This window comes from Bacillus sp. ISL-55, assembly GCF_018613155.1.
In the GTDB taxonomy this organism is placed as follows: Bacteria; Bacillota; Bacilli; order Bacillales; family Cytobacillaceae; genus Mesobacillus.
The window spans coordinates 1-44,056 of sequence record NZ_JAGGQU010000019.1 but is presented as its reverse complement, the minus strand read 5'-3'; the positions used below and the strand labels follow the sequence as shown (position 1 = coordinate 44,056).

General features: G+C 41.7%; 36 protein-coding genes, 1 tRNA gene, 1 rRNA gene and 2 riboswitches. Of the genes, 10 read left to right on the top strand and 28 right to left on the bottom strand.

Annotated elements, in window-relative coordinates; translation table 11 throughout:
* The 4 genes from J7E32_RS10885 to J7E32_RS10870 form a co-directional block, all read right to left on the bottom strand.
* Positions 1-294 (bottom strand): 16S ribosomal RNA (locus J7E32_RS10885); the annotation flags it as partial.
* Positions 295-1,061: 767 nt separating this feature from the next.
* The gene (locus J7E32_RS10880; RefSeq protein ID WP_214907193.1) at positions 1,062-1,769 is read right to left on the bottom strand and encodes a DNA alkylation repair protein; all 708 of its coding nucleotides are present in this window, start codon (positions 1,767-1,769) and stop codon (positions 1,062-1,064) included.
* 33 nt (positions 1,770-1,802) lie between these two features.
* The gene (locus tag J7E32_RS10875; protein ID WP_214907191.1) at positions 1,803-2,348 is read right to left on the bottom strand and encodes a GNAT family N-acetyltransferase; all 546 of its coding nucleotides are present in this window, start codon (positions 2,346-2,348) and stop codon (positions 1,803-1,805) included.
* A 9-nt stretch (positions 2,349-2,357) separates the two neighbouring features.
* The gene (locus J7E32_RS10870; protein WP_214907189.1) at positions 2,358-3,272 is read right to left on the bottom strand and encodes a DMT family transporter; all 915 of its coding nucleotides are present in this window, start codon (positions 3,270-3,272) and stop codon (positions 2,358-2,360) included.
* Positions 3,273-3,427: 155 nt separating this feature from the next.
* On the opposite strand from J7E32_RS10870, the gene J7E32_RS10865 reads away from it, so the two are divergent.
* A complete protein-coding gene (locus J7E32_RS10865; protein WP_214907187.1) occupies positions 3,428-4,123 on the top strand; it encodes an MgtC/SapB family protein in 696 nt (231 codons plus the stop codon).
* 102 nt (positions 4,124-4,225) lie between these two features.
* Positions 4,226-4,298 (top strand) — tRNA-Ala (locus J7E32_RS10860).
* Positions 4,299-4,369: 71 nt separating this feature from the next.
* On the opposite strand, the gene J7E32_RS10855 is transcribed toward J7E32_RS10860, so the two are convergent.
* The 3 genes from J7E32_RS10855 to J7E32_RS10845 form a co-directional block, all read right to left on the bottom strand.
* A complete protein-coding gene (locus tag J7E32_RS10855; protein ID WP_214907185.1) occupies positions 4,370-5,068 on the bottom strand; it encodes a polysaccharide deacetylase family protein in 699 nt (232 codons plus the stop codon).
* A gap of 54 nt (positions 5,069-5,122) precedes the next feature.
* On the bottom strand, positions 5,123-5,515 hold the full coding sequence (locus J7E32_RS10850) for a MarR family winged helix-turn-helix transcriptional regulator (protein WP_214907183.1): 393 nt from the start codon (positions 5,513-5,515) through the stop codon (positions 5,123-5,125).
* A gap of 200 nt (positions 5,516-5,715) precedes the next feature.
* Complete coding sequence (locus tag J7E32_RS10845) at positions 5,716-6,396, bottom strand: Dph6-related ATP pyrophosphatase (protein ID WP_214907180.1); 681 nt, start codon at positions 6,394-6,396, stop codon at positions 5,716-5,718.
* Positions 6,397-6,807: 411 nt separating this feature from the next.
* Between J7E32_RS10845 and J7E32_RS10840 the strand changes: the two genes are divergently transcribed.
* Positions 6,808-6,972 (top strand): hypothetical protein, encoded by a 165-nt coding sequence (locus J7E32_RS10840; RefSeq protein ID WP_214907178.1) that lies wholly within the window; start codon positions 6,808-6,810, stop codon positions 6,970-6,972.
* A gap of 86 nt (positions 6,973-7,058) precedes the next feature.
* On the opposite strand, the gene opuFB is transcribed toward J7E32_RS10840, so the two are convergent.
* From opuFB to J7E32_RS10765, 15 genes are all read right to left on the bottom strand, one after another.
* Positions 7,059-8,576 (bottom strand): osmoprotectant update ABC transporter permease/substrate-binding subunit OpuFB, encoded by a 1,518-nt coding sequence (gene opuFB / locus J7E32_RS10835; protein WP_214907176.1) that lies wholly within the window; start codon positions 8,574-8,576, stop codon positions 7,059-7,061.
* A complete protein-coding gene (locus J7E32_RS10830) occupies positions 8,573-9,520 on the bottom strand; it encodes an ABC transporter ATP-binding protein (protein ID WP_214907197.1) in 948 nt (315 codons plus the stop codon). The genes opuFB and J7E32_RS10830 overlap by 4 nt, the downstream gene beginning before the upstream one ends.
* Positions 9,521-9,753: 233 nt before the next feature.
* Positions 9,754-10,743, bottom strand: coding sequence for an L-glyceraldehyde 3-phosphate reductase (mgrA, locus tag J7E32_RS10825; RefSeq protein ID WP_214907173.1), 990 nt, complete (start codon positions 10,741-10,743; stop codon positions 9,754-9,756).
* A gap of 34 nt (positions 10,744-10,777) precedes the next feature.
* Positions 10,778-11,713 carry an aldo/keto reductase gene (locus J7E32_RS10820; RefSeq protein WP_214907171.1) on the bottom strand — a complete coding sequence of 312 codons (936 nt, stop codon included), beginning with the start codon at positions 11,711-11,713 and terminating at the stop codon, positions 10,778-10,780.
* A gap of 29 nt (positions 11,714-11,742) precedes the next feature.
* Complete coding sequence (locus J7E32_RS10815; RefSeq protein ID WP_214907169.1) at positions 11,743-13,113, bottom strand: MATE family efflux transporter; 1,371 nt, start codon at positions 13,111-13,113, stop codon at positions 11,743-11,745.
* Positions 13,114-13,256: 143 nt separating this feature from the next.
* Positions 13,257-16,193: a carbohydrate binding domain-containing protein gene (locus J7E32_RS10810; protein WP_214907167.1), complete on the bottom strand. Its 2,937-nt coding sequence runs from the start codon at positions 16,191-16,193 to the stop codon at positions 13,257-13,259.
* Positions 16,194-16,312: 119 nt separating this feature from the next.
* Complete coding sequence (locus J7E32_RS10805) at positions 16,313-17,647, bottom strand: glycoside hydrolase family 30 protein (protein WP_214907165.1); 1,335 nt, start codon at positions 17,645-17,647, stop codon at positions 16,313-16,315.
* 18 nt (positions 17,648-17,665) lie between these two features.
* Positions 17,666-20,845 (bottom strand): cellobiose phosphorylase, encoded by a 3,180-nt coding sequence (locus tag J7E32_RS10800; RefSeq protein WP_214907163.1) that lies wholly within the window; start codon positions 20,843-20,845, stop codon positions 17,666-17,668.
* 26 nt (positions 20,846-20,871) lie between these two features.
* Entirely contained in the window at positions 20,872-22,206 is a 1,335-nt protein-coding gene (locus J7E32_RS10795) for a GH1 family beta-glucosidase (RefSeq protein ID WP_214907162.1), read from the bottom strand.
* A 19-nt stretch (positions 22,207-22,225) separates the two neighbouring features.
* Positions 22,226-23,032: a glycoside hydrolase family 16 protein gene (locus tag J7E32_RS10790; RefSeq protein WP_214907161.1), complete on the bottom strand. Its 807-nt coding sequence runs from the start codon at positions 23,030-23,032 to the stop codon at positions 22,226-22,228.
* A gap of 1,042 nt (positions 23,033-24,074) precedes the next feature.
* Positions 24,075-25,586, bottom strand: coding sequence for a response regulator (locus tag J7E32_RS23205; protein ID WP_214907160.1), 1,512 nt, complete (start codon positions 25,584-25,586; stop codon positions 24,075-24,077).
* A complete protein-coding gene (locus J7E32_RS10780) occupies positions 25,579-27,441 on the bottom strand; it encodes a sensor histidine kinase (protein WP_214907159.1) in 1,863 nt (620 codons plus the stop codon). The genes J7E32_RS23205 and J7E32_RS10780 overlap by 8 nt, the downstream gene beginning before the upstream one ends.
* Before the next feature lie 202 nt (positions 27,442-27,643).
* The gene (locus J7E32_RS10775; RefSeq protein WP_214907158.1) at positions 27,644-29,299 is read right to left on the bottom strand and encodes a type 2 periplasmic-binding domain-containing protein; all 1,656 of its coding nucleotides are present in this window, start codon (positions 29,297-29,299) and stop codon (positions 27,644-27,646) included.
* 210 nt (positions 29,300-29,509) lie between these two features.
* On the bottom strand, positions 29,510-30,337 hold the full coding sequence (locus J7E32_RS10770) for a carbohydrate ABC transporter permease (RefSeq protein ID WP_214907195.1): 828 nt from the start codon (positions 30,335-30,337) through the stop codon (positions 29,510-29,512).
* A gap of 84 nt (positions 30,338-30,421) precedes the next feature.
* The gene (locus J7E32_RS10765) at positions 30,422-31,357 is read right to left on the bottom strand and encodes an ABC transporter permease (protein WP_286183000.1); all 936 of its coding nucleotides are present in this window, start codon (positions 31,355-31,357) and stop codon (positions 30,422-30,424) included.
* A gap of 361 nt (positions 31,358-31,718) precedes the next feature.
* On the opposite strand from J7E32_RS10765, the gene map reads away from it, so the two are divergent.
* The 5 genes from map (at position 31,719) to J7E32_RS10740 (ending at position 36,908) form a co-directional block, all read left to right on the top strand.
* Positions 31,719-32,462: a type I methionyl aminopeptidase gene (gene map, locus J7E32_RS10760; protein ID WP_214907154.1), complete on the top strand. Its 744-nt coding sequence runs from the start codon at positions 31,719-31,721 to the stop codon at positions 32,460-32,462.
* A 184-nt stretch (positions 32,463-32,646) separates the two neighbouring features.
* Positions 32,647-32,750: riboswitch (SAM riboswitch) on the top strand.
* A gap of 88 nt (positions 32,751-32,838) precedes the next feature.
* Positions 32,839-32,943, top strand: a riboswitch (SAM riboswitch).
* 88 nt (positions 32,944-33,031) lie between these two features.
* The gene (locus tag J7E32_RS10755; RefSeq protein WP_214907152.1) at positions 33,032-34,063 is read left to right on the top strand and encodes a methionine ABC transporter ATP-binding protein; all 1,032 of its coding nucleotides are present in this window, start codon (positions 33,032-33,034) and stop codon (positions 34,061-34,063) included.
* Positions 34,053-34,703: a methionine ABC transporter permease gene (locus J7E32_RS10750; protein ID WP_214907150.1), complete on the top strand. Its 651-nt coding sequence runs from the start codon at positions 34,053-34,055 to the stop codon at positions 34,701-34,703. The genes J7E32_RS10755 and J7E32_RS10750 overlap by 11 nt, the downstream gene beginning before the upstream one ends.
* A 16-nt stretch (positions 34,704-34,719) precedes the next feature.
* A complete protein-coding gene (locus J7E32_RS10745; RefSeq protein WP_214907148.1) occupies positions 34,720-35,556 on the top strand; it encodes a MetQ/NlpA family ABC transporter substrate-binding protein in 837 nt (278 codons plus the stop codon).
* A gap of 137 nt (positions 35,557-35,693) precedes the next feature.
* Positions 35,694-36,908, top strand: coding sequence for a M20 family metallopeptidase (locus J7E32_RS10740; RefSeq protein WP_214907146.1), 1,215 nt, complete (start codon positions 35,694-35,696; stop codon positions 36,906-36,908).
* 428 nt (positions 36,909-37,336) lie between these two features.
* On the opposite strand, the gene J7E32_RS22860 is transcribed toward J7E32_RS10740, so the two are convergent.
* The gene (locus J7E32_RS22860) at positions 37,337-37,459 is read right to left on the bottom strand and encodes a hypothetical protein (RefSeq protein ID WP_286182994.1); all 123 of its coding nucleotides are present in this window, start codon (positions 37,457-37,459) and stop codon (positions 37,337-37,339) included.
* Between the two features lie 386 nt (positions 37,460-37,845).
* Here J7E32_RS22860 and brnQ point away from each other — a divergent pair, with 386 nt between their 5' ends.
* Entirely contained in the window at positions 37,846-39,210 is a 1,365-nt protein-coding gene (gene brnQ, locus J7E32_RS10735; RefSeq protein ID WP_214907143.1) for a branched-chain amino acid transport system II carrier protein, read from the top strand.
* An 85-nt stretch (positions 39,211-39,295) separates the two neighbouring features.
* Here the strand turns inward: brnQ and J7E32_RS22855 are convergent, their stop codons facing one another.
* Positions 39,296-39,418 (bottom strand): hypothetical protein, encoded by a 123-nt coding sequence (locus tag J7E32_RS22855; protein WP_264163773.1) that lies wholly within the window; start codon positions 39,416-39,418, stop codon positions 39,296-39,298.
* A 652-nt stretch (positions 39,419-40,070) separates the two neighbouring features.
* Between J7E32_RS22855 and J7E32_RS10730 the strand changes: the two genes are divergently transcribed.
* Positions 40,071-40,241 carry a hypothetical protein gene (locus J7E32_RS10730; RefSeq protein ID WP_214907141.1) on the top strand — a complete coding sequence of 57 codons (171 nt, stop codon included), beginning with the start codon at positions 40,071-40,073 and terminating at the stop codon, positions 40,239-40,241.
* Between the two features lie 291 nt (positions 40,242-40,532).
* On the opposite strand, the gene J7E32_RS10725 is transcribed toward J7E32_RS10730, so the two are convergent.
* The 4 genes from J7E32_RS10725 to J7E32_RS10710 all read right to left on the bottom strand — a co-directional run bounded on the left by J7E32_RS10725 (position 40,533) and on the right by J7E32_RS10710 (position 44,012).
* A complete protein-coding gene (locus J7E32_RS10725) occupies positions 40,533-40,775 on the bottom strand; it encodes a hypothetical protein (RefSeq protein WP_214907139.1) in 243 nt (80 codons plus the stop codon).
* Between the two features lie 153 nt (positions 40,776-40,928).
* Entirely contained in the window at positions 40,929-42,440 is a 1,512-nt protein-coding gene (locus J7E32_RS10720) for a tripartite tricarboxylate transporter permease (protein WP_214907137.1), read from the bottom strand.
* Between the two features lie 14 nt (positions 42,441-42,454).
* Entirely contained in the window at positions 42,455-42,913 is a 459-nt protein-coding gene (locus tag J7E32_RS10715) for a tripartite tricarboxylate transporter TctB family protein (protein ID WP_214907135.1), read from the bottom strand.
* Between the two features lie 88 nt (positions 42,914-43,001).
* Entirely contained in the window at positions 43,002-44,012 is a 1,011-nt protein-coding gene (locus J7E32_RS10710; RefSeq protein WP_214907134.1) for a Bug family tripartite tricarboxylate transporter substrate binding protein, read from the bottom strand.
* Positions 44,013-44,056: the final 44 nt, after the last annotated feature.

Sequence of the window (44,056 nt, the reverse complement as noted above, 5' to 3'; positions counted from 1 at the left end):
TACGCATCGTTGCCTTGGTGAGCCGTTACCTCACCAACTAGCTAATGCGCCGCGGGCCCATCTGTAAGTGACAGCCGAAACCGTCTTTCAGCTTTCCCTCATGAGAGGGAAAGGATTATCCGGTATTAGCTCCGGTTTCCCGAAGTTATCCCAGTCTTACAGGCAGGTTGCCCACGTGTTACTCACCCGTCCGCCGCTGATCTTCAAAAGCAAGCTAATGAAGATCCGCTCGACTTGCATGTATTAGGCACGCCGCCAGCGTTCGTCCTGAGCCAGGATCAAACTCTCCAAGAAAGAGTATGAGTTTAGCTCATAATTTAAAACGTTGGCTCATGTTCTTCTATAATAGAAGCCATGATCATTTATTGTTTGTTGACGCTTGTTTGTTTAGTTTTCAAAGAACAATTTGTTCAGTTCGTCGCCCAGAAGCGACTTTATTAATATAACACGCTGATTTGTTATTGTCAACATCATTTTTGTTTTTCTTTTTCGTAAAAACTGATGTTTATTTTTTCAATTCAACGTTGTTTTTCTGAAGCGAGATTAAATATACCATGGATAAAATATGTTTGCAATATAATTTTAAAAGAATTTTTCACAATGGCAGAATTCTTTTTGTTTTTCCGAGTTTCTTCTTATTAAATCTTTTTTATTAATAATTTCTCCATTGTGCTCATATAATGCTTTGGACAAACTAATTTACTGAGGTGAATCTATTTGCTGCAATTAATCGCACTTTATCTCTCTCTATTCATGGCGGTACTATTATTTAGTATTGCCTACATTGAAGCCATTAAAATCGCCAATGCTGAAGGAAGGGTTCATGGAGGAACTTTAATCTTATCAACTGTTTGCGCATTACTGTTTTCCAGGTTCACATATCTATTTATTTAACTCTTTTTAGTTTATCAGTTAAAAATTTGAATTCGTAGTGCTAATAAAATAATTGATAAAAGCCCAAAATCGCTTAACATACTTGTTAAGCGATTTTTATGTATTTCATTTAGCTAAACCATCAAGGCGGTTTGGACACAAAAGGTTATACATCCTTAATTTTGAACTTAACAGATACAACTCTTCCGCTTAACACCAATTTTGTTACGACTTGCAATCTTTTCTATATAAGGAACGGCAAGAGGAACTTTGCACGCAGTGTTACCCATATTGACTTGAACCTTCCCGATTGTTTCAGCAACTTTAATTGCTTCATCATGCAGGTCAATTATATAGGCTCCTACACTAATTACAAATCCATTAATACAATATCGAACTCGGTTTTTTTCTTGATGAATAGTTGTTTCTGCTCTTTGCAGCAGGACTCGGATTTCTTCTAAGTCCAGTTCTTCATCAGGAGTAATGGATAAATAATTAGCATATGTGCTCCAACCCGCAACTGCGGTCATTTCTTTTTCTGACTCCATCCATTCACGTGCAAGTTCCAAAGCATAATGACTTTCAGCCGCTACTCCTGCAACAGTATATTCTGCAAGCATGTACCAGTCTGCTTTTTTCACCCATTTTTGGAGGGTTTCCTTTGTCACCAATTGGGGGTTAATTGACAGACCTGCTAAATACATAGCATCAAAATTTCCTGTATCATATAAGGCAAGAGCCAACTCGTGGTCTTTTTTCACATGTTTAACAAGCTTTTTCAAATCCCCAATCTTTACGCCGTATAGATTTCCACTCGCTCCATGATTCATGAAAGTTTTCTTCGTTTGCTCTGAACTCAGCTCCGCAAGCATGGCCATGATCTCTTGAACGTTCATTTAAACCTCCGTTTAATATTTGTCTTTATAAATCTATCTCCTTAATTTTTCTATGACAGTCTGTTGCAGGATATTTAGTTCCTTCCAAGCATATGCATATTCGAGATACTCTCTGCCCGCAATTTCCACAACTTCTTCTCCAGCTTTTTGGGGGTTAAGGCTTTCATAAAACTTACGACTTTCATTATCTGCTAACACCCAAACGAGCATGGATTCATAACCTTTCTTTAATAAATCTTCCAGACCTGCTTGGAGCAGCCTTAAGCCCAGTTTTCCTCTTTGGTACTCTTTACGGATATAAATCGCATATAATTCTCCATCAGCTGTAAAGTTCCCTGACCTTTCTTTTCCGAAAGATGCGAATCCGACTATTTCCCCTTCTGAGTTAACAGCGACGAAAACCGGAGAAGTTTCAGCATTTAGTGACAAGCCTTTTTCCCATAAAGCTTTCCGGTCCTCCACCTTCAAAGAATCTAAATATTCCTGGCTTACCAATCCCTGATACGTTTCTTGCCAGCTTATAACGTGAACCTTTGCGATACCGCCCGCATCATTCTTCGTAGCCTTTCTAATTTGCACATTAATCCCCTACCCCGATATTGATTTAATTTCTGCTTGATTTTTCAGCTTCATCTTTCTTTCATCCACTAAAAATAATGTTATCCCAGCAATAACAACCAGTCCTCCGATCACCTGTGTCAAAATTACTTTTTCACCTAGCAGGTAAAAGGCCAGGACGGTTGCGCCCACTGGTTCAAATAGTATCGCCATAGAAATGACCGAGGCGCTGATCCACTTTATAGACCAGTTGAACAATGTATGTCCAAGCAAGGTTGGTATCAGCGCAAGGAGGATGAAGTAAACCCAATCGCTTGTAGGATATGGATAAAACGAATCACCTACGGCTATTACATAGAAGAACAAAGTAATTGAGCTGATACTGTACACGATAAAAGTATAGGTTATTAAAGACATTCTCTTCCTAACGGTTTGGCCAAATAATAGATAGACAGTTACCAAGGCGCATGCAACAATCGCCAAAAAGTCTCCAAACAGTGCGCTTCCACTGATCTTAAAATCACCCCAACTAATGATGACACTGCCGCCAATTGCTATTAAGCCGCTAAGAATCGCCTTAACGGATACACGTTCCTTAAAAAACAGGTATGCGCCAACAAATGCAAATAGCGGTTGAAGAGTGACCAGCACAGTTGAACTTGCTACTGAGGTATAGTTAAGTGATTCAAACCAGAGGATAAAATGAAAAGCCAGAAAAATTCCGGCTATCCCTGTGAATACCCAATCCCGTTTCGTAATAAGACGGAGTTCAGAAACATACTTTATTAGAAATACCGGCAGCATTAACAGCACAGAAAAGAATAATCGGTAAAAAGCTATGACTCCAGAAGGTGCAGACGAGACTTTAACGAGAATCGCAGAAGTTGAGACTGCCACGACTCCAATCGCTAACGCCATATAAGGATTTACTTTAGGTGATTCCATTTCCATTCTCCTTTAATTAAATTCATTGTGAATTATATGTATTTTACAATGAAATCGAACTTTTATCTTGAAATAAAATTGATTTTTATTGGAAAAGTTTAATTCGCCATTTTTAGGGAAAGTAAATACATCTTATCAGGGGCAGGAGATACGATATGTTCTATTCGATTGATATGGAAATTTTACTTAAGCTGGGGATATCCGCTTTCTTGGGCCTGGTCATAGGGCTTGAAAGGGAAATTAAAAGAAAACCTGTTGGTCTTAAAACGAGTTTGGTTATATCGATTGTCAGTTGTCTTTTGACGATTGTATCCAGTGAATCAGCTTATATGTTCCCAGGGGATGAGGATGTCAATATCACGATGGATCCTCTCCGTTTGGCAGCCCAGATTGTCTCGGGAATCGGGTTCCTTGGTGCCGGGGTTATTTTACGAAGAGGGAATGACACAATTTCGGGCCTGACTACGGCCGCGATGATTTGGGGTGCCGCTGGTATCGGAATAACGGTTGGCGCCGGATTTTACTGGGAAGCCATTGCTGGTGTAGCTTTACTCATTGTGAGTGTGGAATTCATCCCATTCTTGATGACTTTCATAGGGCCAAGACAATTAAGGGAAAAAGAGATCCGCCTGCAGTTCAATGTCGATAGCCGGGAAAGCATTGCTGATATTATTACCAAGATCAAGGAAGAAAAAATCGCTTTGAAAAATGTCCGCATCAAGGATCTTGCAGAAGGTTACCAGCTGGTTCAGTTGATTGTAACCGTGGACTTCCGCAGAAAGACGACCGATGTTTACGAAACGGTGTCGGAAATCGAAGGGATTAACCGGGTTGAAATTGAAGGTTTGTAGGAAGCCGCTCAATCGCGGCTTTTTTAGTTTCCTCAAAATTTTGTCTTGCATGTCCGGCAAGATGGTTATATAATCTTTCTTGTACCTTATTTATTTAGATACGGGGGATTAGCTCAGCTGGGAGAGCGCAACGCTGGCAGCGTTGAGGTCAGGGGTTCGAGCCCCCTATTCTCCACTTACTAAAAAACTGCAAAACCAATTGGTTTTGCAGTTTTTTTATTTGTCCATTTAGGATTTACATATCATTTACATCTCCTGAAGCTCGTTTACCGTGATGAATGTATATCCTTCTGTACTCAATGTCTTTAAGATTCCCTCAAGTGCTTTAAGCTCTTCGCCTGTCTTATCGTACATAGGATGCAATAGAATAATGGATCCCGGTTTTACATTTTTCTTTACATAATTTATCTTGTCGGATGACTTGGTGTAATAGGAATCCGGCTCGAGATTCCAGGTGATCGTGTCGATATTTTGCTGATTCAGGTAATAAGGGAGACCGAGCAGTTTTTTTCCATTAGGCGGCCTGAAGTCAATTTCACCGGTAAAGCCTGCTTGTACTATCAGCTTATTGGTTTTCTCAATTTCCTCTTTGATAAAGGAAGGGGATTTCAACACCATCCTTTTGTGCGAATAGGTGTGATTTCCAATTTGATGACCTGCCTGGGCAATCATTTGTGCTGCTTCTGAATTTTTTTCGATTTCATTTCCAATCAGGAAGAATGTTGCCTTAGCATCGTACTTCTCCAATATTGGCAATATATCTTCCACTTTATTTGTTGGGCCATCATCAAAGGTTATAGCGACTACTTTTTCTTCGGTTTCCACTTGGGATGTTAGGCCGCCGAACAATTGAAAAGTCCGGGAATTCATTAATTTATAAGTCCCCAGCAAAAAAAGGAATAGGATTGTAATTATAATTCCAAGATAGATGATTATTTTTTTCATAAGTAACCTCATAATAAACTAATTTTTTCAGTTGTTTATTTCCCTGCTTTAGATTCAAAGCTTCTCCTTAAACAATCCAATACGCTTGATTTCTTCAAGGTGAATCTCAGAAAGGCCTTCAAGAATCTCCATTCCTTTAGCAGTTACATCAACGAAGACACTTCGGCCATCTTCCGGGTTTTTCCTGCGTGAGACCAGTCCTGATTTTTCACTGCGGTCAATCAGGCCAACACATGAATGATGGGTGATTTGCATTCGTTCTGCCAGTTCGCTCGGTGTAGCATAATCCCTTTCCGGGTACCCTTTTATCGCTAGCATCAATTGGTGCTGCTGGGCTGTGATGCCCATATTTTCAGCTGCTGTTTCACTGAACTTCTGGAACTTCCTCAATTGGTACCGAAACTCAGCCAGGTACTCATATACGTCTTTACTAAGCAAAAATTCCACCTTACTTTCTTATTGATAAATATATCTTAACACGATATAATTAAAATACAAAATATCGTAATACGATATTCACATATGAATAAAGGGGTGCTTTTTATGGATTTTTTACATTATCTATCTCCAAATTCTGTTTCGGGAGTCATTATTTTTCTGGCTGGCAGTCTTTTAACGATCTATTTGAACATTAAAGTTTATAAGATTTAATCCGGGATTAAATCTACAAACAAAAATCGTTCTTTTTGAGTGAAATAATCCTTTGTCACTTTTTTCTCACCTAATCTAAAGTTGATAGGAAATTCAAAGTTAGGACCATCAAATACAAATGAATGGAATTCTCCATTCTCTCCGCAAATATCATGGTCTTTCGGATATTCCGTGATAAATTTTCTATCATATACTTTGCCTGCATAGGACGGCTCCAGACTTTCTAAATCAACACATGTTAAAACCGTTTTGAATCCAAGATTAACAAACTCACGACTTACTTCCTCAACCGGTAAACCCCAGAGAGGAAATAATGGGATTATTCCCGATGATGATAACATTTTTTCTCGATATTCTCGAACATCCTGAAGATGTATATCGCCAAAAGCGATATGGGTAACTCCGTCTTCTCTCATACCAGCAACTGCTTTCCCCATTATTTCTTGATACTTTTCGTCCGGACAGTCCTGAGGAAGCCATACCTCTCTTAATGGAATGCCTAATGACTCAGACTGCAGCTTCAACAGCTCGTATCGGACTCCATGAATCGTTACGCGATCGAATCCTTCTGTCAGGGTCACAAGCAATGAATCAACCTCAAAATCAGGATTGCTTTGTATTTTGTATAATGCTAGCGTAGAGTCCTTCCCGCCACTGAATGAGATTGCTATTTTCATTTTTGGTCCTCCTATACTGGTTCGCCACCGATCCTAATAAAAATACCTTAAACTCATTATACCTGATTACGCAACATAATCTGCCAGGCTGCAAACGGACACAATGGATCAATATCTACTCATATAATCAAGGATCCACTAACGCCGTATACGCTAAGTAAATCACCATACAAATCGCCATATGAACTATCCCCACTCTGAATCACTTGGACACCTACTAAATAGATGGCTGATTGTTTGCTTGATTATCTAGCCAGTAAGCCTTGTAAGGACTCTTATTAAAATATTGGTGTTCAGAAAAAGTTTATTAGTTTTCAAAAGCGGGTAAACAATCATCTATCAAGAAAGCCAAATTCGGTTTTTCCATCATGAGATTTTAAATTTCTCAACGCATTCAACAGGAGGATTCATATGTTTAAGGATATTTTGACTTCAGAAGAGCATAATTTAGTGAAGGAATTAAAATACAAGGTTATAGATGTGGCTAATAAAAATGAAAGAGATTCCATTCATGGCGAAATCAATGCCATTTTCGAACAGGCAAAAGCTCGCTTTCTATCCAGATTAAATAATTAGTCTGTATTAATTCTCCCACTGACAAAGAGGCAGAAAAACCAATTGGTTTTTCTGCCTCTTGTCTTAATTGATGTTCCAAAATTAATTTATTTCAATAATCCCGCTTCCTTCAAATATTCCCGTGCTGTTTCCTCAGCCGACTTCCCTTTTACATTCACCTCGTAATTCATTTTCCGCATTTCGTCATCGGTGATTTTACCTGCGAGCTTGTTAAGTGCGTCGACGATTTCGGGATATTTTTCTGCTGTTTCTGCTCTTAGCAGAGGAGCTCCCTGATACGGAGGGAATAAGTTTTTATCGTCTTCAAGCACGACGAGTTTATAGCGCTGGAGCTCACTGTCGGTTGAGTATGCATCGACCAAGTTAATTTCACCATTTTTAATCGCTCGATATCTCAGTTTTGGCTCCATCGTGATCAAGCTTGGCAGCTTTAAGCCATAGAGTTTTTTGATACCTTTGTAGCCATCTTCACGATCGGAAAATTCAAGTGTGAAACCTGCTTTCAGCGAGGATTCAATCGATTTTAGATCTGAGATGGTTTTTAAGTTGTTTTCTTCTGCAAACTTTTTAGGAACAGCTAAAGCATAGGTATTGTTATAATCCATTGGCTGAAGCATTTCCATACCAAACTCTTTTTTCATTCCTTCTTTTGCCTGCTGGTATACTTCTTCCCTGTTTGTGCTGCCGGCTGTTTCTTTTAAAAATTCCGAGATGGCCGTGCCAGTGAATTCGGGATAAATGTCAATATTGCCGTTTTCCAATGCTGTAAAAACAAACGAAGTCTTCCCCAGACCAGGTTTCAACTGGACAGAATGGTCTGTTTCTTCTTCAATAAGAAGCTTATACATGTTGATTAAAATCTCTGGTTCGGAACCTAGTTTTCCTCCAATGACGAACTCTTCTTCATTTTTCCCGCCTAAAAATGGAATGACCATTATTAATAGAACTGCTAAAGATATGGCACCAATCGTGATAAGAGATTTTTTAAAGGACACAGTTTCAAACCTTCTGAGCACAATGTCGAACAAAATAGCAAGCAAGGCAGCCGGAATGGCGCCAAGAACGATTAATGCAGTATTATTCCTGTCGATTCCGAGGAGGATCAGGTCTCCCAAACCACCTGCTCCGATCAGCGCGGCAATCGTCGCTGTTCCGACAATCAATACCATAGCCGTCCTGATTCCCGCCATAATGACTGGCATCGCCAACGGGAGTTCGACTTTCATCAGTCGTCGCTTGCTGTTCATTCCCATGGCACGAGAGGCCTCGATTAAGGAAGGATCCACTTCATTGATTCCTGTATATGTATTCCTTAGGATCGGCAGCAGCGCATAAACCACAAGCGCGATGATTGCAGGGACCTTCCCAATGCCGAACAGAGGGATTAATAAGCCAAGCAATGCAAGCGAAGGAATCGTTTGCAGAACAGCTGTTATCCCGATGATCCCTTCCGAAATTTGCTTCCTTCTGGTAAGAAAGATGCCCAATGGTATAGCAATTAGGACAGCGAAAAATAGTGCTATAAAAGAAATTTGGATATGTTCCAGAAGGGAACCTAGTAGCTCTTCCTTTCTATCTATAAATGTGGAAGTCCAGCTATTCATTTCATCCCCTCCATCTGCCTGGATAAAATCATGATCATTCCCTGCCTGTCTATGGTCCCAATTATTTCATCCATTTCTCGAACCGCCAGCTGTTCATGCTCACTCAATAACGAGAGAATTTCATTAATAGACACTGTTGAGGCAATTACAGGCAGATTGTTCAGTTCTTTAGATGTTAACGGTTGGATAGCTTCCCGCACATCAACATTTGTTCTGTTTCCATGATCTATCCCTACAAATTCACGGACAAATTCATTTACAGGTTGTTGAATCAGCTCTTCAGGTGTGCCAGTCTGCACAACTTCTCCTTTCCTCATCAAACAAACCCGATCTCCAAGCTTTAATGCTTCGTTCATATCATGGGTAACGAATACAATGGTTTTCTTTATGTTTTTTTGAAGTTCAATTAGATCATCCTGGAGCTTTTCCCTGCTCAGGGGATCCAGCGCACTGAATGGCTCGTCCATTAAAATAATCGGCGGGTTTGCAGCCAGCGCACGGGCTACGCCAATTCTTTGCTGCTGCCCTCCTGATAATTCATGGGGCAGCCTTTTACGATAGGTTTTTGGTTCAAGTCCCACCATATTCAGCAATTCATCTATACGGCGATCAATCTTTTGCTGCTCCCATTTCTTCATTTCCGGAACAACCGCAATATTTTCTTCGATCGTCATATGCGGAAATAGCGCTATTTGCTGAAGGACATATCCAATGTCCCAGCGAAGCTCATGAATATCATAGTCACTGATCATCCTATCCTTGATTTTAATGTAACCTTCCGTAAGAGGAATCAATCGATTGATCATTTTTAATGTGGTCGTTTTGCCAGAACCGCTTGGCCCGATCAGGACAAGCAATTCCCCTTCTTTGATATGTAAATTAAAGTTATTTACCGCATAGGTTCCATCGTCATATTTCTTCGATACATTTTCAAAGCTGATCACTTTTTTCACCCCTATATTCTCTTGTATTTTAATTAATAAATAGTGTTAGCACTTTGAGGATTTCTTATTTTCAGTTACATCAAGCTAAGCTAAATACTACCAAAGCATCCACCTCTAGTAAAAAGAGAACTCTTGATATAAGACCAAATCACCTTTACCCTAAATACAAGAAAACAATTCCGTTATACAACAAAAGCTGTAAAACCAAATGGTTTTACAGCTTTTTTGAAGAGTTATTTTAAGATGTCATCGATCATATTCAGTTCTGATTCACTGAAATCAAGGCGTTTCAGCGCAGCGACATTTTCTTCGATTTGGCTGACCTTGCTTGCACCGATGAGGGCTGAGGTGATTTTCTGTTCCCTGAGCACCCAGGCAAGTGCCATCTGGGCAAGTGACTGGCCGCGGTCCTGTGCTATTTCATTTAATTTTCTAACCTTAGTAAGAACTTCTTCAGATACATCTCCCTCATTCAGGAAGCTGTTTGGCTTTAAAGCCCTGGAATCTGTAGGAATTCCATTGATATATCGGTTTGTCAGCAATCCCTGAGCAAGTGGAACAAATGCGATCGATCCGACTCCTTCATCTTTAAGCAAATCAGTCAGTCCGTCTTCTACCCATCGGTTAAACATCGAATAAGCAGGCTGATGGATCAGCAATGGAGTACCCAGCTCTTTTAAAATTCCGATGGCCTGCTTCGTTTCCTCGACACCATAATTTGATAGCCCTACATACAAAGCTTTACCCTGCCTGACAACATGATCAAGCGCCATCATTGTTTCCTCTAATGGAGTTTCCGGGTCCGGTCTGTGATGGTAGAAAATGTCGACATAATCAAGTCCCATCCTTTTCAAGCTCTGGTCAAGACTCGAAACGAGGTATTTTCTTGAACCCCAGTCGCCATAAGGCCCCTGCCACATGCCATAACCAGCTTTCGTAGAAATCACCATTTCATCACGGTATCCTGAAAAATCCTTTTTAAGAATTGCGCCGAAGTTCTCTTCTGCTGATCCTGGCGGCGGGCCATAGTTATTCGCAAGATCGAAATGAGTAATGCCAAGATCAAAAGCTCTTCTAATTAACGAACGGCCATTTTCAAAAGGATCCTGGCCTCCGAAATTGTGCCAAAGCCCTAAGGAAATGGCCGGCAATTTAAGACCTGATTTTCCGCACCTGTTATATGTCATTGTTTCATAGCGATTACTGTCTGGTTGATATGCCATTATTTAAAACCTCCAAAAACTCTATATTGTTTTTCTACCATCCCAACGGGGCGGCTTGCAGCTTTTGTTCCCAAATCTCTTCTATCTTTTTCGCCTTCTCCGCTGAGATCCTTTTATTTGAAGCAGATAAATTCTCAATCAGCTGCTCAAGATTCTTGTTTCCAGGAATGACTGTAGAGACCTCCTGATAATAAAGAATATACCTTAAAGCCAACTGGACAAGCGACTCTTCTGGTTCGAGCATATCCTTAAGTACAGGCAGGAGCTCTGCTCTTTTTTTAAGCTGATCCCTGTCCCAACGGCTCCTTATGTCTGTAAATACACTATTCTCATCATACTTACCTGATAGCCACCCAGAATCAAGCGGAACTTTTACAATCAGCCCTACATCTTTTTCCGCTGCCTTCTTGAAGGCTTGTCTTGGCTCCTGATGAAAAATGTTGAACATTACCTCAATAACCTGGCTTCCAGTATTCCGAATAAGCTCGTCCATTTCTCTCGCAGAGTCCACTGAAGCTCCATAAGCCCGAATCTTTCCTTCATGCTTGAGGGATTCCAACACATCGAAATGATCCGTAACCCCGGTCAGGATTTCAAACGGTGGGTTATGCAATAAAATTGAATCGAGATAATCCGTTTTAAGCCGGCGTAAGCTATCTTCAACCGAACTTCGGATTTTCTGCGAATCAAAATTGAGGGTATTATCTGGATGATGACCAAACTTGCTGTTAATCACCGCCTCGCTCCTTTTTCCAGAAAGAGCTTTCCCAAGCAAGGATTCACTATTTCCCCCGCCATAATTCGGAGCGGTATCAAAGAAATTGCAGCCCTGATCAAGCGATTCATGCACCAGCCTGATTGCATGATTGTCCTCCATACCTTCCCAGTCCCTGGCGTTGCCGAGCTGCCAGGCACCAAAACCAACTTCTGACACCTTTATCCCTGTGCTTCCAAGCTGTCTGTAATTCACCTTCTTGCCCTCCTCTCAAAAATCAACGATCATGCTGTTTGTACCCTTTCTTCAACCAGGACCTTCTTCTCCCAGACACGGCTTCTCCATCTGATATACATGATGATTCCTCTGAACCATTCATCAATGATAAACGCTATCCAAATACCAGAGAGGCCAAAACCCATATGAATCCCTAAGAAATAGGAGAGTGGAACGCTGATTCCCCACATCGAGACAAATGCCATTTTCACCGGGAATACGGCATCTCCGGCTGCCCGTAGTGAACTGATGACAACAATGTTGAAGGTTCGGCCTGGTTCAAGGATCAAGCACAGGAGCAGGACCTTGCTCCCTTCCCTGATGATTTCCTTATTATCGGTAAAGACCCCAAGTATAGGTTCTCTGATTGCAACGATTACCACGGTGATCGCCATCGTGATGATGATACTTAGTTTCAGGCTTTTTAATAGCTGGTGATAGGCTTTATCAAACTCTCTCGCCCCTACTTTGTATCCAATCAGAATTTGCGTACCCTGCCCAATTGCGATCCCGAAAAGCATCATGAATGACATGATGTTAAAGGTGTATACCCTTGTTGTCAGTGCCATAGCCCCCAGCAAACCAATTATGACGGTAATGGCCATCTGGCTGGTGTTATAGACAACATTCTCTCCAGCAGATGGTACACCTATTTTCAGGATCTTTTTTATAAAAGATTTATTGAAGTTCAAATAATCTTCTACTGCAATTTTCATAGGAAGCCTGCGGTATAGCAAGCGGAATATGAGTATGACGGCGATGGCACGAGAGATGGCTGTCGAGATCGCTACACCCTGAACGCCCATTTCCGGGACGCCGAATAGTCCATATATAAATAGGCTGTTCCCGACAAGGTGAATAACATTCATTATAATTGAAATGAACATTGCCTCTTTCGTTAACCCATTTGCCCGCAGTATGGCCGACGCAGTAACAAGGAGCGCCTGGGTAAAAAGTGTTCCGCCAACTATGGTCAAATACTGTTGGGCCAGTCGGTGTATTTCCGGAGTGAGATTGAACATTTGTAAAAATAAATCATTGAAGCCGACAACAATGACACTGACTAATACTCCGAATACTAGATTGAGAGATAGCGAAAGACCCGATATCTTCCTCGCATCCACTTGAAGTCCCGCCCCAAGGTTTTGTGAGACTAACACGGCCGTCCCTGTGGCAACGAAACCAAATACGAGGATCATGAAAAATACGAGCTGATTAGCCACCCCTACAGCCGCAACGGCCTCATCCGAAATATGGGACAGCATAAAAGTATCCGTGCTGCCCATTAACATATGCAAAAATAATTCTATAAAAATCGGCCAGGTAAGTGCTAATAATCCAATCTGTTTAGGCAGACTGTTGTTTTTTTGTATAGTCATCTTGCATTTTCCACCTTTAAAAAATTCACTATGATGGTCAGTATTACGCTGGCCTTGTCATATTCAACGGCAAGTTAAAACTTATTTTCTGAAATGGAAGAAAAAGAGGCAGAATGGAATTGCTGTTCTGCCCCCTAAAGAACTTAATTTTTTATGATGCTTACATTGTCGAGATAAACATTTGTTGCTGCATTGCCTTCTAAAATATTGCCGAGCTCGAAAACGATTTTGCCATCGTTAAAGGTTTCTTCAGTCATGGCAAAAGTGAATGTGTATGTTTTCATTTCTGTAGTTAAATCAATTGTTCTCGTTGGCACATAACCAATGAACCAGGGATCATATGAAAGCTCTTTCCCTATATTGACATTCATTTTCCTTGGCACGTCAGCTCTTGCCTCAAAAGTTACTGTATAGCTGCTGCCATTTTCAAAAAGCAAGTCCTTCTGAAAGACCTGAGGAGAATACGATGCACCGCCAACCTGTGAAATCGCAACCTTCAGTTCTTCGTTTTCAACATCCATTGTACCTTCAGCATTACCGCTCCACTGGTCGCCCCACCATGCGGTCCAACTTTTTGTTCCATCTAAAAAGTTTCCATTATCAATTCCAGGAGTGGAAACGGGCTCTGGGACCTGCTCGTTCGGTGCGTCCTTAACCTTCAAAACCACATTATCAATGAATACATCATGTTGGCCGATTGGTGACAAAGCAGTCTTGCCAAGCAGCATCTTCAAGGATACGATTTCATCGGCAGGCATTGTGAACTCATACGTGAATTGCTGCATTTCGTCACTAATTGTTATGGACTCACTTATGAATCTGGTGTAAGCAGCGTTTTCAACCGTAACTTCAGCCTTTCTTTCCACTGTAGAACGAGCGGCAAAGCTAAGCTCATATACGACTCCTTGAGCAAGGCTTAAGTTTCCTTGTTCCAAAAGGACACTCCATGGTTCATTGCCTTCACTGTCGATTGCCACTTTTGCTTCGCCATTTTCCACTGAGATACCGGCTTGAGCATCAAAGTGGATGTAATTCGTCCATGGATCAATACCATCCGCAAAATCACCATTTTTCAGCGGATACAAGTCAATGTTCCCATAATCAGGGATGTTCGAGGTCTTCAGCAGAACTACATCATCCAAATAGACATCGCCATCTCCGCCGCCAAAGTTAAAGACAAGTTGCGCTTCTTGATCAGAAGCATCCTCTGGCATTGTAAATTCAAATGTATGCTCTTCCATATTGGAAGTGAGCTCAATTATGTTAATGCCAGAGTAATCAGTTGTGCCTGATTTATTCAACAGGGCAGCTTGAATCGTTCTTGGTTCGTCTGCTCTTGCTTTAAAGCTAAGCTTATAATCATTTCCCGCAACCAGGTTCATCCCTTGTTGGTCAAGCTGGACTGCTTCAGGATGACTGCCGCCATTTTCAATTGCCACAAGCAGTTCTCGTGTGTTTTCAGAGACAGATGCCGTTGCAGCTGCATCTTTAACTGAGAAATTCCAGAACATCATCCGATCCATGCCACCTTGATCGAATGTTCCATTATAAACATGGTTCCCATTTGGCAGCGGCTGTTTAGGCGCATCTTCGTCTACAGCTTCGCCAGTGATATCCTCGACTCTTACATTGCCAATCCAAACTGGATTTGTTCCGTTCCCGCCAAGATTAAATTCAAGTCGGGCTGCAATATCCGTATCATTCAGCATATCAAAAGTGAATTCATAGGTTTGCAATTCATCAGAAAGCTGGAAGGACTCCTCATTTGAATACTTTGCCCATCCTCTTTCACTGCCCGCACCGACTTTTACCATTATGTTTCTGGCAGCATTCGACTTGGCGTCAAAGCTGACTTTGTATTTTCCGCCATTGCCAAGAGAAAGGTTCTGTATCATTTGCAAGGAATACAGCTGGGTTCCAGGATTAGCAATATCGATCTTTGCAAAATGTTGCTCATTAAGATTATCTAATGAAAACGCGCCATCACCACCAAACTCTGGTAACTTCACAAAGTTCCAATACACAGGATTTAGTTCTACACCAGGCTGATCCACAAAGGTAATCGGCTCTTCATAATTCTGGTCATAAATCAGATTCCCATCTTCCAGCGGTTGCTTAGCTCCTGCAGGCAATTCCACAGGCTCTGCCGGCGGTTCAACCGGTTCGCGGTAATCGCGTTTTTTCAGATCGTAAACCCTGACATAGTCGACTTCCATCTGGCTTGGGAATTTCGTCTTCTCATCAGGTTCCCCGTCAAACCATCCGCCAACTGCGAGGTTCATAACTAAATAGAATTCCTGGTCAAAAGGTGCAGGGTATGAAAAGTTTGCTGCGTTATCCTTTCCTTTTGAATACCATTTGTTCTGAGTTTGATAAAGTTCTCCATCTACATACCAGCGCAATTCTCCTGGTTCCCACTCAAGCGCATATGTATGCCACTTGTCGATCCCTCTGTTTTCAGGAAGTTCGAATTCCTTGCCTGTATACTTGTTATTTGGCCAGCCTTCGCCATAGTGAATTGTTCCTGCCACCGTATGCGGCCTGCTGCCCCATGACTCCATAATATCAATCTCACCCGAGGCTGCCCATGTACCATATTTATCTTCCTCAGGAAGCATCCAGATTGCCGGCCAAAGTCCCTTACCAACCGGAAGCTTTGCTTTGATTTCATATCGGCCGTATTTTTTGCTGAACAGGCCTTTTGTTTTCAGCTTGGCTGAAGTATAATCATACGTTCCAAATTGATCCGTAACCTGCTCTTTTTTTGCTTTTATGACTAGCTTGCCATCGTCAATAAAAGCGTTTTCATTTGAATCCGTATAATACTCTTTCTCATTGTTCCCCCAGCCAGGAGTTATTCCATTTCCATCCTCGTCCACGATCCAGTTCCCGATATCATAGGTCCATTTGCTGCGGTCGATTTCCGGGCCACTGAACTCATCTGACCAGACCAGGGACCACTCGGATTTGTTCTGTTTGTTTTTCAGGTCTTCATTTCCCAGCTTATCTTTAGGAGCTGCGATACTGGCTGCAGGCAAAATCATCATGGCACTCAACAAAAGAGCCAAGGTCTTCTTCATACCAATTCCTCCTTCATTATTTTACAAGTGTTAAAAGACTTCTAAAATAAAACCACCTCCTTTTCATATTCATCACATAGCGTAAAGTACATTTTGTCATGACAAGGAGGTGGCAGATCTTAACTTTCTATAAGGAATGTTGTAATCGAATGATCAGGCAGCTCGGCTTTGGCAGTTTTGCCTCCGACCGATAGTGTGAATGACTCTGTAGTGTCTGCATCATTCATGACAACAGCAACAATCGAGCCATCTTCGTTTTTGAATGATACTGCTTTTAAAGATTCATGGTTTAGTTCATGTCCAATTCTAACTGCGTTCGGCTTAATGTATTTGCTGAAGTGTCCAATATAGTAAAACGAGCTGTTATAGTGAACCTCTCCAGTTTTAGTATCGACGATGACCGGTGCGTCGCAATAATTGCCTACATGGTTCGGCCCGCCCTGTTCGTTCAGGACGATATTCCAGTCAATCCAGCCTTCAAGCCAGTTGTTGATATCACCCATGATGTTTCTTGCGTAACGTTCTCCCGTATGCCATGCGCCTAGCTGTACTCCGCCTTCAATGCAGCCTTCGGTAAAAATCAGATGCTTATCAGGGAAATCTTCATGAATCTTGCTCAGATTCTCGAATTCTTCTGATACATACCAGTGGAGCCCTGTGCCCCAAATATATTTTGCAGCCTCCGAATCTGATAAAATCGTTTTTGCCCTTTCATAGGCAATATCCCGGTTGTGGTCCCAGATGATGATTTCCTTATCACCCAGACCTTCCTGCTCCATGACTGGACCCAAATGATTTTTCACAAAGTCACGTTCTTCTTCTGCTGTATATCTGCAGGAATCCCAGACCTGTGTTGCTTCCGGCTCATTCTGGACAGTGATTCCCCAGATTGGAATTCCTTCTGATTCCATTGCCTTGATGTATTTCGTGTAATACAAAGCCCATGTATCATTAAATTCTGACTTCAGCTTTCCGCCATTGTTCATTTCATTATTCGTCTTCATCCAGGCTGGAGGGCTCCAGGGAGAAGAAAGAATCGTCAATTCTTCTCCCCTCGCCTTCATAGCGTCCTTAATTAGCGGCAATACGTATTTCTGTTCCCGTTCAATTGAAAAAGTCTTTAACTCAACGTCATTTTCTTCGACATAAGTGTAATTCTCCAGGGCAAAATCGCAGCTATGGATATGGGTCCTGCCAAGGCTGTAACCAAGACCTGTCTCCTGGTTAAAATAGCTGTCGATTATTTTTGCGCGTTCTTCCTCAGGAATTTGCGCCAGCGTGTAAGCAGCTGCCTCTGTAAAAGCTCCGCCAAATCCCATGAAGGTTTGATATTTCTTTTCTGGATCAAGCTTCATCACAAGATCTTGGCCTGTCTCATCTGTAAAAGAAAGATTGCCCTTGTCAGCAAAACGTTCTCCGGTATTCTTAGCACTCTGAATGATTTTTAATTCCATCTGTCAGCACCTCATCTATTAATCTAGGTAAACATCTATCTTTGAAACTTTTCCTTCCCTAACAGCTTGTGCATAGGATTCTTGCAGCTGGTCGCCATGAACCTCTACCTCTTCTCCATTCATATGGAGTACATACTTTACTGTCTTTGCACCTTCTGCACCGAAAGTATTTCTCCTAGATGGATTGTGATAGGTTACCTGAGTCTTGCCCAACATTGTAAATTGCACCTTGCCCTCTGAATCAAAAAGCCATGAAGGAAGGATCGGCTCAAGCTTCAGCGTCAAACCTTCTTCGTTTACGTCAAAAAGCTTTTTCCCCATCATCATCATTTGCCAGATACTTAAGAATTCTGCGGTTGTTCCACTCAGCCTCGCGACAAAACCTTGTCCATGGAGGCTGGAATCAGGGTTCACGCTGCTAGCGATAAAGGATGAGTTCTCGAGAACACTTCTTCCATACACTTCTGCATCCATGAATGGCGGCATCGCATAGTTGATATCTTCATAGAACTCATCATACAATCCGGACTTCAAGACACTGAGCAGATACTTGAATTCCATATGCATGAAGATGGATTCGCGCTCAAGCCATCCCGGGGTGAATGCTCTCGCCCGGCCGATATCAAATGTTTGGTCTTCAAGAGAACCGGAAGTTTTGTACATTTTCAGCTTGCTGTCGTAAATTTCAGAGTTTCTAACATGTTGATATGTCGACAAGGCTGTTTGAAGATCCGCAGTCTTCAATGCCCTTGCAGGACCTTCAAGGAAATGCGGAAGAACAGACACCTCAAAGCTATTGACCTGAACTAACGGCAAGCCTTTTTTATTCAGGATTTCATTTCCGTTGTCATCGACAATCTTTTCCCAGTCAACTGCTTCGTAGGAGAAATAAGTTGGGATGAGTCCATTTCCAAGATCTGTCGCTTTGTCTATTCCTGCTTTTGTTTTAAGAAGCATTTGCTTTGCATAAGAAGTAAGCTTTTGTAACTCAATATTCTTTTCCGTACCTTCGAAGCCGTTTTTCACTGATTCGCGATATTTTTCACGGGCAGCCGCTGTTTGATTCCAGTAGCTGTAATCATCGAGTTCGCCATTTTCAAATTGATTCAGGAATTCTACAACTGTCTCAGCCAGTTCGACCACTTCTGCAGGAAGTGTAATCTCCAAGTCACCAGCCTCACCAGAAGCAATGACAAATTCAAGCAGGCGTTTCAGCTCTAATGTCTCACTCATGGCTGAACCGAAAATTCCTGGCAGGCCATTCATCGAGTCATTCCAGCCTGGCTTATTCGCTTCCATTTCCACACCCATTCCATAAGGGTCCAATGTAGAAAATTTCAGCAATGCTAGCGAGAACAATTTGCTGTAAAGATTGGATGTAAAGAACTCACCGTCAGGTCTCCTCACCCAATTCGACTCTTTCTGATGTCCAAATTCATTGATGGCATCGTATTGGCGGACCTTACCATTAGCCAGTACATATTTTTCAGAACGCGGATTCACAAATACCGGACTGTGGAAATATTTGTAGCCATAATCATCGAACAATAGCTGCGCTTTATTTTCCGGATAAACCTTCAAATAGTTTTCAACCAGGTCGAGATTGTACGTCCAGTGGTCCATCCAGTACCCTTCTCCAAACTCCGCTTCAATGTTCTGGGAGCTCCTTGAAAGAACTTTTTTCAGGAAATCCGGAAGTGAAGATGCAAGCTGAATATCGCTGTCAGAAATCGTTTGAAGCAAATCGCCTGGTGTATAGGTTCCGCTCAGCTTCTTTTTAATGAAATCTGCATCCTTTTGGACTGGAACCAGTTCATCCAGCCATCCCCAATCAGACTGATCACTTAGTTCAAAGCTTGCTCCTTTTACGACGAGCGGGTTATAGCCATCCGCCTGGATCAGGCTCATGAACAGCTTGATATTATAGTCACCCGTCTCAGGATGGAAAAACACATCATTCCTGCGGTTCTGGTTCACATCACGGAAGTTGCCGTTCCCCTGAGAGAAGTATTCAGGCGCAAGCGAGAAAAAGTTATAATCCCGCTCCAGATCTCCGTGTTTACGGGAAAAAACATAATAAGTAAAGGCAGAATCATCCGTTTCCACTTCAATTGGAAAACCGCCGCGCAGCACATTGTCAAGGTAGCTTTGGTTTACATAGGCATCAAATAGAGGGGACGCTGTCTTTGTTTCAACATCCCTCGTAATCTCCGTAACCAGACTCTGCGCTTCTTCGTATTTTCTTTCCATATATCCGGCAGCTCTAATGTCAGCTGCTTTTTCATTGATGATCTCAATGTCCTTCACATGTCCGATCAATGTATGGAAGCTCAATTTCCCACCTTGCTCAAGCACTCTGCCCAAACCAGAGAAACCGCAAGGAACTTTATTGGAGGTTACCGGCTCAGCTGCTGATACCTCTTTAACAGATAATTTCTCAAACTCATCAGGATAAGACAGCGAACTGTTCGAACCAAAAATCAAATCCGCGTCCACAATTGGTTTAATCAGTTGGCCTTCATCATCAAAGCTTAAATAAAAATGTCCCTTTGTCACCTCTTCAACTTCCGCCGAATCATTCGTTGATGACCGGACTCGGTAGTACGGAATGCCATTTTCAAGGTTGAATACATCCATCCAGCTTTTTAGTGTATTTCCCACTGCTTTATAGGCAGCATCATCAATTCCGAACGGGATGATTGCAGGAAGCCCATCAATGACCTCAAGTTCAAGCGGACCATCAGAAAGATTCTCGACCTCCACCTTTCTCGCAAGAGCTCCAAAGTTCTCATTCGGAAGCGTGAAATACGTTACTACTGTTTTCACGCCATATTGATGGTTGATTTCTTCCAGCTTCATTTCATTTTCTTTTATAGACATCGTTCTCTTTCGGTCTTTTTTGCTGCCGTATGAAGAGAATGGCTCGAAAACGGTACTTCCATTCAGCTTGATAAATGTGCGGAAACCATTGGTCCCTACTCGCTGATATGCCTGGTTTGCAGGGAAAAATTCAGTTATAGCATGATTTTTATCCTGCACACCAAAGCTGACGATTCCCTGCCCTCTGTTGACGTAGAACGCCCAGATTGGTATTCCGTATAAACCTGCCAGACCAGGAAGGAAGCTTGAGAATGTTTTTGCCTGGTCAAATTCCTCGATTACAAGATATTGATTATCATCAAAGCGGTATCTTTCCATAATTGATCACTCCGAAGTCATTGGATTTAAATTGAACGGTTCCTGATTATTTCTGCATAACGGTAACCGCTATCCTTAAGGATTCTTTCCTGAGTTTTAAAATCAACATACGTGATCCCAAAACGTTTGTCGTAGCCAAATGCCCATTCAAAATTATCGAGCAATGACCATAGATAATATCCAGCGATGTTCATGCCGTCTTCATTAAGCTCGGCGACTGCCCGAATATGCTTTTCAACATAATCCTGCCTGTCGGGATCATGGACATGGTTGTCCTCAGAAACCTGATCATCGAATGCAGCGCCATTTTCAGTTATATAGATTGGTAGATTCGTATACTCTTTACGCAAACGGTGAATCAGATCCTTGAATTCAGCAGGCGAAATATCCCATCCCATTCCCGTTTTCGGATAGTCTGAATACGCATGTGTGAACAGGAAATCCGAGGCAGCATTGAATTTAACTAAACCGCGGCTGTAAAAATTAATTCCGAAGAAATCACATTCGATCGAAATCTTCTCCAAATCCCCTTCCTGGATAAAGTCGTAGGAGTGGACATATTTAGAGAACAGATTCATCATATCTGCAGGGTAAGAACCTTTTAGCACAGGATCAAGGAACCATCGATTAGAATAACCATCTGCATTATTGGCAGCTAGCTGGTCATTGGCTGAATTGCTCTCAGGATACATTGGTGAAAGATTTAGTGTGATGCCAATTGGCGTTGCCGAAGCAAACTTCCCCTTTAAAAGCTCAACCGCTTCTCCATGAGACAGCAATATATGGTGGACAGCCTTTAGCGCCTCATCCATATTCGTGTGTCCCGGAGCGTGTATTCCTTGATGGTAACCAAGAAAACCTGCACACCACGGTTCATTATGGGTAATCCACATTTCCACATGCTCATCAAGTTCCTCGAAGCATTTCTCTGCGTACTCCATGAACCAGTTGACGGATTCCCTGTTCGTCCAGCCGCCCTTTTCGTGGGCCCACATTGGCAAATCCCAGTGATAAAGAGTGACTGCAGGCTTGATTCCATTTTCGATCAGACGAGCTATAAGTTTTTTATAAAAATTCATCCCAGCTTCGTTATACTTTCCTTGCTCTGGAAAAATTCTTGGCCAGGCAATCGAGAAGCGATAGGAATCCACACCAAGCGTTTTTAAAATCTCAATATCCTTTTCATATAAGTGGTAATGGTCACAGGCGATATCCCCATTATCCATGTTGAAGACCATCCCGGGAGTCCGGGAAAATGTATCCCATATCGAAAGCGTTCTGCCATCTGCCTGATAGGCTCCTTCAATTTGATAGGATGATGTTGCTGTGCCGAAAATAAAATCTTTTGAAAATCTAGTCATCCATTTCTCACCTCAAATGTTATTGATCTTTTCTCTCGTAAACTTTGATGTAATCAACTGTCATTCTCTGTGGGAACTGGGTTGTTTCATCAGGGTATCCCGGCCATTTTCCACCGACAGCAAGATTCAGCTGCAGGTAAAATTCGCGGTCAAATGGTGCAAAACCAGGCTGCTTATCTTCTGATTCCGAAGCCTTGCTGAACCATTCAGTCTGTCTTGCATAGAGGACATCATCTACATACCATCTGAATTCGCCTGGTTCCCAATCAAGGGTGAAGACATGGAAATCATCAGAGAACTTCTTACCTTCCGGAAGAGTGAAGTTGTCTCCTGTGTAGGTGTGAGGCATGCCATAATGGAGCGTTCCATAAACCGTACCAGGTTGATGGCCGATACTCTCCATGATGTCGATTTCCCCGCAGGCTGGCCATCCAGTATACTTTTCCATATCCTCTGGCATCATCCAGATGGCAGGCCAGATTCCCTGGCCTTCAGGCAATTTAGCCCGAAATGAGAATCGTCCGTAAGTCCAAGCTGCCTTGCCTTTAGTCGTCAATTTCGCGGATGTATAATCCATCCCTTTATACTCCTCATTCCTCGCCTCAAGCACCAGCATGCCATTCTCGATTCGAGCGTTTTCATTCCGTCTTGTATAGTACTGGGATTCTTCATTCCCGAAGCCATTGCCAGCCTCAACAAAATTCCAGTTGTTTTCATTTATCTCAGAAAGATTAAAATTCTCTTCCCAAACTAACTTCCATTCCGCTTCTGAATTTGAAAGCGTCATCATTTCTTTGCTTAAATTGCCCTGATTTTTTGACTCCACCTAAACCGCCCCTTTCTGAAAAAACTCGTTGCTGCGAACAAAATATATCTCAATTCCTATTCTACCTTTGCCAGTCCTGCATCTTGAGATAGAGAATTTTGTTTAGGGTGTCAATATTTTAGAAGAGCGTAGAATCCTGTGAAAACACTTCCAAAAAACGTTAAAATAGTTCGAGATTAATTGGGTTTTAAGTGAATTCCCATATAAACGCTGATAAAAATGAATTGGGAGTTACTTCGGACAGATTGAAGATGCTCCGGTGAGATTTTGTCCGAACTTGGGGTGACTTCAGACAAATTGAAGACGCTCCAGTGAGAATTTGGCCGAACCAGAGGGGACTTCGGACAAATTGATGACGCTCCTGCGAGATTTTGTCCGAATCCGGGGTGACTTCAGACAAATTGATGACGCTCCAGCGAGTTTTTGTCCGAACTTGGGGGGACTTCAGACAAATTGATGACGCACCGGCTTGATATTGTCCGAATCCGGGGTGACTTCAGACAAATTGATGACGCTCCTGCGAGATTTTGTCCGAACTTGGGGGGACTTCAGACAAATTTAACCTGCACCGGCGTGATTTTGTCTGAACCTAGGGGGACTTCAGTCAAATTGGAGACGCTCCAGCGAGATTTTGTCCGAACTTGGGGGGACTTCAGACAAATTGTAGACGCATCAGCGTGCTTTTGTCTGAACCTGGGGGGACTTCGAACAAATTGAAGACGCTACAGCAAGATTTTGTCCGAACTTGGGGGGACTTCAGACAAATTGAAGACGTTCCAGCGTGATTTTGTCCGAACCTGAGGGGACTTCAGACAAATTGAAGACGCTCCAGCGTGATTTTGTCCGAACCCGAGGTGACTTCGGACAAATTACAGGCCCCTCCGACAAGATTTTGTCCGAACCCCGGGGGACTTTTCCATTTGTGCCGAGAAATTATAAAACTTATTACCTAATACTGATTGAGCATTCTTTTATAGAGATTTAATTTGCCCCCCATTAATAACTTGAAAAAACAGAAAAAAGAGAGCCTATTCAGCCCTCTTCATCCATTCAGTTCCCGATATTCTTTTGGTGAAATCCCTTCAACATCACGGAACACTCTCGCAAATTGTTTTGGGTTTTTGTACCCTACCATCTCACTGATTTCCAGTATCTTGAAATCCGTCTCTTTCAGCAGCCGCTTTGCACTTTCTACTCTGACCATCTTCAAGTAGTCAACGAAGTTTTGTCCAATATACTCCTTGAACATATGGCTGAAATAGGAATAATTCAATGAAATGTAATTAGCGACTACAGCTAAATTCAAATCCTTATGATAATTTTCCCTAATATACGCAATTGCCCGATCCATGTACTTTTGCTCTGAATACACTGCTTTTACCTGTTTATTGTATTCATGGATTCTCATCAGCAAATCCTCGAGGGCATGGAAGTATTCATGGAAGTTGTCAAAGTTATAGATATTGTCTATCTTATTTAAAAGCTCGAACGTTACAAGAGATTCTTCCCCCAACCTCTTGAAAAAGCCTTTGAAGATCGTCTCATTGATTTCCTCATTAAGGTTTTCAAGATAGTCGATGCTGCTGTGGGCAATGACATCGAAATCCATAACCTGCCTGAGGTTATCTTTAATTTCCTTTTCCCGTTCAGTCCCCAGCATATTGGAAATTTTATTGATAAGGTCAGCTGGGAGAGAGTCCACTTCTGGTTTCTCTTTAACATTCTCATATAAAATAGTCTGACGACGCGGATAGAGGAAATGATACTTGATTGCTGTGGCTGCCTGGCCATAAGTTTTTTTAAATTCCCTTATATCATGCGCCTTTTCGCTAATGCCAATGGTAAAAATCAAATGTCTGTCCCTGCCAAGCTGTTCTTTCAGAAACGAAAATTGCTCAAAGTCTGATGAAATGATTGTCACCCGGCCGTCTTTATCAAGGAACGGGATGCTATCACTGCTGGAATGGATCAGCTGATTGATCTTATTAAGAAAGTCCTCACCATCTATATCTCCATCCACCTGAATGATTCCCACATAGTAACCATCCGGATACGAATCTATTTTCATTTTCTTATACAGATCTTCTACATCTGCCTGTTGAATATTAGGATTAAGCAAAATGTAATTCAGTTGACTGGCACGGTAGTCATCCATATGCTGGTAGGTCATTTTCTGGCTGTTTTCCAGTTCTTCTATGATGGTATTCAATGTTTTGAATAGCTCTGTCCGGTTTACCGGCTTCAATAAGTAATCCTTTACCTTATGTTTGATCGCTTCCTTGGCATACGTGAAATCATCGTAACCGCTGAGAATCACAATCGATGTATTTATGTCTTCTTGCTGTTGGAGCTCTTTGATTAATTGAATGCCATCCATCCTTGGCATTTTGATATCAGTGATCACGATATCCGGTTTATTTTTCAAAACACCGTCCAGGGCTTCCTGTCCATCTGATGCAATGAAAGTTTCGAAATTTGGATATTCCCGCTTGATCATAGCCTGTATACCCAATCTGATATTTTTCTCATCGTCAGCTATAAGAACTTTATACACTTTGGCTGCCTCCTTTCATGATTTTACAAGGCATTTTTATCGTTACCATCGTGAATTCGCCTTTCTCACTTGTCACAAACACTCCATACTCCGGTCCATAGTAAAGCTGGATTCTCTCATTCACATTGTGGATACCTATGCCATTTCCACCTTTAGAACCGGAATTTTGAGTTTTTACCCCTGTTTGAATGGATAAGTTGAGGGATTCACATTCCTCTTTTGTCATTCCCACACCATTATCTTTTATCTCAATGATGATATGGTCCTCTGAACATATCCCATTCACCTGCAGGATGCCTTCATTTTTCTGGTCATTTGGAATGATTCCATGTTTAATGGCATTCTCAATGATCGGCTGCAGCGACATTTTCAGAACTTCCTGATCATGCAATTCATGGGGGATATCAATATTCAAGGTTAGTAATCCATCCAGACGCAAATTCATAATGTCTACATAATTCTTTATATAATTCAACTCTTCATCCAGCACTACAAAATCATTCTTCCATTTAAGATTGTAGCGCATCATTTCACCAAGGGAGGTCACGGCATCAGAAATAGGGTACTGCCCTTCTATTTCTGCCATCATCTTGATGTTTTCCAACGTATTGTAAAGGAAATGAGAGTCAATTTGCGTTTTCAAGGCCTTTAATTCTGTTTCTTTGGCTGTCGCCTGCTTATTGACAGCTTCGGCGATCAATCCATTCATTTTACCAAGAAGACTTTTAAAATGAAATGCAAGCTCCGAAATCTCATCTTGTCCATTAATCTCAACATCAACAGAAAAGTCTCCTTGTTCTACCTGCTTCATTGAATCTTTCAATTTGTACATTTTTTTCAAAAGCAATAAAACCAATACATAGGTAACAAAAGAAAGAATAATAACAAGAAAGATAATTCCGCTAAAAATAACATTCCTGGTCTTTGCCGTTTCAGCATAAAGGCCTTCAAGGGAAATGACATTCAGCAGGTATGCATCCAAATCATCAATATAGGCAGTGATAACCAGGTACGGAGTTTCATTGTTTTCAAATTCAAAACTGCCTGTGCCTTCATGTTTTGATTTGTTGAATTTACGTTTCAGATCTTCAGTGTCAATACCGGCATCTTCAAAATAGGTGTGATGAAAATTCCTGATCATATTGTTATCCTTATCAATGACCACATAGACCGAATCAGGGTCCTGCACCGTTCCGAACATTTTAGGGAAGAAGTTTTTCAAAAACATATTGATTTCAATGATGCCTAAATGTTCATCCTTTGGGTAATCCAATTCCCGCAACAATGAGATCTTAGCTGTGTTTTGTGATGGAAGTCTTTCAAGGACATCCTCGGTCTGCTGGTCGAACCACCATACCTCCATCCCATTCCTGTTGATGACCTCTTCCCTCCATGGCTTTTCCATGATTCGATTTTCTTTAAAAAGTATCGGCCACATCTCGGTTATATATGGATTGGTGGTATACAGCCGGATATTTTCAATAGCTGGATTATTAGCCTGCAGCCTGGTCACATTCGACAACTCGTTCATTCTGAAATCAATTAGCTGATCAATATTTGCTTCGTTCCTGCTTTTAACAAAGTCGATGAATTCCATATCCGAAACGACCATTTGAGCCGTTCGTCTCATAGATTCAATATTGTTTTTTATATGGATTTTCTCGATTTCAAGAGCATTTTCACTTTTAATCCTGATTTCATTGATCGCCCTGCCATAAACGTTACTGGAATAAATAGAAATGAAAATGATAATAGGAATGATAATAATAATGATATATAAGGCAATCAGCTTTTGTTGCAGGGAGAGTCGATTTAACCATGATCCAGCTTTTTTTATTGTCTTTTGAAAATCCATATTTTCACATCCATCATTTGTCCGCTAAAAAATATTATAAATGATATTCAATATTAATATTGTGGTAAAGTGTTTCAATTTGATGAAGTTATTTCGTGTAATCAAACGCCAAAAGCCGTGATTCCTGCCTGTATGTAAAAAGAGGAATAGACTGCCCCTTCAAGAAATTTAATTCGAGAAGGAACAGTCTTTCCATAGTTATTTATTTTGCTGACTCAAGTTTTGCCTTGTTCTTTTCATATACTTCCTGCTGATACTTTTCAACTTTTTCATAGCCGAAAGAATCACGCTTCTTCAGGAATTCGTTGAAAACCTTATCGAACTCTTTATCAGATTTAGCTAGTAGAAGCTTAGGAAGAGTTTTGCCCCATTCCTGTGCGATCTTGCTTGCTGCTACACCTTCTGCAGAAGTTCCAGTTGGGCTGATGCCATCAAATTCTGCATAGCTGACTGTCTTTCCTTTTGTCCAGTCTTCCATTTGCTTGAATGGTTCAGAAGCTGGCGGTGCCCATGCAAGGCTCATGTTTGTATCCATTAGCATCCAGTATTTGAATGAAGCGCCATACTGCTGGTCAAATGCTGCACGGTCTTTGTTCAATAGATCAAGAACTTCCGGTTTGAATTCAGGCTTACCGTTTACCATATCATACGTTTCGCCTTCTTTACCCATGTAAAGGTCCATTTGTCCTTCTTCACTGATCATGTAAGTCAGGAATTGGATTGCTCTTTCTTTGTCTTTTACATCTTTAGAGATCAAAGTCACTGTCCAGCCTGAGATGCTGTCACCCGCTAATGCTGGGCCGTCTCCATTAGAGTTCGCTGGGCCGTCTACTGCAATGTAAACTGAATTAGGATCTTTTGCATACAATGCGTGCTGTTGTGCTGCAAGGTCACTGCGCTGGTAAAGCATTGCGAAGTAACGGCCTTGTGAAATCTTTTCTTCCATTTGTGGACGCTTGTCAATGAAGATGTCCTTTGCAAGAAGTCCTTTGTCATTTGCTTCTCTGAAAGTCTTTAACCATGCAAGATATTCAGGATCCTGACTGCGGTCATAAACCTTTCCGTCTTTTTCCATCGGGATGTTCAAGAAGTTTTGCAGATAGCCTTCAAGAGAAGTGTTTCCTACATCTGTAAATTCATTCAATCCGAATGGAATCAATGGTGCACCGTTCACTTCAGGGTATTTTTCCTTAGCAGCTTCTAGAGCTTTTAAGAATCCTTCAGGAGTGCTCATATCCGGGCTGCCAATCGCTTCATACATATCTTTTCTTACAAGGAATGTCTGGTTTGATGGCTTAAGGTTTTTATACTTGTCAAAATCCTTTGGTGAAGAAGAAGCATTTGGATAGCCATATGTGTTTCCATCTTCTTGCTTATACCACTCGATTTTTGCTCCGTCTGCTACTTTATAAAAATATGGATCATATTGATCTGCAAGTTCATTTAATGGAAGGACAAGCTCGCCTTCAATCATCTTCTTAACAGCATCTTCCCACCAGCCGATTGTGATGAAATCAGGAAGTTTTCCAGATGCAATCATTGTGTTCATTTTCTCTGCTTCGTTACCTGCTGGTGAAATAAAGTTAACTGATACACCAGTTTTATCCGTTACATATTTGGAGACAGCATCGTCGCCCCATTTATGTGCGAACCATGAAAAGTTAACGTACCAGTCAAACGTAATTGGATCTTTATTGTCTTGCCAGCCAGGTGCATCTGCACTTGCTTTCGGTTTATCTGCGTCCTTTTCATCGGAAGCGTTTTCATTTGTCTTGCTGGAACAGCCTGAAAATAGTGCTAAAACCAATGATAGAACTAGCAATAATGAAAAGCCTTTGGAAAAGAATTTTTTCCTCATTTTTTGACCCTCTCTCTTTTGTGTTATTTTGGGCCACATTACTAAATGTACACTGCTTTTAAAGAGCGGGAAAGGCTTTTTTCTTAAGTACCAGCCTTTCCCAAGGTCAGAAGGGGGTATCCTTCATGAATAAAGCACGTCATTCAATAATGAAGCCTGGGTTATTTAAATTTCTTCAGTGAAGAAAAATTTAAATCGAAGTTTAATAGATCAACCTTTTACTGATCCAATCAGCATTCCTTTTACAAAGTACTTTTGCAGGAATGGATAGACTAACATGATTGGAAGTGTTGTTACAACCATCGTTGCCAGTTTGATAGACTGGGATGTTACCGTCTTCGTGGCAATCGATCCTGCTGCATTCGTCATCATCTGATTTGAGCTGGACTCAGCAACCACCTTGTATAAATACGTCTGGATTGGCTGCAGGTCGGGATTATTTACAAAGATAACTCCGGCAAAGTAGTCGTTCCACTGGTATACTCCCTGGAACAATGCGATTGTTGCAATAACCGGCATTGAGAGCGGGATGATTACTTTGATAAAAATCATAAAGTCATTCGCTCCATCTATTTTTGCTGCTTCTTCAAGAGAAGTTGGCAATTCCCTGAAGAATGATACAAAGATGATTAGATGGAAGAAGTTAAACATTGTTGGAATGATATATACAAGGAAGTTATCAAACAATCCAAGATCCCTGATCAATAGGAAGTAAGGAATCAATCCACCGCTGAAAAACATTGTGATGACACCGACCAGCATGTAGAAATTCCTGCCGTAAAGGTCACGTCTTGAAATGGCATAAGCAACCATCGCTGTAAAGAATACGTGTGTGATTGTTCCGATAACCGTTTTGGCAATTGTTACGCCAAAGGATGTGACAATACCTGGTGTTTGAAACACAGCCTTGTAGTTTTCAAATGTAAACTCTCGAGGCCACCAGTAAATTCCGCCTCTCATAGCATCAACACCGTCATTCAGTGAATTGACGAGAACATACCAGATTGGGTAGATCGTTATGGCACATATAAAGAGCATGATGAGAATGTTAATGTTGTCAAAGATGTACTCGCTTGTTGTTCGCCGGTTCCGTTTAAAAAGTTTAAACACAACCTCACCCCCTTAGAATAAAGATGTTCCATTCAGTTTCTTGACAATCTTGTTAGCAGACAGGAGCAGGATAAAGGCAATGATTGCTTTCAATAAACCGACTGCTGTTGCATATGAGTAGCGGGCATTTTGCAGACCCATCTGGTAGACATAAATATCAATTACATTACTGGCGCTTTCATTCAACGAGTTACGCAGAATCAAGATCTGGTCGAAGTTTGAATTTAAGACACCGCTTACAGCAAGGATAAAAAGAATTGTGATTGTCGGGCGAATTGACGGCAATGTGACATGCCACATCTTTTGGAAGCGATTTGCTCCGTCAATCGTAGACGATTCGTATAGTTCTGGAGATACACCAGCAATTGCTGCAAGATAAATGATTGCTGACCATCCAAGTTCTTTCCATATATCCGAGAGAATGACGATTGCCCAGAAGTTATCAGGTGAAGCAAGGAAATTCGTACGTTCACTGATCAACCCTAAACCTAGCAAAATATCGTTTAAGACCCCGATATCTGCGAGCCATGTTGTCAAAATCCCTCCAAGTACAACCCATGAAATGAAGTGCGGCAAGTAAGAAATTGTTTGAACCGCTTTCTTAAGCTTCATTGATGTAAGTTCATTAAGCAAAAGAGCAAATATAATTGGAAGCGGGAACCCGATAATTAATTTAATCAAGCTGATTCCGAGAGTGTTTTTCAGGACGATCCAGAAATTCTCATCCTGCAGGAATTCCTTAAACTGCATCAAGCCTACCCAAGGTGCTTCTGAGATTGTCTTGATGATGCTGTATTCCTTAAATGCGATGATTAACCCGTACATAGGAATATAGTTGAAGACGAACATCCAAACTACACCGAGAAGGGCCATCACTTGCAAATACTTTTGAGAAATGATTGTCTTTTTAATTTTTTTAAATTTTTCTTTTTTTGTAGGCTCTACCATTATGGTGTCACTGACTGGTTGTTCGACTGGCTGTTGAATCTTGACTTCCATTTCTTCACCACCTTAGTTGCTGTTGTCTTTCTTGTACCTTTATCATAAAAAAAAGGGCTTACATTTATAAGCCATCGAATTTTGCTTATGGTACCATTTTTTTAGTTTTAGGTTTATAGAACAAAATATTGATACCATCATGTTGTTATCGTTTTCATAGAAGTGGATAAAGTTTTAGTTGGGGAACTTATAAAAACAGGCAACCAGTCCTTTTTAATGGTCCATAAAACTCAAGGTTGGATTTTCGTACTCAAAAAGGATAATCTAATCGTAGGCTTTTTAAATCGATGTTATTGGAAAGGAATATATCATGATTGCGAAAACAGAAGAAGATTTTAGCGGCTTGAAAGAAATTGGCAGGATCGTGGGCTTGATACGGGATGAGTTAGTCGGGAAGACTGCACCAGGTATCACCACAATAGAGCTTGATGAAATTGCGGGCAGGTTATTTGAAGAACATGGGGCGATTTCAGCTCCAAAGGGAGAATACAATTTCCCCGGCTATACATGCATAAGTGTGAACGAAGAGGTCGCACATGGCATACCAGGCAGCCGAGTGATCAAAGAAGGCGATATTGTGAATATCGACGTTTCCGGATCAAAAAACGGGTATTTTGCCGATACAGGTATATCCTTCGTCGTTGGCGAAGGTGATCCTATCTTATCCAAGATATGCGAAACGGCCGTCGAGGCCTTTGAAGCAGGTTTGAAAAAAGCGAAACCAGGTTCGAAGAAAAGTGGTCTAGGAAAAGCTGTTATCGCAACTGCGAGAAAAAACGGACTGACTGTCATCAAGAATTTGACCGGACATGGAATTGGCCGAACAATCCATGAAGCGCCAGATCACATCTACAACTATAACGAGCCATGGGATGACGAGCTTTTAAAAGAAGGAATGGTCATCGCTTTCGAGCCTTTCATCTCAACTCGTGAGGAAGAAGTTTTCCAAAACGATAATGACGAGTGGACATATGTTACAGAAAACAGCTTTGTTGCTCAATGTGAGCACACGATTATTCTTACGAAGAATGGACCGATTGTCATTACCAAATAGAGCTCCCTTTTCTCGTTTGAAACCCTTGCTGCTGCAAGGGTTTTTATTTTTTCACCTATCTCTTGGCATTTCATACTAAATTCCTATTTTTCGTTTTACTAAAGAAAAAATCCACAAAATGATTGACACTCTTTCTATGACGCAGTAAAGTAATAAACAAGATTTACAATTCAATATTCGTTACTTCTTATCAAGAGAGGTTGAGGGACTGGCCCTATGACACCTCGGCAGCGGACTCCTTTGGAGGACTGTGCCAAATCCAGCAAGCATGCGCTTGACAGATAAGAAGAGGCCGACTTTTCATTTAATGTCCTCTTCTTTCTGAAGGGGACTTTTTGTTTTTCAAAATATCCCCTTAAACAATTTCATATCGACTTTCTTATCAAGAGAGGCAGAGGGACTGGCCCTATGAAGCCTCGGCAGCGGACTCCTTTTGGAGAACTGTGCCAATTCCAGCAAGCAATAGCTTGGGAGATAAGAAGAGACATTGTCCAGCATTTGTTGCGGCATACCCTCTTCCTGTTTCCAGGAAGAGGTTTTTTTTATGCATTTATAAAGGAGGAAATCAGTTGATTACGTTTGAGAGAGTGGAGAAAGTGTATGAAAGCCGCGGAAATAAGGTAGCGGCACTGAATGGAATTGATCTGGAAATCAAAGAAGGAGAAATATTTGGAGTCATTGGATTTAGCGGTGCTGGTAAAAGCTCACTGATCCGCTGTGTGAATCTGTTGGAACAGCCGACATCTGGCCGGGTGATTGTTGATGGCTGCGACATGACTTCCCTTGCTGTAAAAGAAGTACGGGAAGTGAAAAGGAATATTGGAATGGTGTTCCAGCATTTCAATCTCTTAAACTCCAAGACAGTATTTGAAAATGTCGCGATGCCACTAGTTCTAGGTAAGCTTCCGAAGGCGAAAATCAAAGAGCGGGTTTATCAGCTCCTCGACTTTGTCGGTCTCGCTGATAAGGCAAATAATTATCCGGACCAGCTTTCAGGCGGCCAAAAACAGCGGATTGGTATTGCCCGTGCACTGGCAACCCAGCCTAAAATCCTGCTTTGCGATGAAGCGACATCAGCGCTGGATCCGCAGACTACTAGTTCGATTCTTCAGCTTTTAAAAAAAATCAACATGGAGTACAACATCACGATTTTGATTATTACCCACGAAATGTCCGTTATCAGGGAAATATGTGACCGGGTGGCAGTTATCGAGGAAGGAAGAATCATTGAGGAAGGGTCTGTCTTTGAAGTCTTTTCTGCTCCTAAAACAGTTACAGCCAGGAATTTCGTCAGCACCATCATGAATGACAATATTCCCGATTCAGTCCGCAAAATCATTGAGGGCCATTCAGGGCTGCAAAAGGTATTCCGGATCAACTTCGTCGGTGAAGCAGCTGGCGAGCCTCTGCTGTCTCAGCTGTCAAAAAAGTTTGATATCCATGTCAATGTTCTGTTCGGCAATATTACTGAACTGCAGGGAATTCCTTTCGGAAATCTGATTGTCGAGTTCCAGGGCAGTGATAAAGAAATATTGAGGGCCCTTAATTTTATCGGCCAGCAAAAAGTCAACATAAAGGAAGTGACAGCACATGCTAGTTAATTCAGAACAAATCATCCAGGCCTTAATTGAAACACTGCAAATGGTTGCCTTCTCCCTGCTTTTTTCAGCAGTCCTTGGAGTGCCGCTTGGTATTGCGCTTGTCGTCACCAGGAAGGGCCATTTGCTTGAAAGCACCCCTGTCTTCAATGTACTAAATAGCGTCATCAACGTCTTTCGCTCAGTGCCATTCATTATCCTGCTGGTCGCAATCATCCCGCTGACCCGGTTGATTGTTGGCACATCGATTGGTACAGCTGCGGCTGTTGTCCCGCTTGTCTTCTATGCAGGTCCGTATATTGCAAGATTGGTAGAGAATTCTTTGTTGGAAGTCGATCCCGGAGTTATTGAAGCAGCCGAATCAATGGGTGCCACTCCCTGGCAGATTGTTTTCAAATTCATTCTTCCAGAAGCGATGAGTTCACTGATTCTTGCTTTCACGATCGCAACCGTCGGACTGATCGGTGCATCGGCAATGGCCGGGGCAATCGGCGGCGGCGGACTGGGTGACCTGGCAATTACATATGGCTATCAGCGTTTTGATACTCAGACAATGTTCATCACAGTAGGCATTTTGATTGTCATGGTACAGGGTTTGCAATCACTTGGAAATATAACAGCTAAAAAAATCAGAAGAAGATAACCAGGAGGAAAATAAAATGAAAAAACTTTTACTAGCATTGATCGTACTTAGTCTGGCATTAATCAGCACCGCATGTTCCAGTTCTTCATCATCCGCGAAAGGCGGAGAAACTGTCAAAGTAAAGCTTGGGGTCAGCGGAACAGATCACCGAGTCTGGGATTTTGTTGCTAAAAAAGCTGAGAAAGAAGGAATTGACGTCGAAATTGTCACATTCTCGGATTATGTCCAGCCGAACCTTGCGCTTGCTGAAGGTGAATTAGATGCAAACTCATTCCAGACCGTTTCCTATTTTGATGCTTTTATCAAGGAGCATAATCTTGACCTTGTACCAATCGCAACCACACTGATTGCACCAATGGGTCTATACTCTGATAAATACAAAGACGTTAAAGATATTCCTGAAGGCGGGAAGATTGCCCTTGCAAATGAAGCTACGAATATGGGAAGAGGACTTCTTTTACTCCAGGAAGCTGGTTTGATCAAGCTTGAGGACGGCTTCGATGGTATTGGCTCCCTTGATAAAATCGTGGAAAATCCCAAGAACCTTGAATTTGTGACGCTTGTTGCCGGCCAAACTCCGAGGGTACTGCCAGATGTCGCTGCATCCATCATCAATAATGGTATCGCAGTAGACGCAGGACTTACACCAAAGAAAGACGCCATCTTCCTTGAGAGTGCAACTGCCACTCCATACATCAACATCATCGCTGTGCGGGAAGAAGACAAAGACAATAAAACTTTGAAAAGATTAGCTGAACTTTACCAGCAGGATGACACAAAGGAGTTCATCGAGAAGGAATATAAAGGTAATACACTTCCTACCTTTGTGCCGCTTAGCAATATTGGTTGGTAATCAGCATCGGCATTTCCGTGACAACAAGGTGGTTTTGTAGATCTAAAGAATTTGCACGGTGGGGCAAGTATCAGCTTTTAAGGGTGGAAACTGCCCCCCCTTCCATCCATTTTTTTAAAAATTAAGGAGGATTCAGGATGTCAACATCAGTAAAAGCAATTAACGAGTTAAAAGAAACTATTATAGGTAACGTTGAGCTTAATAAGGAGCTGTACTTATCAACTAGCCATGAAATCCATGAAAGACCGGAAATCGGCAATGAGGAATTTTTCGCATCTGCCCGCCTAATCAAGATTTTAAAGGATGAAGGTTTTGAAGTTGAAAAAGCGGTAGCGGGACACGAAACCTCCTTTGTTGCACGCAAAAAGTCCGGAAAACCAGGACCATCAATCGCCTTTCTTGCAGAGTACGATGCCTTGCCTGGGATTGGCCATGCCTGCGGACATAACATCATAGGCACGACCAGTGTCGCAGCTGCAATTGCGCTAAGCAAGGTATTGAATGAAACTGGCGGTGAAGCAGTCGTATTTGGAACGCCTGCCGAGGAGGGCGGACCAAATGGAAGTGCTAAAGGGAGCTTCGTAAAGCATGGCCTTGTTGAAGGAATCGATGCAGCATTAATGCTGCACCCTTCAGGACAAACAAGATTGACATCGTCTTCCCTTGCTGTTGATCCACTCGACTTTGAATTTATCGGCAAACCAGCCCATGCAGCCGCATCGCCTCATGAAGGTATTAATGCATTGGATGGGGTGATTCAGCTCTTTAATGGTATCAATGCCTTGAGACAACAGTTGACGGATGACGTCCGAATCCACGGAATCATTACCCATGGAGGCGATGCACCGAACATCATTCCTGAATACGCAAAAGCAAGGTTCTTCATTCGTGCTGCAACACGGAGTGGATTAAATGAGGTTACCCGGCGCGTAAAGGCAGTTGCTGAGGGAGCAGCCCTTGCAACAGGTGCTAAGCTGAATATAATAGCCTTCCAAAATGAAGTTGATAATCTTCTGTTGAATGATCGATATAATGTAGTTTTCAAAAATGTTATCGAAGATCTTGGGGAGTCAGTTGCAACTGATGAAAGGGAGGGAATTGGCTCAACCGATACCGGTAATATTAGCCAAGTCGTGCCAACCATTCATCCTTATATCAAAATTGGACCGGACAATCTTGTTGCCCATACTGTTCCGTTCCGTGAAGCAGCCGCTTCGCCTCAGGGTGATGAAGCCTTGCTTAAAGGAGCAAAAGCACTTGCTTTGACAGCTTTTGAATTAATTACAGACCAGGAATTATTAACAGATATCAAAGCTGAATTCGAGCTAAGAAAAGCAGCGGAGAATAATTAATCATTATTTACTTCAAATAAGAACCCTTGCACAATCGCAAGGGTTCTTTTGTTGCTATTGACTACAAAATGGGGTTGAATAAACCTATTTTCTTCGTAAAGTTGCTGTTAAATTCCTAAAGCCCGATTTTAACTTAATAGAAGGCTATTTTGCAGATTGTAATTGAGTTTGGATGCACTTTTCTCACAAAAGGAGAGCGAGACTTGAGCTTTAATTAAACAAACGCTGTTTTCGTAAAGATTGTTGTTAAAATCCTAAAGCCGATTTTAACGTAATAAAAAGCCATTTTGCAGGTCGGTACTAAGTTTGCATGCTCTTTTCTCATAAATAGAGTCAACTTTACGAAAAAAATAGGTCTTGAAATCCTGTTTTGTATCAAAAGCAACAAAGTTTGAGAAAAGAGCCTAAACAAAAGAACAGGAGAAAGCCTACTTCTGCTCTTTTCTTTCTGCCATACTGATCAAGAAGTCAATTGCTTTCATTTCTTCTTTTGTCAAATACCGGACAATTTCCGGATTCTTCAATATGGCTTTTGCTTGTTCGATTGTCATCAGATTCTCTCCCGAATAAAATTTTTCCTTCTATAGTATCGGATGGGGATAGCATTTTTTACAGCGACTAAAAAATAAACTTTCTCTTGTGAATAACCATATTCCTTAAATGCACGGCTGACTTCTGTCCTTCTATTCGAAAAATACTAAAAACTCAATTGACTTGTGAAGAGTTAGTCTATATAGTAGTGTGTATTATTCTTCTTTTGGGTTGGTTTAGAAGCTAGGCTATATTCTCTTGTGATAGATTGAACATTCTTTAACTGTCTTTCCAATAATCGGAATTTATCTCCCTGTTTTTAAGGTTTTATGGAACTTTCTCCTAAACCAACTAAAGAAGTCGTTGAACCAGAATTCACAACATCAAGAAGAGGAGACAAGTGTATATGCAGCAAAAAATTTCATTTTCAACTTATGCCCTGATTGGGACCATGCTATTTGGAATGTACTTTGGAGCGGGGAATTTGATTTTCCCTATTCAACTAGGACAACTGGCAGGCACGAACTTCTGGACTGCATTGATTGGCTTCCTGGTAACAGCCATCGGCCTCCCCTTTCTGGGCATACTGGCTATAGGCCTTTCAGGAAGTTCAGGGCTGCGTGATTTAGCCAGCAGAGTGCATCCTATTTTTGGTGTCGGCTTTGCGACAGTTCTTTACTTGACAATAGGACCTTTTTTCGCGATACCGAGGACAGCCACAGTTCCATTCGTTGTTGGTTTTGAACCCTACATTGATTCTGGACAGACTGCTTTATGGCTGGGCGTTTTCAGCTTCGCCTTCTTTGCCATTGTTTACTTTTTTTCACTGCATCCTGCAAAAGTGATGGACTACATTGGAAAATACCTGACACCTGCTTTTCTCGTTTTTTTATTTTTATTAATAGGCATCTCAGTCATGAAGCCAATGGGGAGCTTCGGGGGACCAAGTGGTGAATATGCTAATCTAGCTTTTATTACCGGATTCAAAGAGGGATATAATACAATGGATGCCCTTGCATCCCTGGCATTCGGGATTGTTGTCATCAACGCCATTAAAAGGCAGGGAATTACCTCCAGGAAGGAAATTGCCAGGGCAACATTAAAATCCGGCATATTCGCCATGTCATTGATGATGCTGATATATGGACTAATAACGTATATGGGAGCATCTAGCGTATCAGCTATCGGAACCTTCGAGAATGGCGGACAGATTTTTTCTGCAGTTGCCGAACACTATTTTGGGCCTTTCGGGGCAATCTTGCTGGCTATCATTATTGTTCTGGCATGTTTAAAAACAAGCATTGGATTAATTACGGCCTGCAGCGAATTTTTTCATGATTTACTGCCAAAGGTTTCATATCAAAGGTTTGTGCTCCTCCTATGTATCGTTTCTTTCACAGTAGCAAACTTTGGTTTGAACAATATCATCCAATTTGCTGTACCGGCTCTAATGTTCCTTTATCCATTAGCAATCATCCTTATCTTATTGACGCTGCTATCGCCGCTATTCAAAAATAAGCAAAGCGTATATACCGCTTCAATATCGATGACATTCATTGTGAGTGTTTTTGACGGTTATAACGCATTAGTGGCTAACCTGCCAAATATCAATTTTTCTTTATTCAATAATATAACCTCTCTTTATATGAACTACCTTCCTCTATACGATGTTGGTCTAGGGTGGATCATTCCCGCTTTCCTTGGGGCTGTAGTGGGGTATATTTCACCTAAAGCTCTATTACCAATGAAAAGATACCAAAAAGAACTGTAGATTTTCTCTGCAGTTCTTTTTCTATTCCTGGGAATAATTTTTCAAAAAATCTTCAAGTGGCTGTCTTATAAAATTCAGAAGCAAATCATTTATTTTGTTTCCGTTGAGCTTTTAATGCTACCTTTTCAAAACCATTTCCTCTTTCCTCAGCAAATTCAATATCTGCTTTTGGAAGAGCTTTATCATGCTTAGGTTTCTTCTTCGCCATATGATCACCCCCTTTGTATTTAAGACCTGGTGGTTAAGAAACTCTCTATGTGACCTTTTTTGCGGATTCTTCCTCGTTTTAGACTTATAGAATCTTTCTATGTGACCTTTTTGCAGGCTTCTCCTCGTTTTGGGCTTATAGAATATTTCTATGTGACCTTTTGCGGGTTTCTCCTCTTTTTGGGCTTGTAGAATCTTTCTATGTGACCTTTTTGCGGATTCTTCCTCGTTTCGAGCTTATAGAATCTTTCTATGTGACCTTTTTACAGGCTTCTCCTCGTTTTGGGCTTGTAGAATCTTTCTATGTGACCTTTTTGCGGGTTCCTCCTCGTTTTGGGCTTATAGAATCTTTCTATGTGACCTTTTTGCGAGTTTCTTCTCGTTTCGGGCCTATAGAATCTTTCTATGTGACCTTTTTGCAGGTTTCTCCTCGTTTTGGGCTTTTAGAATCTTTCTATGTGACCTTTTTGCGGATTCCTCCTCTTTTTGGGCTTATAGAATCTTTCTTTGGCTTTAGTTTTTGTACTTTTTAGGCTGATATGCTTTTATTTTCAATAAAAAACTTCTCACGTTTATAAGGATTATGACCGGGTATGTTTTAGATAATAATAATCCTATCCAAACAAGGTGTTTTGGAAGAAAGGAGTCTGATTATGAAAAAGAAACTTTTCTATGGAATCCCATTGGCACTGGCGATATTTATTGGAGGTTGTTCCGCAGAGACGGACGAGGAAAATGAACCGCCTGTCGAGGATACTGAAAATGATGTGGAAGATGAAGATTTCAAACTGGATGATGATAAATCTGATAGCGATGGGAAGTAAGACATCAAGACCTTTTACCTTTTCAAAAAATGCTGTTTCTTCATATATAGAAGGAACAGCATTTTTTCTTTGTTATCGTTTGTACGTGATTGCCTGTTTTCCGAATTGCTCCCAGCCTGCTTCTCCTAATTATGCAACAGGGCCATGGTAGACACCGAGTCCCGGCTCGTCCGAGGTTTCAGATGATCAACGGTATAATGGCTTTTCTCAACCTTTTTCTCTCCTTGTAGCATATTGACTTTTATTGAAAAAACCTTAGTACAGGTACGGTTCTAAGGTTCTTTTCCTGCGTTACTCTTCAGTAGACTCCTCAATGATCTGCTGTTCTTCTTCAGTTAATTCCTCGTCATTCTCGGTTGTACCTTTTCTTGGTTCGTCAGGCAATTCATGTGTACCATCTGGTGCCGGAGGAGCTTGTTCATCCTGTTCCATCACCGGATCTTCTTCCGGCGGGGGCTCTTCAGTGGCTCCACAGCCGGCAAGCAATAGGCCTGTCCCCAATGTGAATGAAAGCATTAAGTTTCTTTTCTCCATGTCGCCACTCCTTCCTTTTACACTCTAATATACTTATAGCCTAACTGGACGCTGGTAAACATTATCCGAGAAGAGATGAAATGTAAATATTGGAAGACAGTTGCTCTTTGGAAATTGAAAAACTGCAGGCCTGTGGCTTGCAGTTTTTCATCATTATAAAGGTTTCCCAGCATCGTTTTTCGCACTAAGCTTTTTTCGTCCTGTAAACATCGGAACTAGAATTGTCAGCAGGCTTACAATGATCAGTGTCAGCGCGATTGGCTTATCCATAAAGATAGCCAGACTTCCGTTTGAAATGGTCAGCGTTTGTCTGAAGGCTTGTTCCATCATCCCACCGAGAATAAAGGCGAGGATAAATGGCGCCGCCGGAAACGAGAACATCCTCATCAGGAATCCAATGATTCCAAACGCGACTAACATGTACAAATCGAATGTGTTGAAGCTTATGGCATAGACTCCAATCAAGCTGAAAATGATTACGAGTGAGATCAATAGCGGTCTTGGAATCCTGAGTACCCTGGCGATGTAAGGAATCAACGGAAGGTTCAGGATTAATAGAAAAATATTCCCGATATACATACTGGCGATGATTCCCCAGAATACTTCAGGACGGTCCTGAATTAATAGTGGTCCCGGCTGTACTCCTAATACTAAAAAAGCACCCAATAGAACTGCTGTAGTCCCCGACCCTGGAATTCCCAGGCTGAGAAGTGGCACAAATGCTCCTCCAGTTGCGGCATTATTCGCTGTTTCGGGCGCCGCCAACCCTTTGATTGACCCCTTTCCGAATTCCTCTGGGTTTTTCGCCAGCTTTTTTTCGGTAATATAAGCAATGAAGGAAGCGATCGTTGCTCCCGCTCCTGGCAAGACACCGATAATGAAGCCCAGAAAGGATTGCCTTGTCATCGGACCACTCATTTCTTTTACATCTTCCTTAGACAAACGCAAGCTGCCAATCTCTTTATTTTCACTCATTGAATTATCTTTACGATTCAAGATAAGTGTACTAACCTCCGCTAAAGCGAATAATCCCAGCGCAATGACTAGGAAGTCTATTCCCTCAAGAAGATTCGGGTTCCCAAAAGTGAATCTGCTTGTACCAGTCTGACTGTCGATTCCAATTGTCACTACGATAAACCCTAAGGTTGCCGAGATGAATGCCTTGATGGTTGAGCCATCTGACAAACTTGAAATGGCAGTCAGTCCCATGAACATCAAAGCAAAATACTCAGCTGGCCCGAACGATACCGCCACAGCTGATAAAACTGGCGTGAATAACATGAGCAAAATAACACTGACTGTTCCGCCAGTAAACGAGGCAATAGCGGCAATTGCCAGTGCCTTGCCTGCTTTACCCTGCTGGGCCATAGGATATCCATCAAACGCAGTAGCGACCGTTCCGGCAACACCCGGTGCGTTTAAGAGAATCGAGGAACTTGAGCCTCCAAAAATGGCACCATAGTAGACCCCGGCCATCATAACCAATGCTACCGTCGGATCCATGCTATAAGTAATCGGGATCATGATGGCGATTGCACTGATTGGTCCCAATCCTGGCATCATTCCGATGAATGTCCCCACAAAAACACCGATAAATACAAACATGATTCCTTCTATACTAAAAGCCACTTGAAACCCTGACATTAAACCTTGAAATGCATCCATGCTCTACCCTCCTTTTACAACGGGATAATTCCTGCTGGTAGATTAATTTTCAAAAGATAGTTGAATAGTCCATAAATAACTAAGGAAAATGTAATCGAAACTATTGCATTTGCTACATGCTTTTTATATCCAAGGAATAATGAACATCCAAATATAAATAAAGCAGTCATGAGTAAAAATCCAATGATTTCTAGTAGAAAAATATAGATTAATATAAAAACAAGAACCGCTAATAACAATAGAACATTCTCTTTAGTGATTGTACGCTTTAGCTTTTCAGCTTCAGTCTCTTCATTTTTATCAAAATATAGAAGGACAGCGAAAAACAGCAATAGTAAGCCTAAACCCTTCGGCACAACATCCGCATCGATGATGGCATTTGGGTATTTCGGCAGGTTATAGCTTAATAGCAAATAGAAGCCTGATAGAATCCCCAGGATGACTGCAATTTTTTGGTTGATCCTGCTAAGCAATGGTGGTCACCTCTTTTAATAGAATGAAAGATAGAACAGGCCTGACTGCTCTATCTTCCGATACGTTTCCTTTTATTCAGACTAGAAGTTAGCGTGACAATCCTAACTCTTCAAGAAGTGTCTTCATGTCTTCCGCTTCTTTTTTCAAGAACTCGCTGTACTCTTCGCTATCCATGTAAAGTTCTCCCCATCCATACTTCTTGCGGATTTCATCCCACGCAGGCGAGTCGCTTAGCTCTTTGAATTTTTCTTCATAGTACTTAACGGCTGCAGGGTCCATTCCCGGAGGTCCGAAGAAGCCCCTCCAGTTTACAAACGTTTCATCAATTCCCTGTTCCTTGGCAGTTTGGAAGTCAGATAAGACTTCTCCTTCCAGTCTCTCCTCAGAAGTGATACCGAGAACTTTGATTTTTCCTGCTTTTACTTGTTCAATCGTTTCTGCTACACCTGTTGTATAAACATCCACGCTTCCATTCAATACAGCCGTTAAACCACCAGCATCCGGGTCAGAAATATACTTGATTTTCGTTACATCAACGCCAGCGGCCTTAGCAATCTTCACAAACTGCATATGGTCCATACTGCCCGGTGATGAAGTTCCAATAACGCTGACGCTTGCAGGATCCTTTTTCATATCTTCAAACAGATCATTCAGGTTATTCCACTTCGCATCTGCTTTAACAACGAATGCACCGTAGTCTGCAATCAGGTTTGAAAGAGGTGTGAAGTCTTCATATCCGTACTCGGATTGCCCATTCAAAGGCACTAACACTAATGGTGGTGAAGCAACGAACATATGATGCTCGCTGTCCTTTTTACCGGCGATATAAGCCCAGCCAATGGCTCCCCCTCCACCAGCCTTATTGACAACCGGCAGACGCTTGTCAATGATTTTCTCCTGTTCAAAAACCTGTGAAGCCATACGTGCTGTTGTATCCCAACCGCCGCCTGGTCCAGCTGGAGCGGTAATTTCAATCGGTTGAGTCGGTTTCCATTCCCCATTTTCCCCTGTTGCATTGCCATCGCCAGAAGACTGGTTAGAACATCCTGCTGCCAGCAGCATCGTGAATGCCGCAGCCGTCGCTAAAAACTTTTTCATTTTGTTTCCCCCTTTGTAAAGATCGTATTGTCAAAACTTTTATA

Coding starts and splice junctions, on each gene's coding strand:
- J7E32_RS10710 (WP_214907134.1), bottom strand. CDS start 44,012: ATGAAAAAGTTTTTAGCGACGGCTGCGGCATTCACGATGCTGCTGGCA.
- J7E32_RS10855 (WP_214907185.1), bottom strand. CDS start 5,068: ATGAAAAAAATAATCATCTATCTTGGAATTATAATTACAATCCTATTC.
- J7E32_RS10805 (WP_214907165.1), bottom strand. CDS start 17,647: ATGGAATTAAAAATCATTCAGAGTGCTAAGAATACCGGAGAACGTTTT.
- J7E32_RS10770 (WP_214907195.1), bottom strand. CDS start 30,337: ATGCTCTTTATATGTGCCATAACGATCTACCCAATCTGGTATGTTCTC.
- J7E32_RS22860 (WP_286182994.1), bottom strand. CDS start 37,459: ATGACAATCGAACAAGCAAAAGCCATATTGAAGAATCCGGAAATTGTC.
- J7E32_RS10815 (WP_214907169.1), bottom strand. CDS start 13,113: ATGACTATACAAAAAAACAACAGTCTGCCTAAACAGATTGGATTATTA.
- brnQ (WP_214907143.1), top strand. CDS start 37,846: ATGCAGCAAAAAATTTCATTTTCAACTTATGCCCTGATTGGGACCATG.
- J7E32_RS10840 (WP_214907178.1), top strand. CDS start 6,808: ATGTTTAAGGATATTTTGACTTCAGAAGAGCATAATTTAGTGAAGGAA.
- J7E32_RS10865 (WP_214907187.1), top strand. CDS start 3,428: ATGTTCTATTCGATTGATATGGAAATTTTACTTAAGCTGGGGATATCC.
- J7E32_RS10795 (WP_214907162.1), bottom strand. CDS start 22,206: ATGACTAGATTTTCAAAAGATTTTATTTTCGGCACAGCAACATCATCC.
- J7E32_RS10845 (WP_214907180.1), bottom strand. CDS start 6,396: ATGAAAATAGCAATCTCATTCAGTGGCGGGAAGGACTCTACGCTAGCA.
- J7E32_RS10870 (WP_214907189.1), bottom strand. CDS start 3,272: ATGGAATCACCTAAAGTAAATCCTTATATGGCGTTAGCGATTGGAGTC.
- J7E32_RS10730 (WP_214907141.1), top strand. CDS start 40,071: ATGAAAAAGAAACTTTTCTATGGAATCCCATTGGCACTGGCGATATTT.
- J7E32_RS10775 (WP_214907158.1), bottom strand. CDS start 29,299: ATGAGGAAAAAATTCTTTTCCAAAGGCTTTTCATTATTGCTAGTTCTA.
- mgrA (WP_214907173.1), bottom strand. CDS start 10,743: ATGGCATATCAACCAGACAGTAATCGCTATGAAACAATGACATATAAC.
- J7E32_RS10750 (WP_214907150.1), top strand. CDS start 34,053: ATGCTAGTTAATTCAGAACAAATCATCCAGGCCTTAATTGAAACACTG.
- J7E32_RS10880 (WP_214907193.1), bottom strand. CDS start 1,769: ATGAACGTTCAAGAGATCATGGCCATGCTTGCGGAGCTGAGTTCAGAG.
- J7E32_RS10800 (WP_214907163.1), bottom strand. CDS start 20,845: ATGGAAAGATACCGCTTTGATGATAATCAATATCTTGTAATCGAGGAA.
- J7E32_RS10765 (WP_286183000.1), bottom strand. CDS start 31,357: ATGGTAGAGCCTACAAAAAAAGAAAAATTTAAAAAAATTAAAAAGACA.
- J7E32_RS10740 (WP_214907146.1), top strand. CDS start 35,694: ATGTCAACATCAGTAAAAGCAATTAACGAGTTAAAAGAAACTATTATA.
- opuFB (WP_214907176.1), bottom strand. CDS start 8,576: ATGAATAGCTGGACTTCCACATTTATAGATAGAAAGGAAGAGCTACTA.
- J7E32_RS22855 (WP_264163773.1), bottom strand. CDS start 39,418: ATGGCGAAGAAGAAACCTAAGCATGATAAAGCTCTTCCAAAAGCAGAT.
- map (WP_214907154.1), top strand. CDS start 31,719: ATGATTGCGAAAACAGAAGAAGATTTTAGCGGCTTGAAAGAAATTGGC.
- J7E32_RS10745 (WP_214907148.1), top strand. CDS start 34,720: ATGAAAAAACTTTTACTAGCATTGATCGTACTTAGTCTGGCATTAATC.
- J7E32_RS10725 (WP_214907139.1), bottom strand. CDS start 40,775: ATGGAGAAAAGAAACTTAATGCTTTCATTCACATTGGGGACAGGCCTA.
- J7E32_RS10780 (WP_214907159.1), bottom strand. CDS start 27,441: ATGGATTTTCAAAAGACAATAAAAAAAGCTGGATCATGGTTAAATCGA.
- J7E32_RS10720 (WP_214907137.1), bottom strand. CDS start 42,440: ATGGATGCATTTCAAGGTTTAATGTCAGGGTTTCAAGTGGCTTTTAGT.
- J7E32_RS10810 (WP_214907167.1), bottom strand. CDS start 16,193: ATGAAGAAGACCTTGGCTCTTTTGTTGAGTGCCATGATGATTTTGCCT.